The 54,851-nt window shown below is 69.0% G+C and carries 50 protein-coding genes; 23 read left to right on the top strand and 27 right to left on the bottom strand.

What is annotated here, in order from left to right; genetic code table 11:
* The coding region (locus ACX93N_RS12610; RefSeq protein WP_459428783.1) for a transposase at positions 1–129 on the top strand (129 nt) is incomplete at its 5' end.
* 51 nt (positions 130–180) lie between these two features.
* Here the strand turns inward: ACX93N_RS12610 and rpmG are convergent.
* The 3 genes from rpmG to radC all read right to left on the bottom strand — a co-directional run bounded on the left by rpmG (position 181) and on the right by radC (position 1,414).
* Positions 181–336 (bottom strand): 50S ribosomal protein L33, encoded by a 156-nt coding sequence (rpmG, locus tag ACX93N_RS12605; RefSeq protein WP_459428780.1) that lies wholly within the window; start codon positions 334–336, stop codon positions 181–183.
* A gap of 26 nt (positions 337–362) precedes the next feature.
* Positions 363–599 (bottom strand): 50S ribosomal protein L28, encoded by a 237-nt coding sequence (rpmB, locus tag ACX93N_RS12600; RefSeq protein ID WP_459428779.1) that lies wholly within the window; start codon positions 597–599, stop codon positions 363–365.
* Between the two features lie 140 nt (positions 600–739).
* Positions 740–1,414 (bottom strand): RadC family protein, encoded by a 675-nt coding sequence (gene radC / locus ACX93N_RS12595; RefSeq protein ID WP_459428778.1) that lies wholly within the window; start codon positions 1,412–1,414, stop codon positions 740–742.
* A 61-nt stretch (positions 1,415–1,475) separates the two neighbouring features.
* Here radC and coaBC point away from each other — a divergent pair, with 61 nt between their 5' ends.
* The 4 genes from coaBC (at position 1,476) to slmA (ending at position 6,861) form a co-directional block, all read left to right on the top strand.
* Positions 1,476–2,699: a bifunctional phosphopantothenoylcysteine decarboxylase/phosphopantothenate--cysteine ligase CoaBC gene (gene coaBC, locus ACX93N_RS12590; protein ID WP_459428777.1), complete on the top strand. Its 1,224-nt coding sequence runs from the start codon at positions 1,476–1,478 to the stop codon at positions 2,697–2,699.
* A 39-nt stretch (positions 2,700–2,738) separates the two neighbouring features.
* Positions 2,739–5,225, top strand: a complete 2,487-nt coding sequence (locus ACX93N_RS12585) for a phosphomannomutase/phosphoglucomutase (RefSeq protein ID WP_459428776.1) — start codon at positions 2,739–2,741, stop codon at positions 5,223–5,225.
* Between the two features lie 21 nt (positions 5,226–5,246).
* Complete coding sequence (argB, locus tag ACX93N_RS12580) at positions 5,247–6,149, top strand: acetylglutamate kinase (RefSeq protein ID WP_459428775.1); 903 nt, start codon at positions 5,247–5,249, stop codon at positions 6,147–6,149.
* Positions 6,150–6,213: 64 nt separating this feature from the next.
* Complete coding sequence (gene slmA, locus ACX93N_RS12575) at positions 6,214–6,861, top strand: nucleoid occlusion factor SlmA (RefSeq protein ID WP_459428774.1); 648 nt, start codon at positions 6,214–6,216, stop codon at positions 6,859–6,861.
* On the opposite strand, the gene ACX93N_RS12570 is transcribed toward slmA, so the two are convergent.
* Both ACX93N_RS12570 and pyrE read right to left on the bottom strand, forming a co-directional pair.
* Positions 6,858–7,457: a hypothetical protein gene (locus tag ACX93N_RS12570; RefSeq protein WP_459428773.1), complete on the bottom strand. Its 600-nt coding sequence runs from the start codon at positions 7,455–7,457 to the stop codon at positions 6,858–6,860. The two genes, slmA and ACX93N_RS12570, sit on opposite strands and share 4 nt — an antisense overlap.
* 110 nt (positions 7,458–7,567) lie before the next feature.
* Positions 7,568–8,212 carry an orotate phosphoribosyltransferase gene (gene pyrE / locus ACX93N_RS12565; RefSeq protein ID WP_459428772.1) on the bottom strand — a complete coding sequence of 215 codons (645 nt, stop codon included), beginning with the start codon at positions 8,210–8,212 and terminating at the stop codon, positions 7,568–7,570.
* Positions 8,213–8,296: 84 nt separating this feature from the next.
* Here pyrE and ACX93N_RS12560 point away from each other — a divergent pair, with 84 nt between their 5' ends.
* Positions 8,297–9,061: an exodeoxyribonuclease III gene (locus tag ACX93N_RS12560; protein WP_459428771.1), complete on the top strand. Its 765-nt coding sequence runs from the start codon at positions 8,297–8,299 to the stop codon at positions 9,059–9,061.
* A gap of 28 nt (positions 9,062–9,089) precedes the next feature.
* Here the strand turns inward: ACX93N_RS12560 and rph are convergent, their stop codons facing one another.
* A complete protein-coding gene (gene rph / locus ACX93N_RS12555) occupies positions 9,090–9,812 on the bottom strand; it encodes a ribonuclease PH (protein WP_459428770.1) in 723 nt (240 codons plus the stop codon).
* 170 nt (positions 9,813–9,982) lie between these two features.
* Here rph and ACX93N_RS12550 point away from each other — a divergent pair, with 170 nt between their 5' ends.
* On the top strand, positions 9,983–10,834 hold the full coding sequence (locus tag ACX93N_RS12550; protein WP_459428769.1) for a YicC/YloC family endoribonuclease: 852 nt from the start codon (positions 9,983–9,985) through the stop codon (positions 10,832–10,834).
* A gap of 262 nt (positions 10,835–11,096) precedes the next feature.
* Here ACX93N_RS12550 and ACX93N_RS12545 read toward each other — a convergent pair whose 3' ends face one another.
* Together ACX93N_RS12545 and ACX93N_RS12540 are read right to left on the bottom strand one after the other, a co-directional pair.
* A complete protein-coding gene (locus tag ACX93N_RS12545; protein WP_459428768.1) occupies positions 11,097–13,532 on the bottom strand; it encodes a YbcC family protein in 2,436 nt (811 codons plus the stop codon).
* Positions 13,529–15,070 (bottom strand): NADH-quinone oxidoreductase subunit L, encoded by a 1,542-nt coding sequence (locus tag ACX93N_RS12540; protein ID WP_459428767.1) that lies wholly within the window; start codon positions 15,068–15,070, stop codon positions 13,529–13,531. The genes ACX93N_RS12545 and ACX93N_RS12540 overlap by 4 nt, the downstream gene beginning before the upstream one ends.
* 184 nt (positions 15,071–15,254) lie before the next feature.
* Between ACX93N_RS12540 and gmk the strand changes: the two genes are divergently transcribed.
* From gmk to ACX93N_RS12520, 4 genes are all read left to right on the top strand, one after another.
* Complete coding sequence (gene gmk, locus ACX93N_RS12535) at positions 15,255–15,875, top strand: guanylate kinase (RefSeq protein WP_459428766.1); 621 nt, start codon at positions 15,255–15,257, stop codon at positions 15,873–15,875.
* 109 nt (positions 15,876–15,984) lie between these two features.
* Positions 15,985–16,245, top strand: a complete 261-nt coding sequence (rpoZ, locus tag ACX93N_RS12530) for a DNA-directed RNA polymerase subunit omega (RefSeq protein WP_459428765.1) — start codon at positions 15,985–15,987, stop codon at positions 16,243–16,245.
* Positions 16,246–16,269: 24 nt separating this feature from the next.
* Positions 16,270–18,390 (top strand): bifunctional GTP diphosphokinase/guanosine-3',5'-bis pyrophosphate 3'-pyrophosphohydrolase, encoded by a 2,121-nt coding sequence (gene spoT, locus ACX93N_RS12525; RefSeq protein ID WP_459428764.1) that lies wholly within the window; start codon positions 16,270–16,272, stop codon positions 18,388–18,390.
* Positions 18,391–18,427: 37 nt separating this feature from the next.
* Complete coding sequence (locus ACX93N_RS12520) at positions 18,428–18,811, top strand: RidA family protein (protein ID WP_459428763.1); 384 nt, start codon at positions 18,428–18,430, stop codon at positions 18,809–18,811.
* A 1-nt stretch (position 18,812) separates the two neighbouring features.
* Here ACX93N_RS12520 and ACX93N_RS12515 read toward each other — a convergent pair whose 3' ends face one another.
* Positions 18,813–19,688: a Rossmann-fold NAD(P)-binding domain-containing protein gene (locus ACX93N_RS12515; RefSeq protein ID WP_459428762.1), complete on the bottom strand. Its 876-nt coding sequence runs from the start codon at positions 19,686–19,688 to the stop codon at positions 18,813–18,815.
* A 96-nt stretch (positions 19,689–19,784) separates the two neighbouring features.
* Between ACX93N_RS12515 and recG the strand changes: the two genes are divergently transcribed.
* On the top strand, positions 19,785–21,845 hold the full coding sequence (gene recG / locus ACX93N_RS12510) for an ATP-dependent DNA helicase RecG (protein WP_459428782.1): 2,061 nt from the start codon (positions 19,785–19,787) through the stop codon (positions 21,843–21,845).
* A gap of 2 nt (positions 21,846–21,847) precedes the next feature.
* On the opposite strand, the gene ACX93N_RS12505 is transcribed toward recG, so the two are convergent.
* Positions 21,848–23,218 carry an FAD-dependent oxidoreductase gene (locus ACX93N_RS12505; RefSeq protein WP_459428761.1) on the bottom strand — a complete coding sequence of 457 codons (1,371 nt, stop codon included), beginning with the start codon at positions 23,216–23,218 and terminating at the stop codon, positions 21,848–21,850.
* Positions 23,219–23,376: 158 nt separating this feature from the next.
* Between ACX93N_RS12505 and ACX93N_RS12500 the strand changes: the two genes are divergently transcribed.
* Genes ACX93N_RS12500 through ACX93N_RS12490 form a run of 3 tightly spaced genes read left to right on the top strand, consistent with a single transcriptional unit; the run spans position 23,377 to position 26,067 of the window.
* Positions 23,377–23,994, top strand: a complete 618-nt coding sequence (locus ACX93N_RS12500; RefSeq protein ID WP_459428760.1) for a chorismate--pyruvate lyase family protein — start codon at positions 23,377–23,379, stop codon at positions 23,992–23,994.
* A gap of 21 nt (positions 23,995–24,015) precedes the next feature.
* The gene (gene ubiA, locus ACX93N_RS12495) at positions 24,016–24,897 is read left to right on the top strand and encodes a 4-hydroxybenzoate octaprenyltransferase (protein ID WP_459428781.1); all 882 of its coding nucleotides are present in this window, start codon (positions 24,016–24,018) and stop codon (positions 24,895–24,897) included.
* A 15-nt stretch (positions 24,898–24,912) separates the two neighbouring features.
* Positions 24,913–26,067 carry a GNAT family N-acetyltransferase gene (locus tag ACX93N_RS12490; protein WP_459428759.1) on the top strand — a complete coding sequence of 385 codons (1,155 nt, stop codon included), beginning with the start codon at positions 24,913–24,915 and terminating at the stop codon, positions 26,065–26,067.
* Between the two features lie 3 nt (positions 26,068–26,070).
* Here ACX93N_RS12490 and ACX93N_RS12485 read toward each other — a convergent pair whose 3' ends face one another.
* From ACX93N_RS12485 to yaaA, 3 genes are read right to left on the bottom strand one after another with little or no spacing between them, the layout of a single operon-like run.
* Positions 26,071–26,664, bottom strand: a complete 594-nt coding sequence (locus ACX93N_RS12485) for a DUF938 domain-containing protein (protein ID WP_459428758.1) — start codon at positions 26,662–26,664, stop codon at positions 26,071–26,073.
* A 7-nt stretch (positions 26,665–26,671) separates the two neighbouring features.
* Complete coding sequence (locus ACX93N_RS12480) at positions 26,672–28,138, bottom strand: flavin-containing monooxygenase (protein ID WP_459428757.1); 1,467 nt, start codon at positions 28,136–28,138, stop codon at positions 26,672–26,674.
* A gap of 22 nt (positions 28,139–28,160) precedes the next feature.
* Positions 28,161–28,937, bottom strand: coding sequence for a peroxide stress protein YaaA (yaaA, locus tag ACX93N_RS12475; protein WP_459428756.1), 777 nt, complete (start codon positions 28,935–28,937; stop codon positions 28,161–28,163).
* A 111-nt stretch (positions 28,938–29,048) separates the two neighbouring features.
* Between yaaA and ACX93N_RS12470 the strand changes: the two genes are divergently transcribed.
* From ACX93N_RS12470 to ACX93N_RS12460, 3 genes are read left to right on the top strand one after another with little or no spacing between them, the layout of a single operon-like run.
* Positions 29,049–29,564, top strand: coding sequence for a TRAP transporter small permease subunit (locus ACX93N_RS12470; protein ID WP_459428755.1), 516 nt, complete (start codon positions 29,049–29,051; stop codon positions 29,562–29,564).
* Positions 29,564–30,928, top strand: a complete 1,365-nt coding sequence (locus ACX93N_RS12465; protein ID WP_459428754.1) for a TRAP transporter large permease — start codon at positions 29,564–29,566, stop codon at positions 30,926–30,928. The genes ACX93N_RS12470 and ACX93N_RS12465 overlap by 1 nt, the downstream gene beginning before the upstream one ends.
* Before the next feature lie 20 nt (positions 30,929–30,948).
* Positions 30,949–31,341, top strand: a complete 393-nt coding sequence (locus ACX93N_RS12460; protein WP_459428753.1) for an acyl-CoA thioesterase — start codon at positions 30,949–30,951, stop codon at positions 31,339–31,341.
* On the opposite strand, the gene ACX93N_RS12455 is transcribed toward ACX93N_RS12460, so the two are convergent.
* Positions 31,342–32,517 carry a TRAP transporter substrate-binding protein gene (locus ACX93N_RS12455; RefSeq protein ID WP_459428752.1) on the bottom strand — a complete coding sequence of 392 codons (1,176 nt, stop codon included), beginning with the start codon at positions 32,515–32,517 and terminating at the stop codon, positions 31,342–31,344.
* Positions 32,518–32,557: 40 nt separating this feature from the next.
* The gene (gene uvrD, locus ACX93N_RS12450) at positions 32,558–34,708 is read right to left on the bottom strand and encodes a DNA helicase II (protein WP_459428751.1); all 2,151 of its coding nucleotides are present in this window, start codon (positions 34,706–34,708) and stop codon (positions 32,558–32,560) included.
* Positions 34,709–34,833: 125 nt separating this feature from the next.
* Here uvrD and ACX93N_RS12445 point away from each other — a divergent pair, with 125 nt between their 5' ends.
* The 5 genes from ACX93N_RS12445 (at position 34,834) to ACX93N_RS12425 (ending at position 40,870) form a co-directional block, all read left to right on the top strand.
* Complete coding sequence (locus ACX93N_RS12445; RefSeq protein ID WP_459428750.1) at positions 34,834–36,309, top strand: SPOR domain-containing protein; 1,476 nt, start codon at positions 34,834–34,836, stop codon at positions 36,307–36,309.
* Between the two features lie 81 nt (positions 36,310–36,390).
* Entirely contained in the window at positions 36,391–36,759 is a 369-nt protein-coding gene (locus ACX93N_RS12440; RefSeq protein WP_459428749.1) for a hypothetical protein, read from the top strand.
* Positions 36,760–36,783: 24 nt separating this feature from the next.
* A complete protein-coding gene (locus ACX93N_RS12435) occupies positions 36,784–37,974 on the top strand; it encodes a cytochrome-c peroxidase (RefSeq protein WP_459428748.1) in 1,191 nt (396 codons plus the stop codon).
* Positions 37,971–39,479, top strand: coding sequence for a parallel beta-helix domain-containing protein (locus tag ACX93N_RS12430; protein ID WP_459428747.1), 1,509 nt, complete (start codon positions 37,971–37,973; stop codon positions 39,477–39,479). Before ACX93N_RS12435 ends, ACX93N_RS12430 begins: the two co-directional genes overlap by 4 nt.
* Positions 39,480–39,613: 134 nt before the next feature.
* A complete protein-coding gene (locus tag ACX93N_RS12425) occupies positions 39,614–40,870 on the top strand; it encodes an OmpP1/FadL family transporter (RefSeq protein WP_459428746.1) in 1,257 nt (418 codons plus the stop codon).
* On the opposite strand, the gene ACX93N_RS12420 is transcribed toward ACX93N_RS12425, so the two are convergent.
* The 12 genes from ACX93N_RS12420 to ACX93N_RS12365 all read right to left on the bottom strand — a co-directional run bounded on the left by ACX93N_RS12420 (position 40,867) and on the right by ACX93N_RS12365 (position 54,619).
* On the bottom strand, positions 40,867–41,445 hold the full coding sequence (locus ACX93N_RS12420) for an antibiotic biosynthesis monooxygenase (RefSeq protein WP_459428745.1): 579 nt from the start codon (positions 41,443–41,445) through the stop codon (positions 40,867–40,869). The genes ACX93N_RS12425 and ACX93N_RS12420 overlap by 4 nt on opposite strands.
* Entirely contained in the window at positions 41,442–42,473 is a 1,032-nt protein-coding gene (gene dmpG / locus ACX93N_RS12415; protein WP_459428744.1) for a 4-hydroxy-2-oxovalerate aldolase, read from the bottom strand. Before dmpG ends, ACX93N_RS12420 begins: the two co-directional genes overlap by 4 nt.
* Before the next feature lie 17 nt (positions 42,474–42,490).
* Positions 42,491–43,405, bottom strand: a complete 915-nt coding sequence (locus ACX93N_RS12410; protein WP_459428743.1) for an acetaldehyde dehydrogenase (acetylating) — start codon at positions 43,403–43,405, stop codon at positions 42,491–42,493.
* A 53-nt stretch (positions 43,406–43,458) separates the two neighbouring features.
* Positions 43,459–44,247, bottom strand: coding sequence for a fumarylacetoacetate hydrolase family protein (locus tag ACX93N_RS12405; protein WP_459428742.1), 789 nt, complete (start codon positions 44,245–44,247; stop codon positions 43,459–43,461).
* A gap of 19 nt (positions 44,248–44,266) precedes the next feature.
* The gene (locus ACX93N_RS12400; RefSeq protein ID WP_459428741.1) at positions 44,267–44,887 is read right to left on the bottom strand and encodes a glutathione S-transferase family protein; all 621 of its coding nucleotides are present in this window, start codon (positions 44,885–44,887) and stop codon (positions 44,267–44,269) included.
* Between the two features lie 20 nt (positions 44,888–44,907).
* The gene (locus ACX93N_RS12395) at positions 44,908–45,501 is read right to left on the bottom strand and encodes a DsbA family protein (protein ID WP_459428740.1); all 594 of its coding nucleotides are present in this window, start codon (positions 45,499–45,501) and stop codon (positions 44,908–44,910) included.
* 77 nt (positions 45,502–45,578) lie between these two features.
* Complete coding sequence (locus ACX93N_RS12390) at positions 45,579–46,889, bottom strand: DUF1329 domain-containing protein (RefSeq protein ID WP_459428739.1); 1,311 nt, start codon at positions 46,887–46,889, stop codon at positions 45,579–45,581.
* Between the two features lie 26 nt (positions 46,890–46,915).
* Positions 46,916–48,892, bottom strand: coding sequence for a DUF1302 family protein (locus ACX93N_RS12385; RefSeq protein ID WP_459428738.1), 1,977 nt, complete (start codon positions 48,890–48,892; stop codon positions 46,916–46,918).
* Positions 48,893–48,949: 57 nt separating this feature from the next.
* Positions 48,950–51,376: an efflux RND transporter permease subunit gene (locus ACX93N_RS12380; RefSeq protein WP_459428737.1), complete on the bottom strand. Its 2,427-nt coding sequence runs from the start codon at positions 51,374–51,376 to the stop codon at positions 48,950–48,952.
* A gap of 3 nt (positions 51,377–51,379) precedes the next feature.
* A complete protein-coding gene (locus ACX93N_RS12375) occupies positions 51,380–52,357 on the bottom strand; it encodes a YCF48-related protein (protein WP_459428736.1) in 978 nt (325 codons plus the stop codon).
* Positions 52,354–53,145, bottom strand: a complete 792-nt coding sequence (dmpH, locus tag ACX93N_RS12370; protein WP_459428735.1) for a 2-oxo-3-hexenedioate decarboxylase — start codon at positions 53,143–53,145, stop codon at positions 52,354–52,356. Before dmpH ends, ACX93N_RS12375 begins: the two co-directional genes overlap by 4 nt.
* A 13-nt stretch (positions 53,146–53,158) precedes the next feature.
* Complete coding sequence (locus ACX93N_RS12365) at positions 53,159–54,619, bottom strand: 2-hydroxymuconic semialdehyde dehydrogenase (RefSeq protein WP_459428734.1); 1,461 nt, start codon at positions 54,617–54,619, stop codon at positions 53,159–53,161.
* Positions 54,620–54,851 lie beyond the last annotated feature (232 nt).

Here is a 54,851-nt window from a genome sequence, read left to right as displayed (position 1 = left end):
TTGCATACCAGCGTTTTGGAGGGGATCAACAACCGAATCAAGGTCATCAAGCGGATGGCCTACGGCTACCGGGACGAGGCGTATTTCTTCCTGAAGATCCGCGCGGCGTTCCCCGGTAATCCACGATGAACCAAAAAAAACCCCGACGGGGTGCCGGGGTCTCGCGTGCCCGCAGGCGCCTTACTTGATCTTGCCTTCCTTGTAGATCACGTGCTTGCGAACGACGGGGTCGTATTTCTTCATTTCCAGCTTGTCCGGCGTGGTGCGCTTGTTCTTGTCCGTGGTGTAGAAATGCCCGGTGCCGGCGGTGGAATTCATGCGGATCTTTTCTCTCACGATCGTGCTCCTTCAGCCAGCCGTGCTCAGACCTTCTCGCCGCGGGCGCGCAGTTCGCCCAGGACGGTCTCGATACCTTTCTTGTCGATGATGCGCATGCCCTTGCTCGAGACGCGCAGCGTGACGAAGCGCTTCTCCGAATCCACCCAGAAGCGATGCTGGTGCAGGTTCGGCAGGAAACGGCGGCGACGCCGGTTCTTGGCGTGCGATACATTGTTACCGGTGACCGGGCGCTTGCCGGTGACCTGACAGACTCGTGCCATCGTTGTCTCCTTGGGGACCCGGGGGCCAATCCAACTGTGGGGCGGCGGGGCACACGTCACCGTGAATCGGGGGGCCTGCCGCGCGGAGCGCGACTTTATACCAGAAGGTCCAGGGGTCCGCAAGGAATAAAACAGCCGGTCTACAGCAGCCCCTGCTCGGCGAAGGAAAAGGCCTCGCCGCGGCCGACGATCACGTGGTCCAGCACGCGGATATCGAGGAGGCCCAGGCCCGCCTGCAGGCGCTCGGTGATGCGCCGGTCCGCGTGGCTCGGTTCGGCAACCCCGGAGGGGTGGTTGTGGGCGAGGATCACCGCCGCCGCCCGGTGCTGCAGGGCGCGCACGGCCACCTCCCGGGGATAGACGGCGGCGCCGTCGAGGGTGCCGAGGAACAGGTCCTCGCAGCGCAGCAGCCGGTGCTGGCTGTCGAGGAACAGGCAGCTGAAGACCTCGCGGGTCCGCGCTGCGAGGTGATGCTGGAGGAAGCGCCGGGTATGCCGGGGGCTGCTCATGACGTCGGCCCGGCGCAGCTGCTGTTCGACGCTGCGCCGGGCCAGCTCCACGGCCGCCTGCAGCTGGGCGACCTTGGCGCTACCCACCCCCGGCTCCGCCTCGAGGGCGGCGGCATCCATCGCCAGTACCCCGGCGAGGTCACCGCCGCGCTCGAGGAGCGCGCAGGCGAGGCCGAGGGCGCTCATGCCCCGCCGGCCGGTGCGCAGCACCACCGCGAGAAGCTCGGCATCGGAGAGGACGCCCGGCCCGTGCAGCCGCAGTTTTTCCCGCGGGCCCTCGCCGCGCGGCCAGTCGTCGATCGCCATGGGAGCCTTGTGCTATCTTCCCGCCCTTCACACGCCCGATTTTCCCAGCCCGGGGCCCGCGATGGCACATCTTTTCAATCGCAATGTCGTCCTTGGTGTCTGTGGCGGCATCGCCGCCTACAAGTCCGCCTTCCTCGTGCGCGAACTGCAGGCGCGCGGGGCTGACGTACGGGTGATCATGACCCGCGGCGCCGAGGCCTTCATCACGCCGCTGACGCTGCAGGCGCTGTCGACGCACCCGGTGCACCGGGACCTCCTCGACGAGGAGGCCGAGCGCGGCATGGGCCACATCGAGCTCGCCCGCTGGGCGGATCTACTCCTTGTCGCTCCCGCCACCGCCGACTGCCTCGCGCGCCTCGCCGCCGGCCGCGCGGACGACCTGCTGACCACCGTCGCCCTGGCCACGGCGGCGCCGGTGCTCGTAGCGCCGGCCATGAACCAGCAGATGTGGGCCGACGCGGCCACCGCAGCCAATATCGCCACCCTCGAGGCGCGGGGTATCCATCGCGTCGGCCCCGCGGACGGCGACCAGGCCTGTGGCGAGGTGGGCACCGGGCGCATGAGCGAACCGCAGGCCATTGCCGAGCGCGCCGCCGGCCTTTTCGAGCACGGCGCCCTCGCCGGCCTCCGCGTGGTGGTCACCGCGGGCCCCACGCGGGAAGCGCTGGACCCGGTGCGCTACCTCTCCAACCACAGCTCCGGCAAGATGGGCTTCGCCCTGGCCGCTGCCTGCGCGGACGCCGGCGCCCGCACGACGCTGGTCAGCGGGCCGGCCGCGCTGGCGACGCCGCCCCGGGTGGCGCGCCGGGACGTCGAGAGCGCCCGGGAGATGCTCGACGCCTCCCTGGCCCTGCTGCCCGAATGCGACATCTTCATTGCCTGCGCCGCGGTCGCCGATTACCGCCCGGAGCAGGCAGCCGACGACAAGATAAAGAAGAACGACGACCGGATGACCCTCACCCTGGTGCGCAACCCGGACATCGTCGCCACCGTGGCCGCGGCCGACCCGCGCCCGTTCACCGTCGGCTTCGCCGCGGAGACCCGCGACCTCCTCGCCTACGCCCGCGGCAAGCTCGAGCGCAAGGGCCTCGACCTCGTGGTCGCCAATGACGTTTCCGCCGAAGGCATCGGCTTCAATAGCGACGACAACGCCGTCACCCTGCTCTGGGCGGGCGGCGAGCAGGCGCTGCCGCGGGCGGGGAAAGGCAGCCTTGCCCGCGCCATCGTCGCGCAGATCGCCGACCGCTACGCCGCGACCCGCGGCGCCCCGGTCGTTTCCCCGTGATCCGCCCCGGTTTATGATGCACCGGGGGGGCTCGCCGCCATGCTAAGGAAAGAACAACAGCATCACAGCGACAGCCGCCGCGTGCACGGTATCGACGCGGCGGGGAACGCGCTCTATGGGATTCTCTTCCAGGGCTTCGCGCTGCTGCTGGTCCCCGCCGTGCTCCTGCTGGCCTGGCTGCTCGTCCTGCGCCAGCCCGCCCTCGAGCGAGCCCTGGTCGACGAGGTCGCGGCAGGCTACGCGGCCAGCCGGGCACAGGCCGTAGCCGCCCGGGCCGCTGCCGTGCAGGCGCGGCTGCAAGCCACGCTCTCCGGGGACGGGTTTTCCGCCCTGCTGCCCGGGCCCTCGCCCGACAGCCTCGCCGGCGCAGCCAGCAAGGCCCTGGCCGCCTTCCCCGATGCCGTGGGCCTTCGTGTCCTCGCCCTCGACGACCTCGGCAGCGCCGGCCTCACCGGGGGCGAGGGGGGCCTGCAAAACCACATCGAGATCGACCTCGTCCGTCGCGCCTCGAACGGTGAAGAGCCGCTGCCGGAAGCCTACCGCGCCGGGGACCGATGGCGTTATTCCTTTGCCGGCCGCGGGGAACTCGCTGCGGGCGGCGAACGGCTGGTCGCCCTGCTGAGCTACGACGAGGGCCTCTTCCGCGACAGCCTGGCGACCCCCGACGACCAGGCGGGCACCTTCTCGCTGCTGCAGCAACTGCAGGGCCGCGGCGGCGCCGCGGAAGCACGGGTTCTCGGTGCAGAACCCGGCGACCGGGCCGCACGCGCCGCCGTGGCCGGCACGCCCTGGCTCGTGGTGTTCACCCCGGGTGAGGCGCTGGTCCAGTCCCTCGAGGACAAGGTTTCCCAGCCCCTGCTGGGCATTGTCCTCCTGCTCCTGGCCGGCAGCGCGGGCTTCGCCCTGGTGGCCTTCCGCTACCCGGCGCTGCTGCGCCGGGAAGTGGCCCGGGCCGAAGCCGCCGCCGAGCACCGTACCCCCTATACGCTCAGGATTCCCGAGCTCGCCCCCATCGCCCGCGACCTGCGCAAGCTGACCCTGCGCCGGGCACGCATGGATGGCGTGGGTGGCGTGCACCGCGTGCCGGAGGCACCCGCGCCCGCCGGCAGTGGCAGCGCACCGGCCCGCGAGGTCGTCGCGGGACCCGCCGAGGCGCTTCCGGAGCATATCTTCCGCGCCTACGACATCCGCGGCGTCGCCGACACGGAACTCGACGATGACACGGTCTACCGCATCGGCGCGGCGATCGGAACGCTGGCCGGGCTGGAGAGCGAGCAGACCCTGGTACTCGGCTACGACGGGCGCGCGAGCAGCGGCCGTATCAAGGCCGGCCTGGAGCGGGCACTGCTGCAGTCGGCCCGGGACGTCATCGACATCGGCCTCGTGCCGACCCCGCTGGCCTACTTTGCCGCACACCAGCTCCAGGACGCGACTTCTGCCGTCATCGTCACCGGCAGCCACAGCCCGCCAGAGTACAACGGCGTCAAGCTGTACCTGAAGCGGAGGCCCATGGCCAGCAGCGCCATCCAGCGGCTGCGGGAGATCGCGCTGGCGGGGGAGTTCAGCCAGGGCAGCGGCCACAAGCTGCAGCGCGACGTCGCCTCCGACTACCTCGACGAGGTGGTCGGCGACGTCGGGCTCGCCATGCCCCTGAAGATCGTGGTGGACGCCGGCAACGGCGCCACCGGGCACCTGGCGCCGACTCTCCTCGAGGAACTGGGCTGCGAGGTCGTGCCGCTCTACTGCGACGTTGACGGCAGCTTCCCGAACCACCCGCCGGACACCAGCGTGGCCGCCAATCTCGCGGACCTGCAGGCGGCGGTACGCCGCGAGGGAGCGGATTTCGGGGTCGCCTTCGACGGTGACGGCGACCGGGTGGCGGCCGTCACGGGCAGCGGCGAGATCGTACCGGCCGACTACCTGCTCATGCTCTTCGCCCAGGACGTGATCACCCGGAACCCCGGCGCGGACGTGGTCTACGACGTGAAGTGCTCCCGCAACCTCGCCCAGCTGGTCACCAGCCTCGGCGGTCGCGGCGTGCTCTCGCGGACGGGCCACTCCCACATCAAGGAGAAGGTTGCCGAGACCGGCGCGCTCGTCGGTGGCGAACTCTCCGGCCACATGGTGTTCGGCGAGCGCTGGTTCGGTTTCGACGACGGCCTCTACGCGGCCGCACGGCTGGCAGAGATCGTCAGCGGCAGCGACAGCACCCTGGATGTGCTCCTCGGCCAGTTCCCCCGGTCCGCGAGCACGCCGGAGATCATCATCCCGGTGGACGAGCGGCAGAAGTTCCAGCTGGTGGAGACGTTCCGCCGGCAGGCGGACTTCGGCGAGGGGCGAATCAATGGCCTGGACGGTGTGCGCGTCGACTATCCCCGTGGCTGGGGGCTGCTCCGCGCCTCCAATACCTCGGCGGCGCTGACGGCACGCTTCGAGGGTGACGACGAAGCCGCGCTGCAGGACGTCATGACGCGCTTCCGCGAGCAGCTGGCGAAGGTCCACCCCGACCTGGCGCCTCCCTTCTGACCCATTCATAACGGGAACCCCATGTCACTCTCCGCCGACGCCGCCCTGCAGGTCGCCCAGGTCCTTACCGAGGCCCTGCCCTATATCCAGCGCTTCACGGGCAAGACGATCGTGGTGAAGTTCGGCGGCAACGCCATGGTCGACCCGCTGCTGCACGAGAGCTTCGCCCGCGACATCGTGCTCATGAAGCTCGTGGGCATGAACCCGGTGGTGGTCCACGGCGGCGGCCCGCAGATCGGAACGCTCCTCGAGCGCCTGAACATCAAGAGCGAATTCGTCGACGGCATGCGGGTAACGGACGCGCAGACCATGGACGTGGTGGAAATGGTGCTCGGCGGCCGCGTGAACAAGGAGATCGTCGCCTCAATCAACCGCAGCGGCGGCAAGGCCATCGGCGTGACCGGCAAGGACGGGCAACTGATCCGCGCCCGGCGGCTCACCATCGAGCGGCGGGGCCCGGAACTCGAGGCCCCGGAGATCATCGACATGGGCCATGTGGGCGAGGTGCGCCAGGTGGACACGGAAATGCTGAACGTCATCCTGGACAGCAACTTCATCCCGGTGATCGCCCCCATCGGCTGTGACGACGACGGCCAGAGCTACAATATCAACGCGGACCTGGTGGCCGGGAAGCTCGCCCAGGTCATGCAGGCCGAGAAGCTCATGCTGCTCACCAACGTGGCCGGCCTCATGGACGGCAAGGGCACGGTGCTTACCGGGCTCAGCACCGCCGAGGTCGATGCCCTCATCGCCGACGGCACCGTGCACGGCGGCATGCTGCCGAAGATCGGCTGCGCCCTGGAGGCGGTCAAGGCCGGCGTCGCCAGCGCCCATATCGTCGACGGGCGGGTGCCGCACGCGGTGCTGCTCGAGATCTTCACGGATGAGGGCATGGGCACGAAGATCACCAGCCGGGGGACCTGAGGCCCGTATTGCAGGGCTACCGGTCCCCGGCTAGGATGGTGGCCCCGGAAGAGAGCCCCCGCCCATGCCGCAACGAAAGTCCCAGCGTCGTCAGCAGATTCTCGAGGCGCTGGCGGAGATGCTCGAGGCCAACCCCGGTGATCGCATCACCACGGCGCGGCTGGCCGAGCGCGTGGGCGTTTCCGAGGCCGCTCTCTACCGCCACTTTCCCAGCAAGTCGAAGATGTTCGAGGGGCTTATCGAGTTCATCGAGGACAGCCTCTTCGAGCGCATCGCTCTGATCCTGCGCGAGCAGCCGGCCGCGACGGCCCGCTGCGAGCACATGCTGGGCCTGCTGCTCAGTTTCGTGGAGCACAATCCCGGTATTTCCCGGATCATGACCGGCGATGCCCTTGCCGGGGAGAACCCGCGGCTGCACCAGCGGGTCGTGCAGCTCTTCGAGCGCTACGAGACCCAGCTGCGCCAGGTGCTCAGGGAGGCGGAGGTGCAGGAGGGCCTGCGCCCGGTGCTGCCGCTGCCGGCGGCGGCGAACCTGCTCATGGCCAGCGCCGAGGGGCGCATGACCCAGTTCGTGCGCAGCGGCTTCCGGCGCAGCCCGACAGCGGACTGGACCACACAGCTGTCGTTCATCTTCGAGGGGTTCTTCCGCGAGGTTCCGCGCCCGCTGCGGGAGGAGCAGGGAGGGGCGCAGCGGGAGTCCCGCACGCCCTAGTCCGCGCGCTCCGTACCCGGCTCTTCGCCCCGGGCTATCCGCTTGCGCAGTTCGACCACCTCGAGGAGCGTGCGGAAGCGCTCGATGTCGCGTTCGTAGGACGCCACCACCTCGCTGATCTCCCGCTCCCGCTCGACCAGGGAACGCTCGGCCTGCGCCATCTCCCGGCGCAGGTCCTCGATCGCCTCGAGGTGCGCCGGGCTGACCGGCTCGCCCCGGCGCTCCTGGTCCGCAGCCTGGGCCTGGTAGTTCTCCACCTGCTGGCGCAGGGAGCGCTGCTTGCCCTTCAGGATGCTCACGCGGATGCGCAGGTCGCGGAGCGCCCGGTCCCGGGCCGCCTCGATATCCTCCACGGCGCTGTAGCGCAGGAGCAGGGACCGGTCCCACTCCTGCAGCCGCTTGCGCTCGTCCTCGGCTTCCCGGGCAAGGCGCTCCTCGCTGTCCATGTTGGCCCGCTCTTCCTCCGTGAGGGTGCGCGGTACCACGTCGACGGTCACGCCCTTGTCATTCAGGACCTCGTAGCCCCTGGCGACGTATTCGGGGGGAACCTGGTAGGCGACGACGGCAACGCCCTCGTCGTTGATGTAGCGATACATGGGCTGAGCCCCGACAGGGCCCGCCAAAAGGAGGGACAGCAACAGCCCCGGCATCGCGATGCGAGCATTCATTACCGGGGAATATAGGCGTCGCAGCATGGGGGAACAAGTCACACGCCGTACTGCTCGCGGTAGGCAAGCATCGCCTCGAGGGCGCCGTCGGGCGCGTCCTCGCGCTCCCGGAGCCAATCGATGAGGTGGCCCATGTGCACGATGGACAGGACCGGCACGCCGTACCGCTCGCCGATTTCCTGCACGGCCGAGCGCTCGCCCTGGCCGCGCTCGCGCCGGTCCAGGCCGATGACGACGCCGGCGAGCCGGGCCCCGGCGGCTTCGATCATGCTGGCCACCTCGCCGATGGCCGTACCGGCGGTAATCACGTCGTCGATGACCAGCACCCGCCCCTGGAGGGAGGCGCCTACCAGCGATCCGCCCTCGCCGTGGTCCTTGGCTTCCTTGCGGTTGTAGGCGAAGGGCACGTCGCGATCGTGGTGGTCGGCGAGCGCCACGGCCGTGGTCGCCGCCAGGGGAATGCCCTTGTAGGCGGGGCCGAGGAGCACCTCGAAGTCGACGCCGGCATCGACGATCCGGCGCGCGTAGCAGCGGCCGAGGGTCGCCAGCGCAGCGCCCGTGGCAAAGGCCCCCGCATTGAAGAAATAGGGACTGCGGCGCCCGGATTTCAGGGTGAACTCACCGAAGCGCAGCACATCGTGGCGCCGCGCCAGCTCGATGAAAGTGCGCTGGAAATCCTCCATGGACAGGGGCCCATTCCTTGATGCAACTCAGTATTCTGGCACGACGCGATTCGGTATCATAGCGCCCTGACAAGGGGGTACGGAATGCGAATCATCAGCTTCAGTGCTGACGGCCTCAGGGAAGCGGCCGAAAAGGGGCTCTACGAGTGGCTGGGCGAACAGGATGCGGACTTCATCTGCATCCAGGATCTGCGCTGCTCCGAGTACGATCTTCAGGACGACAAGTTTTTCCCCCGGGACTACAACGGCTATTTCTTCGACGACGTGGACGGCAAGGCCAACGGCGTCGCGATCTACTGCCGCAAGCTCCCCAAGGCCATCATGACCGGCCTCGGCTTCGCCGAGTTCGATATGGAAGGCCGCTATATCCAGGCCGATTACCAGGACGTCAGCGTCGGCTGCCTGCTGGCACCTGCGGCAGCCGCCGGTGACGGCGCGGCCCTGGCCCGCAAGCAGCAGTTCTTCGAACTGTACGGGCACCACCTGCAGAAAGTGCGCAACAAGCGCCGGCAGTTCATCATCTGCGGCAACTGGCAGATCGCCCCGAATGCCATCGATGTGGCTGACACGGAGAGCGCGAGCGGCCAGCCCGGCTTCCTGGGCGAGGAACGCCAGTGGATGGACGAGCTGCTGGCGAACGGCTACGTCGACGCCTTCCGCGAGATCAATTCGGACGGCGACGAATTCACCTGGCGGCCCGACGGCGACCGCGACGGCCCCGGGTGGCGTATGGACCTGCAGGTGATCTCCGAGGGCCTGCGCTTCAAGGTCGAGCACGGCGCCATCTACAAGGGGCAGGCCTTTTCCAGCCACGCCCCGCTGATCATGGACTACGACCTCGAGGTCTGAGCGGCTCCCCGGCGCCTCTCGGCCCGCGTCAGCCCGCGGCGAGGGCCTCCCGCTGCCGCCCCACCAGTTCACCGATGCCGGCGCTGGCCAGGTCGAGCATGGCGTCGAGGGCGCCGCGCTCGAAAGGCGCCCCCTCGGCGGTGCCCTGCACCTCGATGAACCCGCCGCCTTCGCCCATCACCACGTTCAGGTCCGTGTGCGCCGTGGAGTCCTCGGCGTAGTCGAGGTCCAGCACCGGCACGCCGTCCACGATGCCGACGGAAACGGCGGCCACGAGGCCGAGGAGCGGGTCCTCCAGCAGCCGCTTGTCGCGCTGCATGCCGTTCAACGCATCGACCAGCGCCACGCAGGCACCGGTGATCGCCGCCGTGCGCGTGCCGCCATCGGCCTGGATGACGTCGCAGTCGATGGTGATGGTGTACTCGCCGAGCTTCGACAGGTCGAGCCCCGCGCGCAGTGACCGGCCGATCAGCCGCTGGATCTCCTGCGTGCGGCCGCCCTGCCGGCCGCGCGCCGCCTCCCGGCCCATGCGCGTCCCCGTGGAGCGCGGCAGCATGCCGTACTCCGCCGTGAGCCAGCCCTGCCCCTGCCCGCGGAGGAAGCGCGGCACGCCCTCTTCCACAGAGGCGGTGCAGATAACCTGCGTGTGCCCGAAGGCGACGAGCACGGAGCCCTCGGCGTGGCGGGTAAACTGGCGGGTGATGCTGATGTCGCGCAACTGGTCCGGCCGGCGGCCGCTGGGTCGCTGCATGGAGCCTCCCTGTCTCTGTGAATAGGACTGTCACCTTCCTTCGGGCCGGGAGTATACGTGAGCGGGCCCGGGAGCGTCGCCGTGCTAGCATGACGCCCGTCTTACCGGAGCCCGGAGGCTGCGCAGCGATGGTAGAGAGAGCGCTGGTAGAAAGAGCGCTGGTCAACAGCATGACGGCATTCGCCCGCGCCGGCGCCAGCACCGCCTTCGGTACGCTGGTGGTGGAGTTGCGCAGCGTGAACCACCGCTACCTCGACTGCCATTTCAAGCTCGCCGACGAGCTGCGCTCGCTGGAACCGGCGCTGCGCGAGCGCCTCGGCAAGGCCCTCGCCCGGGGCAAGGTGGATTGCCTGCTCCGCCTGCAGGCCACCACCACGGACCGCCCCCTGGAACTCGACCGTGCACGCCTGGCCCAGGTCCTCGCCGCCTGCCGGGAGATCGCCGGCGAGGAGGACTCGGTCGCCAGGCCGGACCCGCTGGCGGTGCTGCAGTTCCCCGGCGTTGCCCGCACACCCGCCCCGGCGGAGGATGACCTCACCGCGGCCGCCCTGGCGGCCTTCGACGAGGCCCTGGCCTCTCTCGCGGAGACCCGCGCCCGCGAGGGTGAACAGCTCGGCCGCCTGGTCCGCGACCGCATCGACGCGGTGGCCCGCGAGGCGGACGTGGTCCGCGGGCAGCTCCCGGCGCTGCGCGAGCAGCAGCAGGCCCGCCTGCGCCAGCGCCTCGCGGCGCTGACCGACTCCCTGGACACGGACCGCCTGGAGCAGGAGCTCGCCTACCTGGCCCAGAAGACGGACGTCGACGAGGAACTCGACCGCCTCGACGCCCACGTCGCCGAGGTCCGCCGCGTTCTCGACGCCGGCGGCCCCTGCGGGCGACGCCTCGACTTCCTCATGCAGGAACTGAACCGCGAGGCCAACACCCTCTCCGCCAAGTCCATGGGCATCGCCCAGACCCAGGGTGCCATCGAGCTCAAGGTCCTCATCGAGCAGATGCGGGAACAGGTTCAGAACATCGAGTAGTCATCGTGGTTGGCTGCTTGGGTGATCTTCTCGATGTGCAGTGGCGGCAGGCTGCCGGAGCGGGCCCAGCGGAACCGCTACAAGCACATCCATGTGCGCTCGACGCGGGCCGTCCATGGCCCGCGACGTTCCGCTGGGCCCGCTCCGGCACCCCGCCTTAATGTCGACCGCCTGGAGAGCTAAGCCGGCTTAGTGCCACCGGAGCCTCGGCGAAGGCGTGCGCCGGAACGCCCGCCACCCAAAGCCGTAAAGAACCCCTGGCTTAAGCCGCCGCCGACGCCTCCGAAGACGCGGCGACAGACCACCGGCCGCGATAGAGGCGCTGGATCTCGCCGGCCTCGTCGTCGAGGCGGAAGAGGTAGAGCCACTCGTTGTCGATGAGCTGGCGGACGACCTCATGCTTGTCGGCGATGGCGGCGATCGCCTCCGCCGGGGCGTCGAGGTAGACCGAGAGGCGCAGCGGGGGGTGGACCCAGTCCTCGCCGTCGTGGACCGACTGCAGCGGCAGGCCGATGCGCAGGTCGCCGCCGTTGCCCTCGAAGACCCCGAGATTGCCGCCCACCACGTTGTGCAGCACCTTATTGCCCGAACCGTAGCGGCTCGGGTCCGTGACCGAGGCGTTGTACTGCATGTTGATCCAGTGCGTGACCACCATCGGCGCGGTCATGATCAGCTCGAGCACCGGGTAGCCGTTCTCCGCGTCGGCGCGCCAGTCGTAGTCGTGCAGGAAGCTGCGTCCGCCGAGATCGAGGTGGCGGCTGCGGCTGCGCGGCGCCACGATGAAGCAGGCGTTGCCCGCGAGCCCCCACTCCGGGCGCACCTGCGACCAGTCCCGGCTGCGCGCCGGCAGGGCCCTGTCGCTGCGCGCCGGGGAGACGCCGAGGGCGGGCGCGCGCTCGCGCCGGGTGGCGGCGCTGGCCGCGGCGATCCAGTCGGCGAGCGGCGCGCCCGTGTCCGGAAGCGCCTCCAGGAGCTTCAGCTCGTCCGTGGTCGTGTCGTGCAGCGTGGGCAAGAAGCGCGTGTCCCCGGGGATGGTGATGCCGTGGTCAGCGGCAAGGTGCGCGCGCACTTCGCTGTCGTTGAGCACCTGGGCGAGGACGCGCACGTTGACCTCGCCGGTCTGTCCGCAGCAGGCGCCGCAGTCCAGGCCCGCGGCATGCGGGTTGTTGCGGGTACTGCTGCCGTGGCCGGCGAGCAGGACCACCGGGGCGAAACGGTCCGTGAGGGTCATGGCGCCGAGCACGCCGGCGACCAGCCCGGCCTGCGCCGCCGCGTCGAGGGCCGCGCCGTCCTGGCGCAGCTCGAAGCGCCCGCCGTGGCCGCAGAGTTCGTTCACCGGGTGCACCGGGTCGGCGCCGGCGAAACTCTCGCGGAGCAGGCGCAGAGCGTAGCCGATACCTGCAGCTTCGACGAAGCCGAAGGCCGCCGGTGCCTTCTTGCCCACCGCCTCCCAGCGCGCCCGCCGGTTGAGGCCCTGGCTGCGCGCCTTCACCCGGTCCGCATCCTCCGCCTCCACCACGGTGATGGCCGAGGGCAGCAGCCCCGGCAGCTGGGGGCGCTCGTAGGCACTGCCCGCCGGCGCGTAGGCGATGGGCAGGCCGAAGAAACCGGCGAAACCGAGCGTCTGGATCGAGGGGTCCTGGTCTTCCAGCGCCCGCCGGTAGACCTCGGAGCGCACGTCGATGCAGAACACCGCCTGCAGCGACGGGCGCGCCACGGCAGCAGCCGCGGGCACCGGGGCGAGGAGACTGTCGTGCAGCGAGCCCTGGAAGGCGAGCTCGGCGGCGCGCTGCCAGGTCCAGGCCGGGCGCTGGGCATCGCGGTGCTGGCGCAGCAGCTCCGGCAGGCGCTCGAACTGCTGCCGCCACTGGCGGCGGACGATGGCGGCGGTTTCTGCGTGCTGCTCGGCGTGATGGCGCCAGAGCACCAGCTCCCAGGCGAGACGGACCGCGAGCAGGGAGGGCATGCGGTCGTCCTCGCCGCCGGCGAGGTTCGCCTGCCAGCGCAGGTAAGCCACCCAGGACGCCCAGCCGTTGACCTCCAGCAACAGGGCATGGAAGTAATCCTCGGCCAGTTCCGCGCCCAGCTCGAAGGCCTCGGCTGCCGCCTGGAACAGCGCATCCTCGTCGTCCGGCAGGGCCTCGAACTGCCGGTGCAGCCCGCGCTCCCCCATCATGATCTCGATGCCGCGATCGTTGCGCACCGCGTCCAGCCAGGCGCCGTACAGCCCGGCCCCCGGCACCGCCGGCAGGGGCGTGTCACCGCTGAAGAAGCTGGCGCAGAACTGGCTGATCTGGTGCACGATTTCGTCGTGCCAGCTCACCTGCCGCTCCAGGTCCCGGGTGCCGTCCACCTGGTCGCTGAAGTTGTGCCAGTGCGCCAGCTGGTCGCCGCCGTCAAGCCAGGCCAGCAGCGCCTTCTCGTCCAGGTCGACACCGGATTCGGCCGCCGTCGCGGCGAGGTGCTCGAAGCGGATCTCCCGCTGCCAGTGTGCGCGGTACCAGTTCCGGGGCATGAGGCATTCGACCTGGCCGAGCGCCGCCAGCCGGGCCGATACCGCCGAGAGTGACTGGTCGCGCATTTCCCACCAGGGGTTCACGGCGATCAGCTGATCCAGGGGCCAGGTCGGGGCGATGCGCTCGCCGGCGTTGCGGGCAGCGTCCCGCAGGGCCGCGGCGCGAAGGTCGTCAGTGCTCATCGGCTTGCCTCCAATTGCTTGATTGTAAGTACTTGCTTGCTGGTGGCGCGCAGCGGCAGCTGGGCCGGCCAGATGGCAAGGGTGACCCGCGTAGCCCACTCATCGAGGTAGAAGCCGGCGTAGAGATTGCGGTAGAGCCGGCGCGACAGGGCACTGTCGGGGCGGCATCGCAGCAGCCAGTAGGCGCCGAGGAGTCCGAGGAACAGGGCTGCGCACCAGAGCGTGGCCGGGAGCCCGGGGGCCGCGGTGGCGGGCGCCAGGGCCGTGAACACGGACTTCTGCAGGAAATAGGCGACCGCGAGACCGCCCGCCACCGCCAGCGCGCGCAGCGCCGAGCCCCGCACCAGCAGGCTGCCGCGCTCGCTGACCAGCATCAGGACAACCAGGGCGAAGAGCAGCCAGAGGCTCGCATCGGGCGCCAGAAGACCGGTGACGGCGAGGGCGGCGAAGAGCCCGACGGCTGCGAGGATGAACAGTGGCGCGACGGCGGCCGCAGCCTCGGCTGGCGGCGCCAGGCGCTGCTGCAGGTAGGCCTCGACCTGGCCGCCGGCCGCGAGGAAGCAGTAGGCCTTATAGCAGGAATGGGCGACGAGGTGGAGCAGGGCGAGGCCGTACTGGCCGAGCGCACACTCCACCAGCATGAGGCCCATCTGCGCCACGGTGGACCAGGCCAGCAGGACCTTGATGCTGACCCGGGTCATGGTGATCAGGGCGGCGATCACGCAGGTGAGGCCCGCGACCACCAGCAGCAGGGCCTTGGCCGGGGCCGCCAGGGCCAGCAGCGGCGCCATGAGCAGCAGCAGGTAGCCGCCGAGGTTGATGATCCCCGCATGGAGCAGGGCGGAAACCGGCGTCGGCGCCTCGACGACCTGGATCAGCCAGCCGTGCACGGGGAACTGGGCGCACTTGACCATCGCCGCGCTGGCGATCAGCAGCGCGGCAAGCTGCTCGCGGACACCGAGAGCAACGCCCGGATCACTGTAGGCGGCCAGCATGCCGTCGATGGCGAGCGTGCCGTGCTCGAGGTAGAGCAGGCAGCCGGCGGCCGCGAGGCAGAGCTCGGCAAGGCGGGCGAAGAGAAACTTCTTGTGCGCCGCGAGTGCCGCGCGCTTGCGCTCCGGGTAGAACATCAGCAGCTGGTGCAGGCTCAGGCTGATGCCTGCCCAGGCGAGGAGCAGCACGAGGTAGTGGTTGGTGGTGACGACGACCGCGACACAGGCCAGGGTGACCTGCAGCCAGCGCTGGAAACGGGCCTGCCCCGCGTCACCGTCCAGGTAGTGAGTGGAGAACCGGGCCACGACGAGACCGATGAACGCGACGAGGGAAAGCACGATGCTGTTCACCGGTTCGTGCAGGAACCAGCCCGAGACCGGGTCCGGCGCGAGGTCGAGGGCCAGCGCCAGGGCCAGGGCCAGCGCGTTGCCGCCCTGCAGCAGTTTCCAGCCGGCGCGGGGCGCGGCGAAACCGGCCAGCCCGGCGGCCAGCAGGTACACGGTAGGGACGAGCAAGAAAGCGAGATCCGTCCAGTTTCCAGTCATGGGGCACCTCCCGGTAGTGAGTGGGGCGCAGTATCGGGGGGGCGACAAATTCTGTAAAATAGATATTTGGAAAACTTACGTTCTTTTTTGATTATGTATCGAGCTGCCGGTCAACCGGCGATTGAAACCCGGCCCCGGCTGGCATACCTTAGCGGCCCCGGGACGCAGGCGACGGAACGAGAGCATGAGCACGGCCACCGGCACCCTCTTCACGATTTCCGCGCCCAGCGGGGCCGGCAAGACCAGCCTCGTCGAGGCCCTGGTTGCCCGGGTGCCGGCACTCACGGTCTCCGTTTCACACACCACGCGCCCGCAGCGCCGCGGCGAGGTGGACGGCGTGAACTATCACTTCGTGGAGCCGGACATCTTCCAGGCAATGCTCGGCGAAGGCGCCTTCCTCGAGCACGCCGAGGTCTTCGGCAACTGCTACGGCACGTCCCAGGCCTGGGTGCAGGAGCGCCTCCGCGCCGGCACGGATGTGATCCTCGAGATCGACTGGCAGGGCGCGCAGCAGGTGAAGCGGCTCATGCCGGAAACCAGCTCCATCTTCATCCTGCCGCCGTCCCGGGAAACGCTGCACGAGCGGCTGACGGCCCGCGGCCAGGACGACCCCGAGACCATCGCCCGGCGCATGGACCAAGCCGTGGCCGAGATGTCGCACTACGTGGAGTACGACTACCTCGTGTTCAACGACGACTTCGAGCGCGCCCTGGACGAGCTCGCCGCCATCGTGCAGAGCTGCCGCCTGCGCACCCGCGCCCAGAGCGAACGCCACGCCGACACCCTCGCGCGGCTTCTAGCCTGAGGCACTCGCGAGCAGCGCTTGCCCCGGGGGCGGCAGGCTCCTGTATACTATGCCGTTACCCGGCGCCCGCGCGCGCCGAACTACAGTTTGACCAGGAAGCCCGATAGCCATGGCACGTGTAACCGTAGAAGATTGCCTCGAGAGCGTGGAAAACCGCTTCGAACTCGTCATGCTGGCCAGCAAGCGCGCCCGCCAGATCGCGACGGGGGGCAAGGACCCGCTGGTCCAGGAAGAATCCGACAAGCCGACCGTCATCGCCCTGCGCGAGATTGCCGAGGGCCTGGTGACCGGTGACATGCTGGCGCGCGAGGATGAGCTCGATGCCGAGGAAGAACTCGCCGAAGTCATGGGTGCCAGCGAGAGCTTCTGATCCCGCCGTGATCGCGGGGGCGTGATGCAGACCATCGACGCCCTCGATGCCACCCTGCGCAGCTATCTCGAAGCGGACCAGACCCGCCAGGTCCGGCGCGCCTATTACTTCGCCGAACAGGCACACTACGGCCAGACGCGCCGCAGCGGCGAGCCCTACGTTACCCATCCGCTCGCCGTCGCCAACATCCTCGCCGGCATGCACATGGACCACCAGAGCCTCATGGCCGCCATGCTGCACGACGTCATCGAGGATACCGGCATCAACAAGGCGGCCATCGGTCGCCAGTTCGGCGATGCCGTGGCCGAGCTCGTCGACGGCGTCAGCAAACTCACGCAGATGGAGTTCGAGAGCCTCGAGGAGAAGCAGGCCGAGAACTTCCAGAAGATGGCCCTGGCCATGGCCCGGGACATCCGCGTCATCCTCGTCAAGCTCGCCGACCGGCTGCACAACATGCGCACCCTGGGCGTGCTGCCCACCGACAAGGCCCGGCGCATCGCCCGCGAGACCCTGGACATCTATGCGCCCATCGCCATGCGCCTGGGCATGAATGCCGTGCGCATGGAGTTCGAGGACCTCGGCTTCTCGGCGCTGTACCCGATGCGCGCCCGGCGGATCGAGGCGGCCGTGCGCAAGGCCCGGGGCAACCGCAAGGAGCTGGTGGAGAAGATCCGCCACCAGATCGAGTCGACCCTGCGCCAGGAAGGACACGACGCGGAGGTGATCGGCCGCGAGAAACACCTCTACAGCATCTACCAGAAGATGCGGTCGAAAAATAAGTCCTTCTCCGAGATCATGGACATCTACGCCTTCCGCATCATCGTCGACTCCGTCGACACCTGCTACCGGGTGCTCGGCTGCATGCACAACCTCTACAAGCCCGTGCCCGGCGAATTCACGGACTACATCGCCATCCCGAAGGCCAACGGCTACCAGTCCCTGCACACGGTGACCAAGGGCATGCACGGCGTGCCCATCGAGATCCAGATACGCACCCGCGAGATGGAGGACATGGCCAACAACGGCATCGCCGCGCACTGGCTCTACAAAAGCGACGCGGGCACTGCCGGCGGCACCCATGCCCGCGCCCGGGAATGGGTGCAGGGGCTGCTCGAGATGCAGCAGCGGGCCGGCAATTCGCTGGAGTTCATCGAGCACGTCAAGATCGACCTGTTCCCGGACGAGATCTACGTGTTCACACCGAAGGGGCGCATTCTCGAGCTGCCCCGGGGCGCCACGGCGGTGGACTTCGCCTACGCCGTGCACACGGACCTCGGCAACCGCTGCGTCGCCTGCCGCATCAACCGGCGCCTCGCGCCGCTTTCGGAACCGCTGCAGAGCGGCCAGACCGTCGAGGTGCTCACGGCCGCGGGCGCGCGGCCGAACCCCTCCTGGTTCAATTACACCGTCACCGCCAAGGCACGCACGAACATCCGCCACTTCCTGAAGAACCAGACCCGGGACGACTCCGTGGCCCTCGGCCGGCGCCTCCTCGACAAGGTCCTGGGGGATGCCGAGAGCGCCCTCGAGGAACTCGATGAAAGCGCCGTGGCGACCTACCTGGCACACAACGGCTACGACGGCATGGACGACCTCCTCGAGGACATCGCCCGCGGCAAACGGCTGCCGGCCGTGGTGGCGCAGCAACTCCTCGGCGGCGGCGAGGAGGCGGCGCCGAAGCGGCGCGAGGAGGGCGGTGGTGCGCCGCTCGCCATCCGTGGCACGGAGGGCTTCATGGTGTCCTACGCCCGCTGCTGCCGCCCCCTGCCCGGCGACCCGATCGCCGGCTACCTGAGCTCCGAGCGCGGCGTGGTGGTACACCGGGAGGCCTGCCGCAACCTCGCCGAGATGCGGGAAAAGCCCGAGCGGCTCATCCCCCTGCGCTGGGACGACAACGTGGAAGGGGAGTTCCCCGCGGAGCTGCGTATCGAGGTGGAGAACCGCCGCGGCACCATCGCCATTATCGCCACGCGCATCAACAGCATGGGCGTGAACATCGAGAAGATCTCCACCGAGGACAAGGACTACCAGTTCACCTACGTGGACCTGGAACTGCAGGTGAACAACCGCGTTCACCTCGCGCGCATCATGCGCCGGCTGCGCGGCATTGCCACCGTGCGCCGGGTCATGCGTATCACCAACTAACGTCACCGACGAGCGTTACCGACAGAAGGACAGGACCATGACCAACCGCGCCGTGATCTCCACCGACCGGGCGCCCGCCGCCATCGGCCCCTACTCCCAGGCTGTGAAGGTGGGCAACATCGCCTGGCTCTCGGGCCAGATTCCCCTGGACCCCGGCACCATGGAACTGGTCGAGGGCGGCATCGACGCGCAGACGCGCCAGGTCTTCCGCAACCTCGCCGCCGTCGCCGAGGCAGCCGGCGGCGGCCTCGACGACGCCGTGAAGCTCAATATCTCGCTGACGGATCTCGGCGACTTCGCGACCGTCAACGGCATCATGGAGGAGTTCTTCAAGGCGCCCTACCCGGCCCGGGCCTGCGTGCAGGTCGCGGCGCTGCCGAAAGGGGCCGCCATTGAGGTCGAGGCCCAGCTCGCCCTCTAGCCTAGTCCTCCGCCGCGAGCGCCGCGGCGTAACCCGCCCTGTAATCGGGATAGCGCAGCCGGTACCCGCTCTCGTGCAGGCGCCGGTTGCGGATGCGCTTGTGGCCCCGGGACAGGGCCCGGGCATCGTAGCGGCGCTCGCTTTCCGGCACCCCCAGCTGCTCCGCCAGCCACGCTTCCACCGTCGCCTGGGGCACGGGCAGATCGTCCACCACGTTGCAGGCCGGGGCGAGGGCGCTGCTCCCCGCGGCGGCTGCCAGCAGGTGGGCGAGAAAGCCGCCGACATCGTCGCGGTGGATGCGGTTGCTGTAGTGCACCGGGGTCGGCGGGCAGAGGCTGCCGCTTGCGACCCGGCGCTGCAGGAAGCCGTCGGCACCGCCGTAGATGCCCGCACAGCGCAGGCGGGCGACCGGCGCGACGGCCGCCAGGGTGTCCTCCGCCGCGACGATCTGTGCCGCCGCCGGGTCCGTGTCCCGCGTCGCCAGGGGGCTCGTCTCATCCACCCAGCCGCCGTTTTTCTCCGCGTAGACACGCGTGCTGGAGACAAGGAGCAGCTGCCGTGGCGGGCGCGCCGCGAGGCCCTCGGCAAGATAGCGCGCGGCGTCTGCAAAACCCCGGCGGTAGCCCGCCTCGTCCCGGCCGCGGGGCTTGAAGGTCGTGACCACGAAATCCGGCGCCAGCGCCGCGACCCGCGGGGCGACCGCCGGGTCTGCGTAATCGCCGGCCAGCCCCTCGAAGACGGGCGGCAGGGCGTCGACGTCGCGGCGCAGTCCCACCAGCCTGGCGCCGGCCAGGGGGCCCGCCGGACCGGCGGAGAGCGCGGCAGCACAGCGCGCCGCCAGGTCCCCGGCGCCCACGAACAGCACCGTGGCGCTCACGCGAGGGCTCCCGGCCGCTGGCGATGACCCCAGGCGGGATTCGCCATGCGACAATGGCAGCGCACAGCGGCGGCGGGCGTGGCAAGACAGACTGGCATGGCATCAATAGTAGCGCAGGAACTGACCGGCTTGCGCGGCGTGGGGCCGAAGCTGGCCGCCCGCCTGGCGGCCTACGGCATCGAGCGGGTCGAGGACCTGCTGTTCCACTTCCCCCTGCGCTACCAGGACCGCACCCGCGTGACCCCCATCGGCGGCCTCGTCGAGGGCAGCGAGGCCGTGGTCGAGGGCGAGGTGCGCGGCGCCGACGTCACCTTCGGCCGCCGGCGCAGCCTGCTGGTCGTGCTCCAGGACGGTACCGGTACGCTGACGCTGCGCTTCTTCCATTTCAGCAACGCGCAGAAGCATGCGCTGCGCCCCGGCGTGCGCCTGCGCTGCTTCGGCCAGGTGCGGGCCGGGCCGCGTGGCGCCGAGCTCGTGCACCCGGAGTACCGGGCCCTGGGGCCCGAACCCGCGCCGGTCGAGGACCGGCTCACGCCGATCTACCCCACCACCGAGGGCATCGGCCAGCAGCAGTGGCGGAAGCTCTGCAGCCAGGCGGTGGCCCTGCTCACGCGGCAGCCGCCGGAGGACCTCCTCGCCGGCATCGACGATGCCGGCTACACGCTCGCCGATGCCATCGCCTACCTGCACGCGCCGCCGGCCGGCGCGGCGCTCGACGCCCTGCAGGATGGCCGCCACCCGGCGCAGCTGCGCCTCGCCCGGGAAGAACTGCTCGCCCACCACCTTTCCCTCCGCCACCTGCGAGCAAAGGAACGCGAGTACCGCGCACCCGCGATGGCACCCGACAGCACGGGTCTGCGCGACTTCCTGGCGCGGCTGCCCTTCGCACCCACGGGCGCCCAGGAGCGGGTCATGGCGGAGATCGCCGCGGACCTCGCCAGCGAAGCGCCGATGCTGCGCCTGGTGCAGGGCGACGTCGGCTCCGGCAAGACGCTGGTAGCCGCCGCCGCGGCCCGGCAGGCCATCGCCGCGGGCTACCAGGTGGCGATCATGGCGCCCACGGAACTGCTGGCCGAGCAACACCGGGCCAACTTCGCCGGCTGGTTCGCGGACGAACCGGTCGCCATCGCCTGGCTCAGCGGACGCGTGAAGGGCGCGGCGCGGCGCGAGGCCCTGGCCGCCATCGGCGACGGCAGCGCGGACCTCGTGGTCGGGACCCACGCCCTGTTCCAGGACGCCGTGTCCTTCGCCCGCCTCGGCCTGCTCATCGTCGACGAGCAGCACCGTTTTGGCGTGCACCAGCGCCTGTCCCTGAAAGACAAGGCGGCGGACTGGCGGCCGCACCAGCTGGTGATGACCGCCACGCCGATCCCGCGCACCCTGTCCATGGTCGCCTACGCGGACCTCGACTGCTCGGTGATCGACGAGCTGCCCCCGGGGCGCAAGCCGGTGAACACGGTGCTGGTGGACAGCGCCCGGCGGGGCACGGTGATCGAGCGTGTCGCCCGCGCCTGCGCAGACGGCCGCCAGGCCTACTGGGTCTGCACGCTCGTGGAGGAGAGCGACATGCTGCAGGCACAGGCGGCGGAGGCGACCTACGAGGAGCTGACCGCGGGCCTGCCCGGGCTGCGGGTGGGCCTGGTGCACGGCAGGCTGCCGGCGGCGCAGAAGGCCGACGTCATGGCCGCCTTCAAGGCCGGGGACTGCGACCTGCTGGTGGCGACCACGGTGATCGAGGTCGGCGTGGACGTGCCCCGGGCCAGCCTGATGGTCATCGAGAACCCGGAGCGGCTCGGCCTCGCGCAGTTGCACCAGCTCCGTGGCCGGGTCGGCCGCGGCAGCGCCGCGAGCCACTGCGTGCTGCTCTACCAGTCACCGCTCTCGGCAAACGGCAGGGAACGGCTGCAGGCGCTGCGGGAGAGCAACGACGGGTTCTTCATCGCCCGCAAGGACCTGGCGCTGCGCGGCCCCGGGGAGGTGCTGGGCACGCGGCAGACCGGCCTCATGGACTTCCGCGTGGCGCGGCTGCCGGCGCACGAGGACCTGCTCGATGCGGTCCAGGCGCAGGCCCGGGCGCTCTCGGAGCGCTACCCGCAGCGGGTAGCGCCGCTCATCGAGCGCTGGACCGGCTCCCGGCAGGTCTTCGCCGGGGTCTAGCCTCAGGCCAGGATCGGCGGGAGGGCCTTCTGCAGCGCGATCTTCTCGCGGATAGCCTCGCCGGTCAGGGCGAAGCCCTTGAGCTCGCCGGCGCCGTCCCGGAACTCGCAGCGCACGCTGGTGCCGTCGGCGTCGATCTGCCACTCACCCGCCGCGCCCGCCGGTGGCGGCGCCACGACCACCGGGCAGGTCGGCGTCTTGATGGTCACGGGCATCGCCGGGTAGCTCACCGCCGTCCGCTCGCCGGTAAGCGTCTTGCCGAGGGCCCGGGCGGCCGCCATGAGCGGCGCCACGTAGACGAGCACATGGCCCTCCACCTCGGCGCAGTCGCCGAGCGCGTAGACGTTCGGCGCCGAGGTCTCGAGGTAGCGGTTGGCGACCACACCGCGATTGGTAGCCAGCCCCGCGGCCCGGGCGAGTTCCGTGCGCGGGCGCACGCCGACCGCGGACACGACCAGGTCCGCGGCGATCGTCTCACCGTTGTCCAGGGTAACTTCCACGCCGCCATCGACCCTGTTCACCGCCGTGGCCAGCGCCCCGAAGTGGAACACCGCGCCCTGCTCGGCAAGGGCCGCCTGCACGGCCTTGCCGGCGGTTTCCGGCAGCAGCGTCGGCAGGCAGTAGCCCAGCGGATCGACCACCTCAACCCCGAAACCGCCGTTGAGGAGATCATTGGTGAACTCGCAGCCGATGAGGCCACCGCCGATGATGCACACGCGCCGGGCGTTGTTCTCGGCCATGGCCGCGCGGAAGTCGGCGTAGTCCATGAGATCATTCACGGAGTAGACGTAGTCGAGGCCGTCGCCCGCCAGCGGCGGCTCGATAACCGTAGAGCCCACGGCCAGCACAAGCTTGCCGTAGTGGATCATGGTGGCGTCCTCGCCGACGTGGAGAACCTGCTTTTCCGTGTCGATCTCGTTGACCTTCGTGTGGGTCCAGACCTTGGCGTCGAGCTGCGTGCCCATGCCGCCCGCATCCTGCTGGGCGAGGTCGTCGGCGCCGGTATTCTTGGTGTAGCCCGTGGACAGCATGGGCTTGGAGTAGGAGCGACCGTCGTCGGCGGTGATGAGAATCACCGGGGTCTCGCTGTCGTAGCGGCGGATCTCCCGGGCGAGCCCGTAGCCGGCAAGGCCGGTGCCGATGATCACGATCGGCGCGTGCTCCCGGTCCGCCCCGGCCTCCTGGTGGTGCGGGGTCTCCTCGACCGGCGACTCCTCGAGCAGCTCGAAGTCCTCCTTGCCGACACCGCAGTCCGGACAGAGCCAGTCCTCGGGCACATCCTCCCAGCGCGTACCCGGCGGGATGTCATCGTCGGGCCAGCCCTCGGCCTCGTCATAGACCAGCCCGCAGACGATACATTCCCACTTGCTCATAGCGATCCTCCTGGCAACCACCCCGGGGGCGGAAAAGCGACCACTATAAATTGGCGCGGGGAATGTGCAAGAGCGCCGGCCCCGTCGCGCAGCACCGCGACCTTGCATGCGCCCGCGTTCTGGCGCATCCTCCCGCCTCTTCCCGTACAGCGACCCCCGTGACCCGAGTGCCGCCCGACAGCTCCGCCGATCCGGCCTGGCGCAGCCCCGACGATCCGCGGCTCGCCGGGCTCCACGGCCTGCGCCACTGGCTCCTGGACGACGGCTCCCTGACCCGCCGCCTCGTGGACAGCGGCGGCGCCTTCCGCGTGCAGCGGCTGAGCCAGCGCTGGGCCATTCCCCGGGCCAGCGAGCGGCGCGTCCTGGCAACCGGCCTGCGCCAGCGTGCCCTGGTCCGCGAGGTCGCCCTGCGCCTCGATGACGAGGCGGTGGTCTTCGCCCGCAGCGTGTTCCCCTACGCCAGCCTCGGCGGCCGCCTGGCGCACCTGCGCAAGCTCCAGGGCAGCTCCCTGGGGGCGATCCTGTTCGGCGCCCCGGACATGCGCCGCAGTCCCTTCCAGGTGGCCCTGCTCGATGGCGACAGCCGCTACCTGCCCCCCGCGCTGCGCCAGCACCGCCCGGCCTGGGCCCGGCGCTCGGTCTTCCGCCTCCACGGCCAGCGGCTGCTGGTGAGCGAGGTCTTCCTGGCGCCCTTCCGCCCCTGGGCGCCGGGGCCGGGCCTGGAGCGGGGCTGGCGGCGCCGCGTCAGCCCTGCAATTCTGCCCGCAACGCAGTAAGCTTTCATCCCCATGACGACCATGAGCCAATCCTCACCCGGCAAGGCCACTGCGCTGCTGCAGCTGATCCGCTGGGACCGGCCCATCGGCACACTGCTGCTGCTCTGGCCAACCCTGTGGGCCTTGTGGATCGCGGCGGAGGGCCTGCCGGACCTGCACCTGCTGGTGATCTTCAGCGTCGGCACCTTCCTCATGCGCTCCGCCGGCTGCATCATCAACGACCTCGCCGACCGCAACTTCGACGGCGGGGTCACGCGGACCCGGGAGCGGCCCCTGGTCACCGGGCGGGTCTCCGTAAACGAGGCCGTCGGCCTGTTCTGCGTCCTCTGCCTGCTCGCCTTCGGTCTCGTCCTGCTGACCAACCGGCTGACGGTGATGCTCTCCGTGCCCGCGCTCCTGCTGGCATCGACCTACCCCTTCATGAAGCGCTACACGCACTTCCCGCAGATCGTCCTCGGCCTCGCCTTTTCCTGCGCCATCCCCATGGCCTTCGCCGCGCAGCGCGGCGAACTGCCGCCGGCCCTGTGGCTCCTGTTCACCGCCAACGTGCTCTGGACCGTGGTCTACGACACCAAGTACGCCATGGTCGACCGGCGCGACGACCTGCAGGTCGGCATCAAGAGTACGGCGGTGCTCTTCGGCGATGCGGACCGCACCATCATCGCCATGCTGCAGCTGCTCTGCCTCGCCGCCCTCTACCTCGCCGGGGAGCGCTTCGGCCTCGGCGCCTGCTACAACGCCAGCCTGCTTGTGACCGCCGGGCTGTTCGGCTATCACCTGTACCTCATCCGCCACCAGGACGAGGCCGCGTGCTTCCACGCCTTCCTGCACAACCGCTGGGTCGGCCTGACGGTCTTCCTCGGCATCGCCGCCGATTACGCCCTGCCGGCCCTTACCGGCTGACGGACGCAGACCGCCGTGGCTGAGTTCGCGCTGCAGGCCCTCGCCAGCCTGGAGGCCCTGCCGGCGGCAGCCTGGGATGGTCTCGGCACGGTCGGCTACCCCTTCCTGCGCCACGATTTCCTGCGCGGCCTGGAAGCGACCGGCTGCACCACCGCCGAGAGCGGGTGGCAGCCGTGCCACCTGGTGCTCCGCGACGGCGAGGCGGTGGAGGCCGCGGCGCCGGGCTACCTGAAAGGCCACTCCTACGGCGAGTACGTCTTCGACTGGGCCTGGGCGGACGCCTGGCGGCGCATGGGCCTTCAGTACTACCCCAAGCTGGTGACGGCCATTCCCTTCACCCCGGCAACGGGGCCGCGGCTCCTGTGCCGCCCCGGCGTGGATGAGGCCGGCGCCTGGGCCGCGCTGCTGGAGGGTGTGAAGCAGCTTGCCGGGCGGCGCGGCCTGTCCTCCTGGCACATCCTTTTCCCGGAGCCGGAAACAGCCGCCATCCTGGACGGGCTGGGCCTGGCCACCCGCCACGCGGTGCAGTTCCACTGGTTCAACCGCGGCTACGGGGATTTCGACGACTTCCTCGCGACCTTTGCCAGCCGCAAGCGCAAGGCCCTGCGCCGCGAGCGCCGGCGCGTCGCCGAGCAGGGGCTGACCCTGCGCACGCTCACCGGGCCGGAGATCCGGCCCGCGGACTGGGCGACCTTCCACCGCTTCTACCAGCTCACCTACGCCAAGCGCAGTGGCCACGGCGGCTACCTCACACGCGAATTCTTCACGGAAGTGGCACCGCGCCTCGGCGATCAGGTGGTGATGGTGCTCGCCGGGCACGGCGGCCGCGACGTCGCCGGCGCCCTCTACTTCCGCGGCGAGGACGCCCTATACGGCCGCTACTGGGGCTGCGAGGAAGAGTTCGACTGCCTCCACTTCGAGGCCTGCTACTACCGCGGGATCGACTACTGCATCGCCGAGGGCATCGCCCGCTTCGACCCCGGTGCCCAGGGCGAGCACAAGATCCAGCGCGGCTTCGAGCCCATCCACACCCGTTCCAGCCACTGGATCGCCGAGCCCGCCCTGGCCGACGCGGTGGCCGCCTTCACCCGGGAGGAACTGGACCACGTCGAGGCCTACCGGCGGGAAGCGGCAAAGCTGCTGCCCTTCCGGGCCGACGGCGCGGGCTGAGGCTCAGCTGCGGGTCCAGCGCAGCAGGCGGTTGTTAGCCGGCATGGCGTGGTCCGCCGCGAGGGCAAAGCCCGCGCCGGCGGCCAGCGCGTCCACCGCCTCGAAGTCACGGATGGCACTGTGCGGGGAGCGTGCCGCCAGCCACTGGTCGAACTGCGCGTTGCTGTCAGACGTGTAGCGCCCGCTGTAGTTGAAGGGACCGTAGATCGCCAGCACCGTCCCCGGGGCGGCGGCCGCCAGTGCCTCGAAAAGGGCCTCCGTCGCTTCCCAGGGCATGATGTGCAGCGTGTTGGCGGTGAACACGCCGTCCGGCACGGGCACGGGCCAGGGCCGCTCGCAAACGTCCAGCGCGAGTGGGGCCTCGAGGTTCGGCGCGGGAAAGGCATGGCAGCGCGGCTCGAGGAAGGCGAGGGCGTCGGGGTGCTCGGTGGGCTGCCAGCGCAGCCACGGCAGGGCGGTGGCGAAGGCGGTGGCGTGCTGGCCCGTGCCGGCGCCGATCTCGAGCACTGCCGTACAGGCAGCGAAGGCCTCCCGGAGCACCGCCAGGATCGGCTCCCGGTTGTTCTCCGAGGCCTGGGAGTAGGGGAGGTCTTCCACGGGTTCCTCAGGCCATGTCGAAGTCGGCGAAGTCCGGCCCGCGCATGTGCCACCAGTAGGCCGCGGTGGACCGGGGCCAGTTGTTGCTGATACGGCCCTCGGCATCCTTGTACCAGCTGTCGCAGTCGGACGCCCAGACGGTCTGCGCCAGTTCGCCCTGCATGCGGTCGTTGTAGGCCCGCTGCACGCCGGGATTCACCTCCAGGCGCCTGAGGTCGTGGACCAGCAGCTTGTCGATGCAGGCGGCCACGTAGCGGCACTGCCGCTCCACCATGAAGATGATGGAGTTGCTGCCGAGGTTGGTGTTCGGCCCGTAGAGCATGAAGAAATTCGGGAAGCCCGCGGTGCAGACCCCCCGGTAGGCTTCCTCGCCGCCGGCCCAGGCCTCGGCAAGGGTGCGGCCGCCGCGGCCGACGAACTCGACCTGGCCCTGCATCGGGTGGGTCTGGAAGCCGGTGCCATAGATGATCACGTCCACTGGGCGGTCCTGCCCGTCGGCCGTGCGCACCCCCTGTGCGCCGATGCCCTCGATGGGCGAGGTGACCAGCTCCACGGTACTGCGCCGGAAGGCACCGTAGTAGTCGTCGGAGAACAGGATGCGCTTGCAGCCGATGCGGTAGTCCGGGGTCAGCGCCCGGCGCAGCGCGGGGTCATCGAGCTCTTCCTCGAGGAACTGCCGGCTCTTGCGCTCCAGCAGGGCCCGGGTGATGCGGCTGTTGCTGCGCAGCACCGGGTACAGGATCCACTCGCCGCGCAGCCAGACCAGCAGCCGGGCCAGCTTCTGCGCCAGCGGCAGGCGGGCGAACAGGGACTTCTCCCAGTCGTGGTAGGCGCGGTCGCCGCGGCGCACGATGTAATTGGGGCTGCGCTGGTAGACGTAAAGCTGCGCCGCCTCCCGGGCGACCGGCGGAATGAACTGGATGGCGCTGGCCGCCGTGCCGATAACCGCCACCCGCTTGCCCGCCAGGGACAGGTCGTGGTTCCAGCGCGCCGAATGGAAACTCTCGCCCCCGAAGCGTTCCGCCTCCGGGAACGGGGGCGTGAAAGGCACGTTGAGCTGACCAAGGCCGCTGACCAGCGCCCGCGCCGACAGGCGCTCGCCACTCTCGAGCTCTACATGCCAGCGGTCGTCGTCGCCGAATTCCGCCCGCCGGACCGCCGTGGACAGGCGCAGGTGCGGGCGCAGGCCGAAGCGCTCGGCCGTATCCTCGAAATAGGCGCGGATCTCGTCGTGCGGCGCGTGCAGGCGCGACCAGTCAGGCTTCGGCGCGAAGGAGTAGCTGTACAGCACCGAGGGCACGTCGCAGCAGGCCCCCGGGTAGCTGTTGTCGTACCAGGTGCCGCCCACGGCGGGCGATTTCTCGAGGATGACGAAGTCGCGGATGCCCCGCCTGAGCAGGGCGATACCCATGCACAGGCCGGACATGCCGGCGCCGATGATGATGACCTGGTGGCTGTTCTCGTTATCTGCCACGAAACCTCCCTGTCAGGGCCCCTCAGGGAGGAGCGTCACGGGTAAAGACCAACTCCCGCGCGGTGGACTCCTCAGGACGGTAGCGGTAGCCGGCCACGTCGAAGTCCTTGAGCGCTTCCGGGTCATTGAGCTCATTGTCGATGATGTAGCGGGCCATCTGGCCACGCGCCTTCTTGGCGTAAAAGGAGATGATCCTGTACTTGCCGTTCTTCAGGTCCTTGAACACGGGGGTTACCACCTCGGCGTCGAGGGCCTTCGGCTGCACCGCCTTGAAATACTCGTTGGAGGCGAGGTTCACCAGCACCCGGGTGCCGCTCTTGCCGAGCTGCCGGTCCAGGCTCCGCGTGATGCGATCGCCCCAGAACGCGTACAGGTTGGCGCCGCCGCGGTTGGCAAACTTGAGGCCCATCTCGAGGCGGTAGGGCTGCATCAGGTCGAGGGGGCGCAGGAGGCCGTAGAGCCCGGAGAGGATGCGCAGGTGCTTCTGGGCGAAGGCGAGGCCGGCGCTGTCGAGGGTCTCGGCCTCCAGCCCCATGTAGACATCGCCGCGGAACGCGAGGACCGCCTGCTTGGCGTTGTCGAGGTCGAAGGGCGGCGCCCAGTTCATGAAGCGTTCGTGGTTGAGCTCGGCGATGGTCTCGCTCACCCCCATGAGCTCCCGGATGGCCTCGGGGCTAAGGCCGCGGGCGTCTTCCACGAGCTCCGCCGCGGCATCGAGGAACGCCGGCTGCGTGGCCCGGCGTGTCGTCGGCGCGGTCTCGAAGTCGAGGGTCTTGGCGGGCGAGATCACGGTGAGCATGGAAGCCTCCCTGGGACTGGCTTGGCGGTAGCGCGGAGCGCCAACACGGGGCCGCGGCAGCAGCGCGCTATGATACCCTTCGCGCGAATAATCAAAAAGGACCACCCCGCCATGACCCGGGTGCGCCGGCTCGTGCAGCTCATCGATGCCTTTACCGGGACCTGCGGCCACGCCCTCGCCTGGCTGGTCGCGGCCATGGCGCTGCTCACGGCCGCGGTGGTGCTCATGCGCTACGGTCTCGAGCTGGGGTCCATCGCCGCGCAGGAAGCGGTCACCTACCTCCATGCCTCCGTGTTCATGCTCGGCGCCGCCTACGCCCTGAAGAACGGCGCCCACGTGCGCGTGGACATCTTCTACCAGCGTTTTTCGCCGCGCGCCCGGGCCTGGGTCGACAGCCTCGGCGGCATCGTGTTCCTGCTGCCGCTGTGCGCCGTGATCGGCTTAAGCAGCGTCGATTTCGTCGCCCAGGCCTGGGCCGTGCACGAGACCTCGGCGGACGCGGGGGGCATCCCCGCCGTGTTCCTGCTGAAGACCCTGCTGCCGCTCATGGCGGCGAACCTGGCCCTCCAGGGCGTGGCCGAGATCCTGCGCAACGCACTCACGCTCGCCGGGGACACGACGCCCTGATGGACGGGACCATCGCCCTGTGGCTGTTCGCGGCCGTCTGCCTGCTGCTCATGCTCGGCTACCCGGTGGCCTTTACGCTCGCCGGCACCGCGCTGGCCTTCGCCGCCGGCGGCATCATCGCCGGCGTCTTCGACGCGGCCTTCCTCTCCGCCCTGCCCGGCCGGCTCTTCGGCACCATGAGCAACACCACGCTCATCGCGGTGCCCCTGTTCGTACTCATGGGCGTCATCCTCGAGAAGTCGAAGGTCGCCGAGGAACTTCTCGACAACATGGCGCACCTCCTCGGCGGCGTGCGCGGGGGGCTCGCCCTGTCCGTGGTCCTCGTCGGCATGCTGCTGGCCGCGAGCACCGGCATCGTCGGCGCCACCGTGGTGACCATGGGGCTGCTGTCGCTGCCGAGCATGCTCCGCGCAGGCTACAGCCCGGCCATCGCCACCGGGACCATCTGCGCCACCGGCACCCTCGGCCAGATCATCCCGCCGTCCATCGCCCTCGTACTCCTCGGCGACATCCTCTCCAGCGCCTACCAGCAGGCGCAGCTGCGCATGAACGTGTTCAGCCCGGACACGGTCTCCGTCGGTGACCTGTTCATGGGCGCGATCATCCCGGGCCTCCTCCTGGTCGCGCTGTACATGGTCTTCCTGCTGCTGGTCGCCTGGCTGCGGCCGGGACTCATGCCCGCCGGCAGGCGGGAGCCGGTGGACACGCTCGCCTTCCTGCGCGGCCTGGTGCCCCCGCTGGCGCTCATTGCCGTGGTCCTCGGCTCCATCCTTGCCGGCGCGGCAACCCCCACGGAGGCGGCCGGTGTCGGCGCCGTGGGCGCCTGGCTGCTGGCCCTGGCCAAGGGCGAGATGCCCCTTCACCGGCTGCGCGCCGTGCTTCGCAACACGCTGGAAATCACCGCCATGGTGTTCATGATCCTGGTCGGCGCGGCCGTGTTCTCGCTGGTGTTCCGCGGCTTCGGCGGCGAAGAACTGATCCACGCCTTCCTGACAGACCTGCCCGGCGGCGTCTTCGGCGCGACCCTCTTCGTGATGGTGCTGATCTTCCTCCTCGGTTTCATTCTCGACTTCATCGAGATCACCTTCGTGGTCGTCCCCATCGTCGGCCCGGTGCTGCTGATGATGGGGCTGGACCCGGTCTGGCTCGGCATCATGATCGCCATCAACCTGCAGACCTCCTTCCTCACACCGCCCTTCGGCTTCGCGCTCTTCTACCTGCGCGGCGTGGCAGCGGACCAGGTGCCCACGGGCGCGATCTACCGCGGCGTGATACCCTTTATCGCGATTCAGCTGATCGTGATCGCCGCCCTCTGGCGCTGGCCGGAGCTGGCCACCTGGCTCCCGGCGGCGCTCACGGACTAACGCTGGAAACGGGAACTGCCATGAACGACATCGATTCCACGCCGACTCCCCAGGGCGAACTGGCACTGCAGACCATCGCCATGCCGAAGGACACCAACGCCGAGGGCGACATCTTCGGCGGCTGGCTCCTGTCGCAGATGGACCTGGCCGGCGCCATCGCCGCGCGCGAGGTCGCCGGCGGCCGGGTGGCGACGGTGGCGATCGAGGGCATGGCCTTCATCACGCCGGTGCACGTGGGCGCCGTGGTGTCCTGCTACTGCGACGTGATCGAGATAGGCCGTAGTTCCATCCGCATCGTGGTCGAGGTGTGGATCGACTCCCCGCACGACGGCGATCCCATCAAGGTGACCGAGGGTGAGTTCGTCTTCGTCGCCATCGACGACAAGCGGCGCACCCGCACCATCACGCGCTAGCTACTCTGCCGGCTCCGCCGCCCGGCGCACGGGGTCTCCAAGGACCTGCGTGCGGGCGTTGATGTAGGCCTGCTCGGAAATGCCGTGGTAGGCGCGTACCGCATCGAGGAACTCACGGTAGGAGGCGTAGACCTTGCGCGCCATGGGATCCCCCGCCACCAGGCGGGCCATGACCTCCTCGCTTTTCTCCTGCAGCAGCGCGAGCACGTCGTCCGGCAGGCGCCGCAGCTGCACGTTGTGCTCGTCGAGCAGGGTCTCGAGCGAGGCATTGTTGCGGGCCGTGAACTCGTCGAGCATGTCCTGGTTGGTGGCCCGGGCCGCGTCGCGGACGATGGCCCTTAAGTCTGCCGGGAGGGCCGCCAGGGCGTCGGCGTTGACGATGAACTCGAGCATGGCCCCGGGCTCGTGCCAGCCGGGGTAGTAGTAGTACTCGGCGACCTCGTGCAGGCCGAGGGCGAGGTCGTTGTAGGGGCCGACCCATTCGACGGCATCGATGACGCCGGTCTGCATGGAGGTATAGACCTCGCCGCCGGGGATGTTGACGGCCGTGCCGCCTGCGGCCGTGAAGACCTCGCCCGCCAGCCCCGGGATACGCATCTTCAGGCCGCGCAGGTCGGCCGTGGAGTTGATCTCGCGGTTGAACCAGCCGGCCATCTGCACGCCCGTGCTGCCGCCGGCGAAGGGCACGACGCCGAAGGGCGCGTAGGTCTCGCGCCAGAGCGCCTCGCCGCCGCCGTAGTGCAGCCAGCCGTTCATTTCCTGCGCCGTCATGCCGAAGGGCACCGCCGTGAAGAAGACCGCGGCGGGAATCTTGCCCTTCCAGTAATAGGAGGCGCCGTGGCCTATCTCGGCAACACCCCCGGACACCGCGTCGAACACCCCGAGGGCCGGAACGATCTCGCCGGCACCGTAGACCCGCACCGTGAGCCGGCCGTCGCTCAGTTCGCGGACGAGCCGGGCGAAGGTCTCCGGCGCCGTGCCGAGGCCGGGCAGGTTCTTCGGCCAGGTCGTGACCAGCTTCCACTCGAAACGCTCGCCGCTGCCGGCGCCGGGCCCGCCGGCCAGCACGCGGCCATCGCCGGCGCGCTCCGCGGCCCAGAAGCCGACGACCGCGACGAGGGCGGCGGTGAGCAGGAGGATGACGAGGGGCTGGACCTTGCTGGGGCTCGGGTTCACGGTTGCGGGCCTGCGCCTGTGGTTATTGTTCGTGGTCTGGCTAGAGCGCCTGGAGCTTTGCGTACTGCAGCACCAGCCACTTGCTGCCCTCGTCGTCGAAGTTGACTTCGACGCGGGCGCTGGCGCCGCGGCCCTCGAAGTTTAGCACGACCCCCTCGCCGAAGACCTGGTGATAGACCCGCTGGCCAAGGCTGAAGGCCGCATCCGCCATGGCCGGCTGCGCCAGGGACCCGAGGGGCCGGCTGATGCCACTCTGCAGGCGCACCTCGTGCAGCAGCTCGCCGGGAATCTCGCGCAGGAAGCGGGAGGGCGCGTTGTAGCTTTCGCTGCCATGCAGCCGCCGCGTCTCGGCGTAGGTCAGCACCAGCCGCTCCATGGCGCGGGTGATACCGACATAGCAGAGCCGGCGCTCCTCCTCGAGGCGGCCGGGCTCCTCCACGGACATGCGGTGCGGGAACAGGTTCTCCTCCATGCCCGCCAGGAACACCAGGGGGAACTCCAGCCCCTTGGCCGAGTGCAGCGTCATGAGCTGCACGCTGTCCTCGTGCGCCTCAGCCTGGTTGTCGCCGGCGTCGAGGGCGGCGTTGTCGAGGAACTGCGAAAGCGGCGACAGTTCTTCCCCCACGGGCACGAACTGTCTTGCGGCGGTGACCAGCTCCTCGAGGTTCTCCACCCGGGCCTGGCCGCGCTCGCCCTTTTCCCGGCGGTGGAGGTCGATGAGGCCCGCGCCCTGGATGACCGCTTCCGTGAGTTCCTCGAGGCTCATGCTGTCGGTGCCGCCGTCGAGCTCGTCGATGAGCACGCGGAAGCCCTCGAGCGCGGAGAGGGCGCGCGAGGCGAGCAGCTTTTCCTCGCCGGCAATTGCCATGGCCTGCCACAGTGGGACGCCGCGCTCCCGGGCGATCTCCCGCAGCGTGTCGAGGGTCTTGCCGCCGATGCCGCGGGGCGGCGTGTTGATCACCCGCTCCATGGCGGCATCGTCGCCCCGGTTCACCAGCAGGCGCAGGTACGCCAGCGCGTTGCGGATCTCCATGCGCTCGTAGAAGCGCTGGCCGCCGTAAATGCGGTAGGGCACGCCCGCGCGGATCAGCGCCTCCTCGAGCACCCGGGACTGGGCGTTGGAGCGGTAGAGGATGGCCACGGAGCGCCGCGGGTGGCCCTCGCGGAGCCACTCCTCGAGACGGTCGACGATGAAACGGGCCTCGTCGTGCTCGTTGAAGCCGGCGTAGAGCTGGATCGGCTCGCCACTGTCACCGGCGGTCCACAGCTCCTTGCCGAGGCGGCCGGCATTGTAGGCGATGACCCCGTTGGCAGCGCGCAGGATCGTCTGCGTGGAGCGGTAGTTCTGCTCCAGGCGCACCGTCTGCACGCCCGCGAAATCGTCGCTGAAGCGCTGGATGTTCTCGATGCGGGCGCCGCGCCAGCCGTAGATGGACTGGTCGTCGTCGCCCACGGCGACCACCGGCACGCGACCGCCGGCGAGCACCCGCAGCCAGGCGTACTGAATCGTATTCGTGTCCTGAAACTCGTCGACGAGAATCTGCCGGAAGCGGCCCTGGTAGTGAGCCAGCACGTCCGGTTTCTTCAGCCAGAGCTCGTGGGCACGCAGGAGCAGCTCGGCGAAATCCACCAGGCCGCCGCGCTCGCAGGCGACCTCGTAGGCCCGGTAGATACGCAGCATCGTCTGCGCGAAGAGGTCCCCGGGGGGCGCTTCGCTATGCGCCGCGCGCAGACCCTCGTCCTTCTGGCCGTTGATGTACCACTGGGCCTGCCGCGGCGGCCAGCGCGCCTCGTCAAGCTCGAGCTCCCGGCAGACGCGCTTGACCAGCCGCAGCTGGTCGTCGCTGTCGAGAATCTGGAAGTTCTGCGGCAGCCCCGCATCCTGCCAATGCAGCTTCAGCAGCCGGTGGGCGAGACCGTGGAAGGTGCCGACCCACATCCCGTGCACCGGCAGCTGCAGCATGTGCTCGATGCGGCTGCGCATTTCCCGCGCGGCCTTGTTGGTGAAGGTTACGGCGAGGATGGCGTGCGGCGACAGCCCGCCGGCGCGGATGAGCCAGGCGATGCGGTGCACCAGCACCCGCGTCTTGCCCGACCCCGCCCCCGCGAGCACCAGCAGGTTGGGGCTCTCGGCGGCGACGGCCTCGCGCTGGGCGTCATTCAGGGGGGAGAGGATGTCGCTTACGTCCATCGCGGCATTCTATCCGCTTTGCCGGCGGCGCTCACGGCCGGCGGGCCGTAGCGTCGGGGAATGCTGGCGCCGCCGGAGGCCACTGGGTACCATCGGAACGCGAACAGTGCCCCGTGGGTGGTGCGATGGCAGACAGAGATGACGAAGCGACGCCCTTCGATGAGGATCGCTGGCTGGACCGGGACGACGGCGGCCCGGGGAAGGTGGTGGACCGGGACGGACCGACCCGGGGAGCGCCCCCGCGCGCCGGTGTCCGCAACGACCCGGAGACAGAAGACAGCGCAGCCCTGGTCGATCGCGATGATGAGGATGCGGGGCCCGCGTCCTGGCCGGACCCCGGGCCACCGGCGTCGCCGGCCGCCGCCGACCTGAGCCGCGGGCAGGCGCAGGGCCGGGACAACCACGAAGACTCGTCGCGCTGGCAGACCGCGGACGACTGGGATGAACCGGCGCCCGCCTGGGACAGCGGCGATGACTGGGAAGAGGGCGGCTGGGAATCACAGCTCCCGGCCGGGAGCGAGCCCCCCGCCAGTCCACCGCCACCGGGAGCCCCGCCGCAGCCGGCGACGGGCGCGCCGACCGGCAAGGCTCCGGAGGAGTTCGCCCCCATGGCCAGGGAGAATGACTGGGAAGAGGCCCCCCGGGACGGCGAGAATGCCTGGGACCAGCCGCCCGATGACGACGAGGAACCCTTCGAGCCCCTGCCGGATGACGATGAGAAGCCCTTCAACCCGCCGCCGGGTGACGACGAGGACGCCTTCAACCGCGTGGTGGAGCGGGAGCTGAGCGAGCATCCGTACCTCGGCGACTCGGACGACGACGAGTGGATGCTTCCCCCGGAGGGGGATGAGTCGAGCACGATGGACGCTGACCCCATGGACGCTGATCCGATGGACGAACCGCCGGTCGCGACGGCGACCGCCTCCACGGCGGCCCGGGAGGAGCCAGCGGCGAGCCGCCGGCGCTGGCCCATCGCCTCGCTGGCGGTCGGCGCGCTCGCCCTCGCGCTCCTTGCACTGGGAGGCGCGGGTGTCCTGCGTGAGCGCAGCACCCTGCAGGAGCAGGTGCGGGACCTTCAGGCGCAACTCGCGCGGCGCCCGACCGCCGAAGAGGCGCAGGAAGACCGCACGGCAGCACGGGGACTGCAGGCGCGGCTGCAGACGCTGACCGCTGACCTTGCCTCGCTCGAGGGCGAGTACGCGCTGCTCGAAGACGAACTGGCTCAGACCCGCGAGCAGCTGGCGGAGCGCACGGCGGCCCTCGAAAGCGCAAGGGAGGAAGCCGCCGCGGCAAAGGCCGCCGCGAAAGCCACCGCAAAAGCCGCCGCGAATGCCCGGAGCGCGCAGTCCGCAACCGCCGGCGGCGGGTGGTTCGTCAACTTCGGAACCTACGCACAGCGAAGCGATGCATCGGCCCGTGCGTCCCGCCTCACGGTGGACAAGGGGGAGGTGGTGATTCAGGATGCGCGGAGCGGTGGGCGCACCCTCTATCGCGTGCGCGTGGTCGGGCTCGCCACCCGCGATGCCGCCGAGGCGGTGGCCAGAGACCTCGAAGCCCGTTTCGGACTGTCGAAACTCTGGATCGGCAAAACAGGCGACTGACCGGGACCCCCCCGGATAGTGAGGGTTGAATAAGGACAGGCCTCGACACCGAGCAAGGGGCCAGAAGCGGGAGGAATTGCAATGAAGAGGACAACCTGTGCACTGGTAGTGGCGCTCTGTGCGAGTGCCGGCGCGCACGCGGACTGCACGGCACCGGAGGCACCGGCGCTGCCCGATGGCGCCAACGCATCCATGGAAGAGATGCTCGCCGGCCAGAAGGCGGTGAAGTCCTTCCAGGAAGCCAACATGGACTATATGAAGTGCGTGGAGGCACGCATCGAGGCGGCCAGGAAAGCCGGCAAGGATGCCGAGACCGAGGACGCCCGCGATGCGGCCGCGGAGACCTACACGGCGGCTGTCGAGGCCTATAACAAGGCGGTTTCCGCCGAGGAGACCGTGGCCGGCGACTTCAACACGCAGGTCCGCGAATACAAGGCCGCCAACCAGTAGCGCCCGCCGGTTGCGGGGGGACCCATGGAGCGCTGTCGGCCGCGGCGCTTCGCCGCGCTGCTCCTGTGTCTTGCGCTGCCGGTCTCTGCCGGGAATTTCCGCCTTAGCGACCGGTGCCCGCCGGGGTTCGAGCAGCTGCCCGGGGATGTCTGCCGCCTCGTCACGCTCTATGACCCGTACCCCTCTCTCCAGGGCCGCGGTGTCGGCGGCACGCGTACGGGCCTGCCGCCCCGCCGCGACGGTTTCACCGCGCAGCAGATCGACCTCGGCCGCTATCTCTTCTTCGACCCGCTCCTGTCCACCGACGGCACACTGTCCTGCGCCAGCTGTCACGACCCGGCCCTCGGCTTCGCCGACGGACGCGGGCGCAGCGCCGGCCGGCACGGCGAGGCACTGCCGCGGGGGGCACCGACGCTCTGGAACAGCGCCTTCCTGCAGCACTTCTTCTGGGACGCGCGCGCCGGCTCCCTCGAAGCGCAGCTGACGGGGCCCCTCTACGCCCCCGAGGAGATGGGCAATAACCCCGCCGACCTGCTCGCGGCGCTGCGCAGCAACGCCACGTACCCGGCCCTGTTCCGGGCCGCCTTCGGCGACGACAGCGGCCCCATCGATACGGCGCAGGTGTACACGGCCCTGGCGGCCTTCGAGGCATCCCTGGTGTCGCTGAACAGCCGCTACGACCGCTATGCCCACGGCGACCACGACGCCCTCGATGCCGAGGAGCTTGCCGGCCTCAACGTGTTCCGCTCCTTCGTCGCGCGCTGCGCCGAGTGCCACACGCCACCGCTGTTCACCAACCAGCAGGTGGCGGTGATCGGCAGCCCGGAACCGCCGGGGCTCGCCCGCGACATCGGCGCCGAAGCCACCTTCTCCAGCCCGAAGCTGCGCGGCGCCTTCAAGGTACCGACGCTGCGCAACATTGCCCGCACCGCGCCCTACATGCACTCGGGCCGCTTCGAGACCCTCGAAGAGGTGGTCACCTTCTACAACGGCGGCCGCGGCCACGCGGTCCCCGAGGACGAGGCGCTGCAGCTGCACTGGCATATCGTCAGCCCGGACCTGGCCGATCGGGAACTCGACCAGCTGGTGGCTTTCCTCCGCACCCTGACCGATGAACGCTTCCTGCCCCGCGTGCCGAAACAGGTGCCCTCCGGCCTCAGCGCCGGCGGGCGCAGCGCGCGCGAGGCCCCCACCCCCACGGGAGATGCCCCATGAAAATCGGCAAACTCATCCTGGCGCTGCTGGTCCTCGCCGTCGCCTTCGGCGGCGGGCTCTGGGTCGGCAAGCAGCAATCCACCACCATCATCGCGGCCAGCGACGAGGGCGGCAGCTACGGCGGCGGCTTCCGCAGCGCCGAGCCGGATGCGAAGCCGCGGGCCACGGCCGCCCGCCGTTCCGGCGGCACGGTGCACCAGGTGCGCGAGGGCGAGGCGATCCAGGCCGCGGTCAACGCCGCCGAGCCCGGAGACACGATCCGCATCTTCCCGGGCTCCTACACCGAGACCGTCTACATCGACAAGGACGGCATCCGCCTCATCGGCGTCATCGAGCAGGGTAACTGGCCGACCCTGGAGGGGGAGAAGCGCCTCAACGACGCCATCCTCTATTCCGGCAACGACATCGTCGTGGAGAACCTGAAGATCACCCACTACAAGGGCAACGGGATCATGGGGCAGGCGGGAAACAACTTCGAGATCCGCAACAACCTGATCATCGACACCGGGGTCTACGGCATCTTCCCGCAGCTGGGGCAGAACGGCATCGTCGAGGACAACGTCGTTTCCGGCATCGAGGACGCGGCCATCTACGTGGGCATGAGCGACAACATCCACGTGGCCGGGAACGAGGTGTTCGACTCCGTCGCCGGCATCGAGATCGAGAACAGCCGCCACGCCATCGTCGAGAACAACTACGTCCATCACAACACCGGCGGCATCCTCGCCTTCATCACGCCGGGGCTGCCGATCAAGACCACCCGCGACGTGATCATCCGCGACAACTTCATCGTCGACAACAACACGCCGAACTTCGGCGCCCCGGGCTCCACGGTGGCGGGCATCCCCGCGGGCACCGGCGTGCTGATCATGGCCGCGGACGAGGTCGTCATCGAGAACAACATCATCCGCGACCACCGGACCGCGGGCATCCTGGTGGTGGACCACGCCAACGCCTCGAACATCACCGCCGATCCGGACGCCGACCCGGCCCCGGACCAGGTCGCAATCCTCGACAACCTGATGCTCAACAACGGCTATGACACCATCGACGAGGTGCGCGCGCTCATGCTCGCGACGATGACCCGGGGCACGCCGGACATCGTCCGCGCCGGCGAGGTGCGCGACAGCTGCATCCGCAACCGCCACCGCTACACGACCGTCGGCCTCGGCGACTTCGCCGACTGTGCCTTCGCCAACACGGACAACATCGACAACTACCTGCTGCCGGAGCCGGTGCCGCCGCGGGAGATCGACCCCGCCGAGCAGGGCAAGCTGACCTACCTCGGTATCTGCACCGGCTGCCACAGCTACAAGGGCATCCTCATCGGCCCGCCGGTGGAGATGATCCAGGCCATGTACCGGGGTGACCCGGAGGGTATCGCCGCCTACATCGCCGACCCGGTGAAGAAGCGGCCGAGCTTCCCGGAGATGCCGCCGCAGGACTACCTCGACCCGGCGGTGCGGCTTGCCGTCGCCGAATACCTGCTCACCGTGGATAACTGAATGCCCGCCCGGGCGCAGGCATAAGCATAGAAAGAATCCGTCTTTCCCCGGGCTCCTGGCCGCGTTAGGCTTCGCGCCGCCATCGCCCGGGAGCGTTTGCTGCCGGCGCTCAACCCTGGAACCAGGAGTTACCCATGCTTCGACCGCTCCGCGCCCTGGCCCTGCTGCCGGCACTCGCCGCCCCCCTCGTTTCGGCCACCAACGGCTACTTCACCCACGGCGTGGGCCTGCGCGCCCAGGGCATGGCCGGGGTGAGCATCGCGCTGCCCCAGGACGCCCTGGCCGCGGCCACCAACCCCGCCGGGACGGCGCTGGTCGGCGACCGCTTCGACGTGGAGGCCACCTGGTTCCGGCCGGACCGCGGCGCCCGCATCAGCGGCAACGGCTTCGGCGCCGATGGCAGCTACGACGGCAACGACGATGCCTGGTTCCTGCTGCCGGCGCTCGGCTATACGAAGCGCCTCGACCGCGGGCTGAGCTGGGGCGTCGCACTCTACGGCAACGGCGGCATGAACACCGGCTACGAGAGCAACCCCTTCGCGGCCTACGGCGGCACGGGCACCGCCGGCGTCGACCTCGCCCAGGTTTTCCTGACGCCGTCTCTCGCCTGGCGCCACGGCAACCACAGCCTCGGCGTGGCGGTCACCGGCGCCTACCAGCGCTTCGAGGCGCGTGGCCTGGGGCCCTTCGACAACCCCGTGTTCAGCAGCCAACCCGGCGCCGTCACCGACCTCGGCCACGACGAGAGCACCGGCTGGGGCGTCAAGATCGGCTGGGTCGGGCAAGTCGCGCCGACCCTGGCGCTCGGCGCGACCTGGTCGTCGAAACTCTCCATGGACGAGTTCGAGGACTACGCGGGGCTGTTCGCCGACAGCGGCAGCTTCGATATCCCCGAGACCTACGGCGCGGGCCTCAGCTGGCAGGCAACGCCCGCGCTGACGGTCGCGGCGGACTGGCAGCACATCCGCTATGGTGAGATTCCCGCGGTCGCCAATTCGCTGGCGCCGCTGCTCTCGGGCGTGCCCCTCGGCGCCGACAACGGGCCCGGTTTCGGCTGGGAGGACCGCGACGTGTGGAAGCTGGGCGCGCGCTACCGGGTCAACGAAGCGCTCACCCTGCGCGCCGGCTACAGCACCATGGACCAGCCGATTCCCGAGAACGAGACCTTCATCAATATCCTCGCCCCGGGCGTGATCGACGAGCACGCGAGCATCGGCGCGAGCTGGCGGCCGCGCGGCGAAGAGGGAGGTGAGTGGACGTTCGCTTACACGCGCGCCCTCGAAAACACGGGCCGGGGCAGCGGCTCCATCCCGCCCGCCTTCGGCGGCGGCGAGGCGGACCTGACCATGCACCAGGACATCCTGGCGGTGGGGTACAGCTGGCGCTTCTAGCGCCCGTCGTCGCGGTCAGCAGGAAACAGCCAGAAGGCAAACCAGCGAGTCATCCGCGGCATCAGCACGTAGCTCATGAGCAGCATGACCACCGCGGTCACCAGCAGGGTGCGCAGCGGCAGCGGCAGGCGCGCCAGCAGGTCGCCGAAGAGCAGGAACACCAGCGTGACCGCGGGGTAGAGCGCCAGCCAGCTGACCAGGGTCATCTTGTACCGGGGTGGTGGCCGCACCGGGTTCTGGCCCGGCAGGGTGAACCAGGTGACGATGCCGGAGAGCACCTCGCGTCCGCTGGGCTTCTGCAATAATGCCTCGATCTCACCGAGCAGCTCCGCGCGCTCGGCCGAGGACTCCCAGGCCGCCAGCGTTTCCCGGTCACGGAATTTGAAGACGATGCGGTATTCCGGGTCATCCGCCGTCGCGGGGCGGAACATCGTCGCCCCGAGGTAACCGGGGAAAGCGGCAGCGCGCTCGGTCATCGCCGCGCTGAGCGCCTCGAAAGGCTCCTCCATGCCCCGGCGCACGCGCCGGGAAACGACGACGGTGACCGCCTCGCCCCCGGCGCGGCCCGTGCTCACGAGGCCTCGCGGCCCCGAGCCATATCGAGCGCCAGGTCCTCGATCATGTCTTCCTGGCCGCCGACGGTGCCGCGGCGGCCCAGCTCGACCAGGATATCCCGGGCGGAGAGGCCGTATTTCTCCGCGCTGCGCTTGGCGAACAGCAGGAAGCTGGAGTAGACGCCGGCGAAACCCAGGGTCAGCGAATCGCGATCGACCCGCACCATGTGCTCCATGAGCGGAACGATCAGGTCCTCGGCGACATCCATGGCCTTGAAAAGGTCAACGCCGGTTTCCACGCCCATGCGCTCGCAGACCGCGATGAACACCTCGAGCGGCGTGTTGCCGGCGCCGGCGCCGAGGCCGGCGAGGGAACCGTCGATGCGCGTCGCCCCCGCCTCCACCGCGGCCAGGGAGTTGGCGATGCCCATGCCCAGGTTGTGGTGGCCGTGGAAGCCGATCTCCGTTGCCGGGTCGAGCTTCTCCCGGGCGAGCGCAATGCGGGCGGTCACATCGTCCGGCAGCATGTAGCCCGCCGAGTCGGTGATGTACACGCAGTTAGCGCCGTAGCCCTCCATGAGCTTGAGCTGCTCCACCAGCTGTTCCGGCGTCGCCATGTGCGCCATCATCAGGAAGCCCACGGTGTCGAGGCCGTCGATCTTCGAAGCCATGGTGATGTGCTGTTCGGAGACATCGGCCTCGGTGCAGTGCGTAGCCACGCGGATCGTCGAGATCCCGCAGTCCAGCGCCATCTCCAGGTGGTCGACGGTGCCGATGCCGGGCAGGAGCAGGGCAGAGACCTTCGTACGCTTCACCGCGCCACAGACGGCGCGCAGGTATTCCTCGTCGCTCGCCGCCGGGAAACCGTAGTTCACGGACGCGCCGCCCAGGCCGTCGCCATGCGTCACCTCGATCATCGGGATACCGGCGTCATCCATCGCCGTCGCGATGGCCACCATCTCCTCCACGGAGATCTGGTGGCGCTTGGCGTGCATGCCGTCGCGCAGGCTCATGTCGTGCACGGTGATCTTCTTGCCGGAAAGGTCCATGGTCGTGTCCTCTTGCGTCAGGCCGCGTCGGCGCCGGGAGTGAAGGTGCCGGCGAGGATTTCTTCGGCATACATTTCCGCGGTGCGCAGCCCCGCGGCGGTCATGATGTCGAGGTTGCCCGCATACTTCGGCAGGAAGTCGCCGAGCCCTTCCACCTCGAGGTAGAGGGACACCCGGTTGCCGTCGAAGACCGGGCCGTTCTTCAGGGTGTAGCCGGGGACGTATTGCTGCACTTCCGCCAGCATCGCCTCGACCGAGTCGCGGATCGCCGCCTCGTCGGGCGCGCGCTCGGTGAGGCAGTGGACAGTGTCGCGCATGATCAGCGGCGGCTCCGCGGGATTGATGATGATGATGGCCTTACCGCGCGCGGCGCCGCCGACCTTCTCGATGCCCCGGGCGGTGGTGCGCGTGAACTCGTCGATGTTCTTGCGCGTGCCCGGGCCGGCGGACTTCGAGCTCACCGTCGCGACGATCTCCGCGTATTCCACCGGTTGCACGCGGCTCACGGCCGCCACCATGGGGATCGTCGCCTGGCCGCCACAGGTGACCATGTTCACGTTCATGGTGTGCGCCGCGACCGCCTCGGCGAGATTCACCGGCGGCACGCAGAACGGGCCGATGGCGGCCGGCGTCAGGTCGATCATCACCGCGCCCTGCTCAATGACCTTGCGGCTGTTCTCCGCGTGCACGTAGGCGCTGGTGGCATCGAACACCACCTGTACACCGTCTTCCTTCATATGCGGCACCAGACCGTCCACGCCCTCGGCGGTGGTCTTCAGGCCCATTTCTCTCGCCCGGGCCAGCCCCGGGGAATCCGGGACCACGCCCACCATCCACACCGGTTCGATGAACTCGCTGCGCATGGCCTTGGTCAGGAGATCGGTGCCGATATTGCCCGGGCCGATGATGGCCGCCTTCACTTTCTGGCTCATGGTGTGTTCTCTCGCTGGAATGCCGTGGCTTTGTTTCCGTCCCAGGGGCCCGCTCAGCGGAAGCTGCATTGGCAGCCGCCGATGCCCTCGAGCTCGAGGGAGAAGCGATCGCCGGGTGCGGCGGGAATCAGGGGCGCGAGGGAACCCGACAGGATGATCTCGCCCGCGCGGAAGGGAATGCCGAACTCGCCGAGCGTGTTGGCCAGCCAGGCAACCGCCGTGAGCGGGTTGCCCTGCACCGCGCTGCCCAGGCCCTCACTGTGGAATTCGTCATTGTGGTAGATGCGCATTTTCAGGTTCGGCAGGTCGAAATCCCGGGGATCCACCGCCCGGTCGCCAAGGACGTAGACCCCGCAGGATGCGTTATCCGCCACCGTGTCCTGGATGCGGATCTTCCAGTCCGCGATGCGCGAATCCACGATCTCGAAACAGGGCATGATGCTTTCCGTAGCCTCGAGCACCTCGGCCTCGGTCACGCCCGGGCCGACCAGGTCCCTGCGCAGGCGGAAGGCGATCTCGCCCTCGGCGCGCGGCGCGATGAGCTGCCCGGCCACGGGTATCTCCGCGCCGTTGCCAAAGGCCATGGCGTCCGTGAGGAAGCCGAAATCGGGCTGGAAGACACCGAGCATGTCCTGCACGGGCTTGCTGGTCACACCGATCTTCTTGCCGATGACCCGCTCGCCGTCGCGCTGCTCCCGCAGGGCGAGCATGGCCCGGCTGATGTGGTAGGCGTCCTCGAGGGCGATGTCGGGGTAGCGCTCGGTAAGCGGCGCCACCGGCCGGCAGCCCCGCAGGGCCTCGTAGAGTTCCAGGCCGAGGGCCTCGATCTGCGACGTTTCCATGATGCTCTGTTCCTCTGTTTCAGCCTCGCTCGAGGCCAATGAACCGGGCAGGGTAGGCCTGCTGCCAGGCGGGGCGGGCTTTCAGGCGCTCGAACCAGGCAGCGAGGTTGTCATGGTCCCGGAAGACATGGATGCCATAGGCCTCGGCCACACCGAAGCGCGGGCCGAGCGCACAGTCCGCCAGGGAAAAATCACCGGCGAACCAGGGCCGGTCACCCAGCCGCGCAGCGAGGTCGACCAGCCGCTCCCGCCAGAGGGCGAGGCCCTGCTCGACGCGACCGTCATCGCGCTCGCCAGGCGCCTTGCTGCGCAGCTCGAATACGGCGTCCCGCAGCCCGTCTGCGGCAAGCCGGTCCGAGTACGCCTCGAACAGACGGACCGCGGCGCGCGCCGCGGGGCTGCGCCCGTAAAGGCCGCCGGAGGCTCGCTCATCCAGGTACCCGCAGATGACGGCGCTCTCCCAGATCCCCACGGTGCCGTCCCTGAGGACGGGCACGGTCGCGGTGGGGCTGAGCCGGCTCACCTCCGGGTGGGGCTCGCCCGGCCGGGACGCCACGAGGTCGAGCGCAACACCCAGCTCCGCCGCAGCCAGGCGGACCTTCCAGCAGAAGGGGCAGTCAGTTCGCTCGAAGACCTGCATGGGAGACTCGGGACCGGCCGTCAGATCCGGCGCGCGCGCAGCGCCGTCAGGTGATCGATGATGTATTCGAGGCGGTCACTGCCCCAGAACAGCTCATCGCCGATCTGCACGCTGGGAACGCCGATCAGGCCCAGATTCTCGGCCTCGGCCCAATGCTCATCGAGGCGCTTGAGGTTATCGGCACTCTCCCAGGCCGCGCGCGTCTCGCCGGCATCCAGCCCGATGGCCGTGGCCACGTCGAGGAGCACCGCCTCGTCTCCGATGTCGCGGCCCTCCGCCCACTCGGCGCGCATGGTCTCCACGATCCACTCGCGGAGCAGGCCGCGCTCCTCGGCGAGGAGCGACACCGCCCCCGCCCGCGTCGGGTCGGTGCTGATCGGCGGCGGGTTCATGGGAATGCCCATCTTCGCCGTGATGCGGCGCACGTCCTGGCGCGTCAGCGGCACCTTGACCTTCGCCCGCTCCGGCGAAGAACGGCCCGACCAGCCGCCCAGCGGACGCCAGTGCAGGCGGATGTTGAACTCGTCGAAGGCCGGCAGGAAGGTCTTCGAGGCGATGTAGCAGTAGGGACTGCGGAAGTTGAAGAAGAATTTGAGGTCGATCGGTTCGTTCATGGTCCTTTGCCTGTCGGGGACAGAAAAAACGCTCCCCCGCCGCCGGGCGGCAGGGGAGCCAGTCGGCCTGGATGGACCTAGCGGCCGGTGGCGCGCATGTTCTGCACGCTGAACAGCTTGACCGGGTTGAGCTCCGGATCCACCTGGCCCTTGAACTGGCCGGTGGTGCAGTGCGAGGCCTGCACGTCGATCATCGAGAACGCGTCGTCGATGGACACGCCCGTGCCCTTGTTCTTGGGCAGGTGGTGATCCGGGTGCGCCTGGCCGATGGTCCAGGACTTCCAAAGGTCACCCTTGCGGTCGTAGATCAGGGTCCGCGGCAGCGTGAAGGTCTGGGCGTCGACGTAGTGGACGCGCTTGCTGATCGGGTGGTTGTCGTCCACCGGATCCGACTCGAGCACGTAGGCCTTGCGCAGCTGCCAGGTGATTTCCGGGAAGCAGTTGCCCTTGCCGGCGAAATCCACGAACTGGTAGCCCTCCGGGTCCTCGAGGTCCGTCGCGAGCTCCATGTCGTTGTGGTTGTAGAAGGGCAGCAGCACGTTCTCCGTGCCCTTGTAGGTCCAGTTCATGTCCGAGAGGCGGCCGTTGTAGCCCTCGAAGTCCTCGATCATCAGGTCCGAGCCCAGGAAGGAGTCCGTGATCTGGCCGGAGGCCAGGCGGCGCACGCGGCGCTGGAAGCCCAGGTACAGCCAGGTGTTGTCCGCCAGCTGGTCATCATCGTGCCGGTGGATCAGCAGCTGCGTGTTCTTGACGTCGAAGGGCTCGAGCACCTGGACGTAGATTGCGCGGAAGAGCTCCGAGGGATTGTCCTCGAACTCGGGCACCGGCGGCTGGTTCACCCGGTGCATGTAGTTGAGGAAGTGGAAGTTGAACTTGATCGTCCGCTCCACCTTGCCGGACTCCAGGTCCCGGTAGCGCCAGTAGAAGGGATAGATGGCGGCGTTGTCACCCCAGTTGTAGCCGTAACGATAGTTCCAGGCGAGCTTCTCGCCCGCGCGCGGATCATCGAGGGAGGGCTCCTCCGGAAACGGCCGGCCGGCCACGAAGCCGTTGATCTGGCCCAGGCTGTCGCCGAGGGACACCTCGCCGACCGCGTCGCGGGTCGCCTGCACATAGTTGGGGTGGAGGTCGAAGGACGTGGTTTCACCCACGGTGACCTCCACCCAGCCGTCCTTGATGTGCTGGTAGAGCGCCGGATCCAGTGCGTCCCTGAACTGGTCCACATTCGCGGCGCTGACGACGGTGCCCGGGGTCAGGCCCTCGACGGTGGGCACACCGTTCTCGTAGGGGTAGAAGGAGCGCTCCACGTCTTCCATGGTCGCGGCCTGGGCCCCCGTGGCGCCGGCCAGCAGGATGCCGGCAGCAAGCAGTGTTTTCCTGAACATCATGGTTATCTCCCTGTCGTTATCTTGAATCAGAAGCGGTAGCGCAGCGTGACCTGGAACTCGTCTTCCTGGCTGGCGCTGCCCAGCGGACCGGCGCGGAAGCGGCCGAGGGGCTCGATGCCGGACAGGCCGACGGAGCCGGACTGCAGCGGGTTCGCATGCGCCGGCGATGCCGTGAACGGCGGGAACGGGTTGCAGGTCCGGCAGTCATCGAAGGACTGGTCACCCATGCCATCACCGACCTTGATATTGAAGCCTACGAGCAGGCGCCAGTTGTCGTTGATCAGCCAGTCCACGGAGGGTGCGATGGTCCCGGCACCGGCTTCGTAATCCCAGGCCATGATGACCTGCGGGCTGATCGTGTCGGACTTGTACCAGCCCTTGATGAGCAGCGTCGCGATGTAGTTGTCCTCCCAGTTCGGCATACCCGCGACACCGAGGGGACGCTGCTCCAGCTCGTGGTCGAGCACGTGCTCGCCGAAGACCTGGGCGGAAATGAGGAACGCGCGGGTCTTGTTCAGGAACGGGATGAACGTGTTGCGGTCCCAGCCCAGCACCCAGCGGAACATGTCCGTTTCCGAAAAGAGCTGCGGATCGAGCGTGTTCTGGATTTCCTCGCCCTGGGTGTAGGCCGCCTCGACGCGGAACACCGACTTGATCGGATCGATGTAGAAATCCAGGGAGCCGCCGAAGAGGTCGACCTCCGGGAAGTTGACATCGAAGGCGATCAGGTGATCCCAGCTGCCGACCTCGCCGGTAAAGGCGTTCATCGCGGGGATACCGCCGCGCAGCACCGGCAGTTGCTGGAAGTAGTGGTAGTAATTGAGCGAGAAGCCGACGCTCTTGTACACGCCCTCGAGCTTCACGCCGCCCTGGGTGTTGCCGAGCTCCCAGCTCGGCATATCGACGTCGCGGATACCGATGACGCCCGGCGCGAAATCCGCGGCCAGCAGGCCCGGGTCGTCGGTGAGGCCGATGGCCGCGGCCGGCACGAAGTTAGACACCGTGCAGCCGTTCTCCCAGCAGTTGTTCATGGCGCGGAAGAAGGAGGCCGCGTCGAGGATGTTGTAGGGGCCGCCCCCCTGGCCCAGGTTGTTCGGCCGGAACTCGTCGAAGTTCCAGACGGCCTGGAAATTGAGGTCGTCGAAGCCGCCCACGGCGCCGAAGCGGTACTCGGCGGTCGCCATCCACTGCGGGATGCGGATGTCCTCCAGCTCGTCGTAGATATTGTGGCGCTGGTAGTCCACCGGGTTGATGATGTCGAGGACGCGGAACAGGTCCGTGCGGCCCCAGACCACCTGCTGCTTGCCGATCCGCAGGAAGAGTTCGGACATGGTCCCCGTGGGGATGCTGCCCTCGATGTAGAGCTCGCGCACGAAATCGAGCTGATCGTTGAAGTCCGGGTAGCGCAGGTCGTTGGTATCGAACTCCATGTAGTTGTCGAGACCGCAGCCGCGGCTGTCCACGTTGCAGGGGCGGACCGGGACGCCGATGGTGACGCCGCCATTGGGGTCGTGGAAGTCCTCGCCGAGCACCTTGAGCCCCTCGTTAGGGTTCTGCGACACGTCGAAGAGGAAACCCGGCGGGATCGGGTTGCCGGCGGCCGCGCCGGCATTGCCCAGGATGGACGCGCCCCAGGGTGAGTTGCCGTTGCCACCGAAGAGTGCCTGCGCCGTCGTGCTGCCGAAGTTCTCGAAGCTGCGCGGTCCCCCGGCGCTGTCGCCCCACTCATCGTTGTTGAGGTCGTAGACGGCATCGTAGGTGGCGCGGAGCGTCCCGCTGACGCGGAAGTTGCTGAGGCCGACGCGCTTGCCGAATTCCTTGCTGAACTCGAACTGCGCCGTGTTGCGCGACTTGGACAGCCCGAAGCCGTCGCGGTAGTAGGTCGCATTCTCGATGAAACCCGCCGTGTCCCAGCGGCCCTGCGCCTGCGTGCCACCGGCGGCCACGGCCGCCAGGAGCGCCGTCGATGTCGCGACGGCCAGTCTCTTAACCTTATTTTTCATGGCTTTCCCTCTTTGTCGTGGTACCGCACAACGTTGCAATGCGACCCCACCGGTGGCTCAGGCACCGGCCGGCAGGGCCGCGGACTCCTGCTCTTGCTCTTCATCGTCCTCGTGGTGAGGCCTGGCCCGGGCGATGAAGCGCGGACGGAAGCGGATGATCCAGGCCGGTACGAGGTTGCCGGCCGCCCAGGCGTTAAGAATCAGCATGACCACCAGCAGCAGCGCAGCATCGGCCTGGAAGCGGAGATTGGAAACGAGCGCCCACATCACCACGCCGCCGATGAGCGCCGTGGCGGTGAAGGCGATCGCCTTGCCGGTGGTCGCGATGGCATTGCGCACGCCCGTCTCGAGGTCGCCGGCGGCCGCCGCCGTCTCTTCCCGGACCCGGTCCATCATGTAGATCGAGTAGTCGATGCCCACCCCGATGCCGACGGCGATGATCGGCACGGTGTTGACGTCGATGCCGATGCCCACGAGGCCCATGTAGGCATAGGTGGCGACCGTGCAGAAGGTCATCACCATGAGCATCAGCCAGCCCGCGTGCAGCGACCAGTAGAAGAGCGTCACGAACAGGAAGATGATCGCCATCGCCGCCGGGATAATCACCAGGTTGCTCTGGTAGGCCGCCTCGTTGATGGCGGCGGTCACGCCGATCGGCCCGCCGGCGAGGCGGACTTCCATACCCTCTACCTGGTTGGCCGGATCCTCGATCCAGCTCTTGGCCATATGGATCGCACGGCGGAGCGTTTCGCCCTTGTGATCCTTGTAGAAGAAGACGATGTTGGCCGTCTGCTCGTCCGTATCGACAAACTCCTTGAGTGCGCCCGGGATGGGACTGGAGGCCATGTAGGCGAAGAGAAGGCCGCCGACATAGCTCGGCTCATCGGGGATGATGGCCCAGCGCGGGTCGTTGTTATGCAGGATCTGGTTGACCTGCAGGACGAGGTCCGTGATGCCGCGGCTGCCACCCATGTCCGGGTCGGCCAGCATGTGGTGCTGGAAATCCCGGATCGCGTTGAGCACCTCGGGGCGCTTGATGCCGCCCGGCTCGTCCGTGCGCACCACGACATACATCTCCTCGGAGCCCGGGAAGTTGTCGTTGATGTTCTTGGACGACACGTTGTAGTCATGGTCCGGATAAAGGATGGGTGAGCCAGGCTCCGACTCGCCGATCTGCACCTTCGAACTCAGGTAGCCGCCCACCGCATAGACCGCAACGGCCGAGAGAATGATGGCTGCGGATCCCTTACGGCTGATCACCAGGTTCGCGGCGGCGCGGAAGGCGCCGCCCCCGCTGCCGGCAGCCTCGGACCGGGGCCGCGCCATGGGCAGCACGGACAGCAGCAGGGGCACGGCCATGAGCACCGTGATGACGACCGTGGAGGCCCAGATGGACGCATAGATGCCAAGCTTGACGTTGATGGGCGACGAGCCCAGGGCGATCAGCAGCAGGCCGACGGCGTCCGAGATGATGCCGAGCGTGCCCGGCCGGAACAGCGTCTCGAAGGTGCGCCGGGCGGCGTCGTGATTGTCCTTCGCGTGGGGCAGCTCGACGTAATAGCGCTCAACCAGCTGGATGCCGTGGGACATCGCCCGGGCGGTGATCAGGAAGGGAATCACCAGGGTCAGCGGGTCCAGGTTGTAGCCGAGCAGCGAAACGATCCCCAGGCCCCAGGTGGCGGAAATCGCGACGCCCACCAGCGGCAGCGCGATGCCATAGACCCGGGTCCGGAAGTAGAGCACCAGCAGCGTGGTCAGGATGGCCAGGGTCAGCAGGAAGATCTGCATGATCTGCCCGAGATAGCTGTACACCCAGCCGAGCAGCACCGGCTGCCCGGTGGTATAGATGTCGACCGCCGGCCCGTCCGCGGCCAGCACGGAGGCCTTGAGCTCGTTGAGCTGCTCGAAGATCGCCACGTAATCGAGCTGGCCCTCGTTGAAGGTCGCCTTGATCAGGGCGGACTTGAGGTCCGGGGAGACGAGGAGCCCGTAGACCGACGGGTCGCTCATGACATCGAGACGCAGTGCCGCAGCTTCCTCCGCGGTGAGCTCGGGGTAGAGCGGGTCGAAGTAGGGCTCCGAGTTCATGGTGCCCATCTCGGTCAGCCAGGTCTTGCGCACGGTCCGGTGGGTCACGCTGCGCACGAGGTTGTGGTTGACGCCGGGCAGGCTGTCCACACCCTGGGTCAGCTCGTGGATGCGCTCCATGGTCTCGGTGGTGAAGATGTCGCCCTCGCGCACCGAGAGCGCCATGACGATGTTGTTCGCGCCACCGAAGGTGTCCTTCACCTCGTTGTGCAGCTGGATGTACGGATGCTCCTGGGGCAGGAGGTCGGCAAAATCCGAGTACATCTGCACATAGGGGATGCGCGTGGCGAAGAACGCCGTGGCGAGAAGGATGGCGGTCAGAAAGGTCTTAGGGTGATAGAAAACCCAGACCTCGATGAGGCGGAAAAACCTGCTGATGACACTGAACCTGTTCACTGGCTAGCTCCCCGCCCCGGATCGATCGGCGGCGGACCGGTCCAGCAGCGCCATGGCGCCACCGGCCCCCGCCAGGAGGATTCGTTGGTTGCCGAGCAGCTCGACTGCCCGGAAATAGGCGAGCACCTCCGGCGCGTTGCCGGGTTTCACCCAGCGGCCATCGGCGTACTCGTAATACTTGCCGGCGCCGCCCACGGCGACGACACCGGCATCGGTGGCCTCGATGCGGTAGATCGGCGTGGCACTGCCGGTCTCCTGGCGCACCCAGTGCTGTCCACCGTCCGTGGTTTGCCAGACAACGCCGTCGAGCCCGCCGACCCAGCCCGTCTCGCGGTCCAGGAAGTCGGCGGCCATGGGGTAGAAGTCATTGGGAATCGGCGGCAGGTAGTCCCAGCTGGCACCGCCGTCGCTGCTGCGGACCACCGTGCCGAATTCGCCCACCGCGAAGCCGTGGTCGGGGTCGACGAACTTGATGCGGGTGAACTGCAGGTCGTCGCCGAGGCTGTCCTCCACCCACTCGCCACCGGCAACGGGCCGCTGCAGCAGCGTGGCGAAGCCCGCGGTCACCCAGAGCCGGCCGCCGGGCGCGCAATGGATCGACAGCGTGCTTTCCGGCGTCGGCAGCGCCTCGCTTTCCCAGCGGCCATCGCCGAGGAGGGACCAGACCTGCCGCCCCGAATCCAGGGCGAAGACCTCCCCGCCGGGGCAGGCCGCGATATCGATGAGGGAGGGGGCGCCCGGCAGCTCGTCGCGACGCCAGCTCTCGCCCCCGTCGGTGGAGACCAGCGCCGCCCCGGCAGAACTGACCATCACCAGCTGCTCGCCGTTGGAGGCGGCGCCCTGCAGCGTATCGTAGCGCTTGATCGGCTCCGAGCGGGTGGCCTCGACCCCGTCGAGTCGCAGCGGTGCCTCGCAGGCCGCCAGCCCGGCCAGGACGAGCAGGACGCCGGCGCGAAAGGCGCCTGTCACCGCACTGCTCACACGAACCTCATGGAGAGGCTGCCGAGCTCGTGGTAGCGGACGTTGATGACGTCCCCGGCCTCCACGGCGACGGCGGCGGTCACGCCGCCGGTCATGATAAAGGTGCCCGCCGGAAGCTCCTCGCCGCGTTCACCGAGCATGTTGGCGAGCATCGCCACGCTGGCCGCCGGGTTGCCGAGCACGGCGGCGCCGGTGCTCATCTCGACGATCTCGCCGTTCTTTTCCATGACCACGCCGAGGGTGGTCAGGTCCGCGGCATCCACCGGCAGCCGCCGGCCGCCGGTCACGAAGCGGGAGGACGAGCTGTTGTCGGCACAGACGCTGACCAGGTCGAACTTGAAGTCGCGGTAGCGGGAATCGATGACCTCGACGGCGGGGAGAATGAAATCCGTCGCGGCGAACACATCGGCCACGTGGCAGCCGGGGCCCCGGAGCGGCGCTTTCGTGACGAAGGCGATCTCCGCCTCCACCTTCGGGTGAATCAGCTTCGCCGTGTCGATGGCCGAGCCGCTCTCGCAGCTGAAGTAGTCGGCGAGAAACCCGTAGCAGGGCTGCTCGACGCCCATCTGCGCCATCTTCGCCCAGGAGGTGAGCCCCATCTTCATGCCGACGATGCGATGGCCGCGGCTCTCCTTGCGGCGGCGGATCTCCCACTGGATGTTGTAGGCATCCTCGTAATCCATCGCCGGGTAGTCGTCGGTGACCTTGAGGACGTCCCGCGCCTCGAGCTCGGCGCTCTCCAGTTGCTCCGCGAGCTTCTCGACCGTTGCCTTGTCCAGGGTTGCCATGCAGTTGCCTCGCTTAAATCTTGATACAGATGTTCTGGAGCTCGGAATAGAACTCGAGGGAATGGACGCCGCCTTCGCGGCCGATACCCGATGCCTTGCAGCCGCCGAAGGGCGTGCGCAGGTCACGGAGGAACCAGGCGTTGGCCCAGGTGATGCCCGCCTCGATACGCGGCGTGACCCGGAGGATCCGGGACACGTCCCGGCTCCAGATGGCGGCGGCGAGGCCGTAGGGCGTGTCGTTCGCGAGGTGGATCGCCTCCTCCTCGTCGTCGAAGGGCTGGATGTGGCAGCAGGGGCCGAAAATCTCCTCGCGGACGATGGGCGAGCTCTCCGGCAGGCCGGTCCAGATCGTGGGCTCCACCCAGGCCCCGTTCGCGAGGTCCCCGGGCATGTCCGGCACGCCGCCGCCGAGCACCACGTTGGCGCCCTCTTTTTTTGCCAGTTCGTAGTAGGAGAGAACCTTGCGCTGGTGCTCGTGGGAAACGAGGGGACCCATGTCCGTTTCCGGGTCCTCGGGCCGGCCCAGCCGGTAGCGGCCGGCGGCCTCGGCGAGGCGGCCCACGAACTCGTCGAAGATCGAACGCTCCACGTAGACGCGCTCCGTGCCCAGGCAGACCTGCCCGCAGTTGGCGAAGACGGAGCGCAGGGTCCCTTCGATGGCCCGGTCCATGTCGCAGTCGGCAAAGACCAGCGCCGGGTTCTTGCCGCCCAGCTCGAAGGACACGTCGCGCACCCCGCTGGCGGCCGCGCGCATGATCGCTTCACCGGTGCGGGTCTCGCCGGTAAAGGTGATCGCATCGACCTGGCGATGGCGGGTAAGAAACTCCCCGGCCGAGTCGGGGCCGAAGCCGTGCACGACATTGAACACGCCCGGCGGCACCCCGGCCTCATTCATGACTTCGCCGAGGAGTGCCGTCGTGGTCGGGGTTTCCTCCGACGGCTTGACGACCACGGTATTGCCGCAGGCCAGCGCCGGGCCGACCTTCCAGGTCATGAGCAGCAGGGGAAGGTTCCAGGGGCTGATGACCCCGATCACGCCCTTGGGCTTGCGAACGGCGAGATTGTAGGCGCCGGTGCCGTCCGGCGTTTCCATGTGGAAGGCCTCCGTCGGCACATTGCGGACGGCGTCGGCAAAGACCCGGAAGTTGGCGGCGCCGCGCGGGATGTCGATATGCCGCGCGATGCTGTGCGGCTTGCCGGTGTCGAGGCACTCCGCCTCGAGAAATTGGTCGAAGCGCTTCTCGACCCCGTCCGCAACGGCATGCAGCACCTCCGTGCGCTGCTCGGAGGGCATGCGGGCCCACGCACCGGTCAGCGCGTCGCGCGCAGCGGTCACGGCGGCGTTGATGTCTGCCTCGCCACCTTCGTGGACCACGCTGATTTTTTCCCCGTTGCAGGGGTTGATGTTGTCGAAGGTGCGCCCGAGGGAGGACTCGCGGTACTCCCCGGCGATGAAGTGCTTTACCTCTTCCATGGATCGCTCACGTCCTGGTGAATGGATGGGGGCAGGTACTGTTCAGGTCACGACTCAGGTCACGACGCCGAGGAAGCGCTCGTTGAGCTGCCGGTCGTGGTAGAAGATCGCCTTGCCCAGCTGCGCCGCGTCCCAGGTCACCACCGGGTGGTCCGGGTAGGTGTAGTCACCGCCGGCGAACACCTCGTTGCGGTTCCCCGACGGGTCGAAGAAGTAGATCGTCTGCCCGTGC

Source organism: Pseudohaliea sp. (assembly GCF_054552115.1).
Note: the sequence above shows the minus strand (reverse complement) of the source record. Positions and strands in the feature narration are given on the sequence as shown.

Bases quoted from the DNA above. Each gene is read 5' to 3' on its own strand.
- yaaA (WP_459428756.1), bottom strand. From the start codon at position 28,937: ATGCTCACCGTGATCTCGCCCGCCAAGACCCTCGACTTCGAGACCGCG.
- ACX93N_RS12445 (WP_459428750.1), top strand. From the start codon at position 34,834: ATGGCAGACAGAGATGACGAAGCGACGCCCTTCGATGAGGATCGCTGG.
- ACX93N_RS12470 (WP_459428755.1), top strand. From the start codon at position 29,049: ATGACCCGGGTGCGCCGGCTCGTGCAGCTCATCGATGCCTTTACCGGG.
- ACX93N_RS12385 (WP_459428738.1), bottom strand. From the start codon at position 48,892: ATGAAAAATAAGGTTAAGAGACTGGCCGTCGCGACATCGACGGCGCTC.
- spoT (WP_459428764.1), top strand. From the start codon at position 16,270: ATGCAGACCATCGACGCCCTCGATGCCACCCTGCGCAGCTATCTCGAA.
- ACX93N_RS12435 (WP_459428748.1), top strand. From the start codon at position 36,784: ATGGAGCGCTGTCGGCCGCGGCGCTTCGCCGCGCTGCTCCTGTGTCTT.
- ACX93N_RS12425 (WP_459428746.1), top strand. From the start codon at position 39,614: ATGCTTCGACCGCTCCGCGCCCTGGCCCTGCTGCCGGCACTCGCCGCC.
- gmk (WP_459428766.1), top strand. From the start codon at position 15,255: ATGAGCACGGCCACCGGCACCCTCTTCACGATTTCCGCGCCCAGCGGG.
- recG (WP_459428782.1), top strand. From the start codon at position 19,785: ATGGCATCAATAGTAGCGCAGGAACTGACCGGCTTGCGCGGCGTGGGG.
- coaBC (WP_459428777.1), top strand. From the start codon at position 1,476: ATGGCACATCTTTTCAATCGCAATGTCGTCCTTGGTGTCTGTGGCGGC.
- argB (WP_459428775.1), top strand. From the start codon at position 5,247: ATGTCACTCTCCGCCGACGCCGCCCTGCAGGTCGCCCAGGTCCTTACC.
- rph (WP_459428770.1), bottom strand. From the start codon at position 9,812: ATGCAGCGACCCAGCGGCCGCCGGCCGGACCAGTTGCGCGACATCAGC.
- rpoZ (WP_459428765.1), top strand. From the start codon at position 15,985: ATGGCACGTGTAACCGTAGAAGATTGCCTCGAGAGCGTGGAAAACCGC.
- ACX93N_RS12520 (WP_459428763.1), top strand. From the start codon at position 18,428: ATGACCAACCGCGCCGTGATCTCCACCGACCGGGCGCCCGCCGCCATC.
- ACX93N_RS12585 (WP_459428776.1), top strand. From the start codon at position 2,739: ATGCTAAGGAAAGAACAACAGCATCACAGCGACAGCCGCCGCGTGCAC.
- dmpH (WP_459428735.1), bottom strand. From the start codon at position 53,145: ATGGCAACCCTGGACAAGGCAACGGTCGAGAAGCTCGCGGAGCAACTG.
- ACX93N_RS12570 (WP_459428773.1), bottom strand. From the start codon at position 7,457: ATGTATCGCTACATCAACGACGAGGGCGTTGCCGTCGTCGCCTACCAG.
- ACX93N_RS12505 (WP_459428761.1), bottom strand. From the start codon at position 23,218: ATGAGCAAGTGGGAATGTATCGTCTGCGGGCTGGTCTATGACGAGGCC.
- ACX93N_RS12400 (WP_459428741.1), bottom strand. From the start codon at position 44,887: ATGCAGGTCTTCGAGCGAACTGACTGCCCCTTCTGCTGGAAGGTCCGC.
- ACX93N_RS12410 (WP_459428743.1), bottom strand. From the start codon at position 43,405: ATGAGCCAGAAAGTGAAGGCGGCCATCATCGGCCCGGGCAATATCGGC.
- ACX93N_RS12395 (WP_459428740.1), bottom strand. From the start codon at position 45,501: ATGAACGAACCGATCGACCTCAAATTCTTCTTCAACTTCCGCAGTCCC.
- slmA (WP_459428774.1), top strand. From the start codon at position 6,214: ATGCCGCAACGAAAGTCCCAGCGTCGTCAGCAGATTCTCGAGGCGCTG.
- ACX93N_RS12440 (WP_459428749.1), top strand. From the start codon at position 36,391: ATGAAGAGGACAACCTGTGCACTGGTAGTGGCGCTCTGTGCGAGTGCC.
- ACX93N_RS12365 (WP_459428734.1), bottom strand. From the start codon at position 54,619: ATGGAAGAGGTAAAGCACTTCATCGCCGGGGAGTACCGCGAGTCCTCC.
- uvrD (WP_459428751.1), bottom strand. From the start codon at position 34,708: ATGGACGTAAGCGACATCCTCTCCCCCCTGAATGACGCCCAGCGCGAG.
- dmpG (WP_459428744.1), bottom strand. From the start codon at position 42,473: ATGGACCTTTCCGGCAAGAAGATCACCGTGCACGACATGAGCCTGCGC.
- ACX93N_RS12405 (WP_459428742.1), bottom strand. From the start codon at position 44,247: ATGGAAACGTCGCAGATCGAGGCCCTCGGCCTGGAACTCTACGAGGCC.
- ACX93N_RS12550 (WP_459428769.1), top strand. From the start codon at position 9,983: ATGACGGCATTCGCCCGCGCCGGCGCCAGCACCGCCTTCGGTACGCTG.
- radC (WP_459428778.1), bottom strand. From the start codon at position 1,414: ATGGCGATCGACGACTGGCCGCGCGGCGAGGGCCCGCGGGAAAAACTG.
- ACX93N_RS12460 (WP_459428753.1), top strand. From the start codon at position 30,949: ATGAACGACATCGATTCCACGCCGACTCCCCAGGGCGAACTGGCACTG.
- ACX93N_RS12430 (WP_459428747.1), top strand. From the start codon at position 37,971: ATGAAAATCGGCAAACTCATCCTGGCGCTGCTGGTCCTCGCCGTCGCC.
- pyrE (WP_459428772.1), bottom strand. From the start codon at position 8,212: ATGGAGGATTTCCAGCGCACTTTCATCGAGCTGGCGCGGCGCCACGAT.
- rpmB (WP_459428779.1), bottom strand. From the start codon at position 599: ATGGCACGAGTCTGTCAGGTCACCGGCAAGCGCCCGGTCACCGGTAAC.
- ACX93N_RS12560 (WP_459428771.1), top strand. From the start codon at position 8,297: ATGCGAATCATCAGCTTCAGTGCTGACGGCCTCAGGGAAGCGGCCGAA.
- ACX93N_RS12465 (WP_459428754.1), top strand. From the start codon at position 29,564: ATGGACGGGACCATCGCCCTGTGGCTGTTCGCGGCCGTCTGCCTGCTG.
- ACX93N_RS12545 (WP_459428768.1), bottom strand. From the start codon at position 13,532: ATGAGCACTGACGACCTTCGCGCCGCGGCCCTGCGGGACGCTGCCCGC.
- ACX93N_RS12390 (WP_459428739.1), bottom strand. From the start codon at position 46,889: ATGATGTTCAGGAAAACACTGCTTGCTGCCGGCATCCTGCTGGCCGGC.
- ACX93N_RS12540 (WP_459428767.1), bottom strand. From the start codon at position 15,070: ATGACTGGAAACTGGACGGATCTCGCTTTCTTGCTCGTCCCTACCGTG.
- ubiA (WP_459428781.1), top strand. From the start codon at position 24,016: ATGAGCCAATCCTCACCCGGCAAGGCCACTGCGCTGCTGCAGCTGATC.